35 protein-coding genes are annotated in these 42,982 nt (G+C 55.3%); 20 read left to right on the top strand and 15 right to left on the bottom strand.

Features of this window, described 5'->3' with window-relative positions:
• The first annotated feature begins 212 nt into the window (after positions 1 to 212).
• A complete protein-coding gene (locus tag HQL65_09710) occupies positions 213 to 1,016 on the top strand; it encodes a hypothetical protein (GenBank protein MBF0136504.1) in 804 nt (267 codons plus the stop codon).
• A 124-nt stretch (positions 1,017 to 1,140) separates the two neighbouring features.
• Here HQL65_09710 and tpx read toward each other — a convergent pair whose 3' ends face one another.
• The 3 genes from tpx to HQL65_09695 form a co-directional block, all read right to left on the bottom strand.
• Entirely contained in the window at positions 1,141 to 1,638 is a 498-nt protein-coding gene (gene tpx, locus HQL65_09705; protein MBF0136503.1) for a thiol peroxidase, read from the bottom strand.
• A gap of 139 nt (positions 1,639 to 1,777) precedes the next feature.
• Positions 1,778 to 2,056 carry a hypothetical protein gene (locus HQL65_09700; GenBank protein MBF0136502.1) on the bottom strand — a complete coding sequence of 93 codons (279 nt, stop codon included), beginning with the start codon at positions 2,054 to 2,056 and terminating at the stop codon, positions 1,778 to 1,780.
• 316 nt (positions 2,057 to 2,372) lie between these two features.
• Complete coding sequence (locus HQL65_09695) at positions 2,373 to 3,359, bottom strand: zinc-dependent alcohol dehydrogenase family protein (GenBank protein MBF0136501.1); 987 nt, start codon at positions 3,357 to 3,359, stop codon at positions 2,373 to 2,375.
• Between the two features lie 280 nt (positions 3,360 to 3,639).
• Between HQL65_09695 and HQL65_09690 the strand changes: the two genes are divergently transcribed.
• From HQL65_09690 to HQL65_09640, 11 genes are all read left to right on the top strand, one after another.
• Entirely contained in the window at positions 3,640 to 4,863 is a 1,224-nt protein-coding gene (locus HQL65_09690) for an outer membrane beta-barrel protein (GenBank protein MBF0136500.1), read from the top strand.
• Between the two features lie 45 nt (positions 4,864 to 4,908).
• The gene (locus HQL65_09685; protein ID MBF0136499.1) at positions 4,909 to 5,490 is read left to right on the top strand and encodes a polysaccharide export protein; all 582 of its coding nucleotides are present in this window, start codon (positions 4,909 to 4,911) and stop codon (positions 5,488 to 5,490) included.
• A 9-nt stretch (positions 5,491 to 5,499) separates the two neighbouring features.
• On the top strand, positions 5,500 to 8,061 hold the full coding sequence (locus tag HQL65_09680) for a hypothetical protein (GenBank protein MBF0136498.1): 2,562 nt from the start codon (positions 5,500 to 5,502) through the stop codon (positions 8,059 to 8,061).
• Entirely contained in the window at positions 8,036 to 8,785 is a 750-nt protein-coding gene (locus HQL65_09675) for a capsular biosynthesis protein (GenBank protein ID MBF0136497.1), read from the top strand. Before HQL65_09680 ends, HQL65_09675 begins: the two co-directional genes overlap by 26 nt.
• Entirely contained in the window at positions 8,782 to 9,528 is a 747-nt protein-coding gene (locus HQL65_09670; protein ID MBF0136496.1) for a hypothetical protein, read from the top strand. The genes HQL65_09675 and HQL65_09670 overlap by 4 nt, the downstream gene beginning before the upstream one ends.
• A 359-nt stretch (positions 9,529 to 9,887) precedes the next feature.
• The gene (locus HQL65_09665) at positions 9,888 to 10,997 is read left to right on the top strand and encodes an O-antigen ligase family protein (GenBank protein ID MBF0136495.1); all 1,110 of its coding nucleotides are present in this window, start codon (positions 9,888 to 9,890) and stop codon (positions 10,995 to 10,997) included.
• Between the two features lie 105 nt (positions 10,998 to 11,102).
• On the top strand, positions 11,103 to 13,547 hold the full coding sequence (locus HQL65_09660; GenBank protein ID MBF0136494.1) for a FecR domain-containing protein: 2,445 nt from the start codon (positions 11,103 to 11,105) through the stop codon (positions 13,545 to 13,547).
• 21 nt (positions 13,548 to 13,568) lie between these two features.
• On the top strand, positions 13,569 to 14,984 hold the full coding sequence (locus tag HQL65_09655) for a hypothetical protein (protein MBF0136493.1): 1,416 nt from the start codon (positions 13,569 to 13,571) through the stop codon (positions 14,982 to 14,984).
• Between the two features lie 11 nt (positions 14,985 to 14,995).
• On the top strand, positions 14,996 to 16,804 hold the full coding sequence (locus HQL65_09650) for a hypothetical protein (GenBank protein ID MBF0136492.1): 1,809 nt from the start codon (positions 14,996 to 14,998) through the stop codon (positions 16,802 to 16,804).
• A 147-nt stretch (positions 16,805 to 16,951) separates the two neighbouring features.
• Positions 16,952 to 18,523, top strand: coding sequence for an MBOAT family protein (locus tag HQL65_09645; protein MBF0136491.1), 1,572 nt, complete (start codon positions 16,952 to 16,954; stop codon positions 18,521 to 18,523).
• Positions 18,524 to 18,715: 192 nt separating this feature from the next.
• Positions 18,716 to 19,699 carry a hypothetical protein gene (locus tag HQL65_09640; protein MBF0136490.1) on the top strand — a complete coding sequence of 328 codons (984 nt, stop codon included), beginning with the start codon at positions 18,716 to 18,718 and terminating at the stop codon, positions 19,697 to 19,699.
• A gap of 200 nt (positions 19,700 to 19,899) precedes the next feature.
• On the opposite strand, the gene HQL65_09635 is transcribed toward HQL65_09640, so the two are convergent.
• Complete coding sequence (locus tag HQL65_09635) at positions 19,900 to 20,604, bottom strand: hypothetical protein (protein MBF0136489.1); 705 nt, start codon at positions 20,602 to 20,604, stop codon at positions 19,900 to 19,902.
• A 305-nt stretch (positions 20,605 to 20,909) separates the two neighbouring features.
• Here HQL65_09635 and HQL65_09630 point away from each other — a divergent pair, with 305 nt between their 5' ends.
• From HQL65_09630 to HQL65_09595, 8 genes are all read left to right on the top strand, one after another.
• Positions 20,910 to 21,461, top strand: coding sequence for a GNAT family N-acetyltransferase (locus HQL65_09630; GenBank protein ID MBF0136488.1), 552 nt, complete (start codon positions 20,910 to 20,912; stop codon positions 21,459 to 21,461).
• A gap of 117 nt (positions 21,462 to 21,578) precedes the next feature.
• The gene (locus HQL65_09625; GenBank protein ID MBF0136487.1) at positions 21,579 to 21,779 is read left to right on the top strand and encodes a hypothetical protein; all 201 of its coding nucleotides are present in this window, start codon (positions 21,579 to 21,581) and stop codon (positions 21,777 to 21,779) included.
• Between the two features lie 104 nt (positions 21,780 to 21,883).
• Positions 21,884 to 22,156 (top strand): hypothetical protein, encoded by a 273-nt coding sequence (locus HQL65_09620; protein ID MBF0136486.1) that lies wholly within the window; start codon positions 21,884 to 21,886, stop codon positions 22,154 to 22,156.
• On the top strand, positions 22,153 to 22,626 hold the full coding sequence (locus HQL65_09615; protein ID MBF0136485.1) for a hypothetical protein: 474 nt from the start codon (positions 22,153 to 22,155) through the stop codon (positions 22,624 to 22,626). The genes HQL65_09620 and HQL65_09615 overlap by 4 nt, the downstream gene beginning before the upstream one ends.
• 90 nt (positions 22,627 to 22,716) lie before the next feature.
• Positions 22,717 to 23,523, top strand: coding sequence for a methyltransferase domain-containing protein (locus tag HQL65_09610; GenBank protein MBF0136484.1), 807 nt, complete (start codon positions 22,717 to 22,719; stop codon positions 23,521 to 23,523).
• Positions 23,524 to 23,544: 21 nt separating this feature from the next.
• Positions 23,545 to 24,918, top strand: a complete 1,374-nt coding sequence (locus tag HQL65_09605; protein MBF0136483.1) for a glycosyltransferase family 4 protein — start codon at positions 23,545 to 23,547, stop codon at positions 24,916 to 24,918.
• Positions 24,915 to 26,159, top strand: a complete 1,245-nt coding sequence (locus HQL65_09600; GenBank protein MBF0136482.1) for a glycosyltransferase family 4 protein — start codon at positions 24,915 to 24,917, stop codon at positions 26,157 to 26,159. Before HQL65_09605 ends, HQL65_09600 begins: the two co-directional genes overlap by 4 nt.
• 195 nt (positions 26,160 to 26,354) lie before the next feature.
• Positions 26,355 to 27,872 carry a glycosyltransferase gene (locus HQL65_09595; GenBank protein ID MBF0136481.1) on the top strand — a complete coding sequence of 506 codons (1,518 nt, stop codon included), beginning with the start codon at positions 26,355 to 26,357 and terminating at the stop codon, positions 27,870 to 27,872.
• A gap of 1 nt (position 27,873) precedes the next feature.
• Here HQL65_09595 and cadA read toward each other — a convergent pair whose 3' ends face one another.
• The 11 genes from cadA to HQL65_09540 form a co-directional block, all read right to left on the bottom strand.
• Positions 27,874 to 30,093, bottom strand: coding sequence for a cadmium-translocating P-type ATPase (cadA, locus tag HQL65_09590; GenBank protein MBF0136480.1), 2,220 nt, complete (start codon positions 30,091 to 30,093; stop codon positions 27,874 to 27,876).
• Between the two features lie 5 nt (positions 30,094 to 30,098).
• A complete protein-coding gene (locus HQL65_09585; protein ID MBF0136479.1) occupies positions 30,099 to 30,419 on the bottom strand; it encodes a type II toxin-antitoxin system HicB family antitoxin in 321 nt (106 codons plus the stop codon).
• A 109-nt stretch (positions 30,420 to 30,528) separates the two neighbouring features.
• Positions 30,529 to 31,857 carry a type II toxin-antitoxin system HipA family toxin gene (locus HQL65_09580; protein MBF0136478.1) on the bottom strand — a complete coding sequence of 443 codons (1,329 nt, stop codon included), beginning with the start codon at positions 31,855 to 31,857 and terminating at the stop codon, positions 30,529 to 30,531.
• Positions 31,857 to 32,105: a helix-turn-helix domain-containing protein gene (locus tag HQL65_09575; GenBank protein ID MBF0136477.1), complete on the bottom strand. Its 249-nt coding sequence runs from the start codon at positions 32,103 to 32,105 to the stop codon at positions 31,857 to 31,859. The genes HQL65_09580 and HQL65_09575 overlap by 1 nt, the downstream gene beginning before the upstream one ends.
• Before the next feature lie 309 nt (positions 32,106 to 32,414).
• Positions 32,415 to 34,037 (bottom strand): glutamine-hydrolyzing GMP synthase, encoded by a 1,623-nt coding sequence (gene guaA, locus HQL65_09570; protein ID MBF0136476.1) that lies wholly within the window; start codon positions 34,035 to 34,037, stop codon positions 32,415 to 32,417.
• A gap of 27 nt (positions 34,038 to 34,064) precedes the next feature.
• Positions 34,065 to 35,525, bottom strand: coding sequence for an IMP dehydrogenase (gene guaB / locus HQL65_09565; GenBank protein MBF0136475.1), 1,461 nt, complete (start codon positions 35,523 to 35,525; stop codon positions 34,065 to 34,067).
• Positions 35,494 to 36,174: an RlmE family RNA methyltransferase gene (locus HQL65_09560; GenBank protein MBF0136474.1), complete on the bottom strand. Its 681-nt coding sequence runs from the start codon at positions 36,172 to 36,174 to the stop codon at positions 35,494 to 35,496. Before HQL65_09560 ends, guaB begins: the two co-directional genes overlap by 32 nt.
• Positions 36,175 to 36,648, bottom strand: coding sequence for a transcription elongation factor GreA (greA, locus tag HQL65_09555; GenBank protein ID MBF0136473.1), 474 nt, complete (start codon positions 36,646 to 36,648; stop codon positions 36,175 to 36,177).
• A gap of 127 nt (positions 36,649 to 36,775) precedes the next feature.
• Positions 36,776 to 40,018, bottom strand: coding sequence for a carbamoyl-phosphate synthase large subunit (gene carB / locus HQL65_09550; GenBank protein MBF0136472.1), 3,243 nt, complete (start codon positions 40,016 to 40,018; stop codon positions 36,776 to 36,778).
• 4 nt (positions 40,019 to 40,022) lie between these two features.
• Positions 40,023 to 41,189 (bottom strand): glutamine-hydrolyzing carbamoyl-phosphate synthase small subunit, encoded by a 1,167-nt coding sequence (carA, locus tag HQL65_09545; protein ID MBF0136471.1) that lies wholly within the window; start codon positions 41,187 to 41,189, stop codon positions 40,023 to 40,025.
• Between the two features lie 109 nt (positions 41,190 to 41,298).
• On the bottom strand, positions 41,299 to 42,982 hold a 1,684-nt coding region (locus HQL65_09540), incomplete at its 5' end, for an ATP-binding protein (protein MBF0136470.1).

The raw sequence follows: 42,982 nt of genomic DNA, 5'->3' as shown, positions 1-42,982 counted from the left end.
GTCCTGGCGGCGGCCCCGGGATGATGAACGGTCCTGGCGGACCTGGGATGATGAACGGTCCTGGCGGACCTGGGATGATGAACGGTCCTGGCGGCGGCCCCGGGATGATGAACGGTCCTGGCGGACCTGGGATGATGAATGGTCCTGGTGGAGCCGGGATGATGAATGGTCCTGGTGGACCTGGAGGAATGGGTAGGTTTGGAAACTTGGGGATGATGGGAAGACCGGGTGCCACTGGTTCCAGAATGATGGGTGGACCTGGCAGATATGGTGTCATGAATGGATATGGTGGACCCGGGATGATGGGTGGCCCTGGTGGACCCGGCATGATGAACGGTGGACCCGGGATGATGGGTGGCCCCGGTGGACCCGGGATGATGGGTGGCCCCGGTGGACCCGGCATGATGAACGGTGGACCCGGCATGATGGGTGGCCCCGGTGGCCCCGGGGTGATGGGTGGCTCCGGTGGTCCTGGTGGGCCTGGAATGATGCATGGCCCGGGAGGAGGAAATCGCGGCTGTTTTGGTATGATGGGTGGTTCCCAAGGTTCTGAGACTCAGGAAGATGAGTCCGGCATGACTGCCACTTCCCAGGGTTCCGAAATGCAGGAAGGTGAATCCGGGATGATGACCGGATCTTCCCATTCTGGCGGGATGATGCACCAGGGGTGCTGTAAACAGGGATGCTCAGGTGGTGCGATCCAGAACATGGCACCCGAAGCCATGGGACCTAAACTGGATGCCCTGAAACAAAGCCTGGAAATTACATCCGTCCAGGAAAAAGATTGGCAGGCCTATGCCGATGCCGTCTCTGATCTGTTTTCCACCCGTAGTCGGTTGTTTAACGATGCTTCCCAGGAATCTCTGAACTCTTACCTGGAACGTGTTCAAAAACAGTTGGAAAACAAGGAAAAGGTTTTTGGGTTGAGACGGACAGTGTTGCAAAAATACCGCTCCCTGTTCCAGAATCTCTCGGCAGTCCAAAGAGAAATCATGACCAGGCAGGGAATTTTCTGAAACTTCGTGGCAGGAAGAAAGTCGCCTCTCCACTTTCGGCAAAGCAGATGCAAATCACGGTACTTTGGCCGATCCGTGGAGAGGCATGCCGGAGAGTGATTGGAAACAGGACCAGGTTACTGGATCAAAGAGCCTTCGTGGCCTTTTCGTAATTGGGTTCCTGGACAATTTCAGGAACCTGCTCGGCGTATTTGACCTTACCCTGGGGATCGATCACCACAACCGCCCGTGCCAGAAGACCCGCCAAAGGTCCATCGACAATACGAACACCATACGCCTCACCAAAACCCCGTTGCCGCAGTTCCGTGGCGGGAATGACCTTTTGTAAACCCTCAGCACCACAAAAACGGCCATGTGCGAATGGCAGATCCAAAGAGACGCACAAGACCACCGTATTGGGCATTTTATCGGCTTCGGCATTGAAGCGGCGAACCGAAGTGGCGCAGACTGCGGTATCGATGCTGGGGAAAATATTTAGCACTAAAGTTTTTCCGCTGAAATCTTTCAGGGATACATCCGACAGATCGGTTTTGGTCAAAACGAAATCCGGTGCCTTGGTACCTACGGCGGGAAGGGTACCGCAGGTGTTGATGGGGTTGCCCTTGAGGGTGATTTTTGCCATGCCAGTCTCTCCTTGGTTGATGCCAGGCCAGGTTATGACAACCATGTGTTGTACGCGCCAAGCCCAGGTATGACCCCCCCGAGCGACAAATGGAGCCTCACCAAGGATAGAGACTTGTCAGGCAAAATAAAAGAGGGAACTACGCCCAGTCCGAATTTTCTTCCACGCCATGGCGACTTTTTTGTCCGTCAAAGAGCGGCAGGTGGAAACCGTCCTGGAGCATGCGCCCGTGTCCCTGTTCTTCAAAATCGGCAAATGCCTGGTCAATCCGATCCAGGGTGTTGAAGGCATCGCCGAGTCCCTGACTCAGTTGCAGACGTTCCCGAGGAGAAAGGTTGGCCAGCAGGATTTGCGGATCGGACAGATCCTTGGCCAGCAACAGGATCGCATCGGCAATTTTCGAGTCTTGTCTACCCATGAGATGATCTCCCTGAAGATGGCGATTGGCCATCGTTTTATGTGTTTATTGGCTTGGAATCAACAATGCCCGGAGAATCCTGCACAAAAATATCGAATAAAATTTTAAGCAAAAAAGATGCCAATAATATCTTATGGCAACAGGAATCGAACCGGAATCTGCAAGGCACCTGAAGCAGGGAGACAGACGGAAGCGAACCGGAATCTGCAAGGTACCTGAAGCAAGGGGGCAGATTCGGAAGAGGCCAAACTCGGAAGAACATCTTTCTGGAGGAAATCTGCAAGAGGCCTGGAGCAGGAAGGCAGATCAGAGGAGCTTAAACCCGGATGAGAACCTTTCCGAGAGCTTTGCCATCGGCGACCACGGCATGCGCCTGTTGGGCTTCAGCCAGGGAGAATTGTCGGGGGTGAAGCAGAGGGCGCAAACGACCGGCATCAACCAAGGCGGCTGTGCGGCGCAGAATATGGCCATGATGGGAACGTCCGTGACCGGTGAGCAGGGGCAGGAGCATGAAAACGACGTGCAGGGTGATGCCTTTGGCATGCAGGGGGGAGAGATCATGGGTGGAACGGGCCACGCAGGTGACAACCGTTCCGCCGAGGCGTACTGCCTGAAACGAGGCATCCAGGGTTTGCGTACCCACGGTATCGAAGATCAGAGCGAAACCCTGCCCCTGCGGAGCGTGCTGTCCAAGCTCTGCGGCGGGGATTGAGCGGTAGTCGATGGTGTGATCGGCCCCCAGATCTTTGGCAATGCGGGCTTTTTCCGGGGAGGAGACGGTGGTGGTGACGACAGCCCCGCGCAGACGGGCCAACTGCAAGGCAATGTGACCGACACCGCCGGTTCCGGCATGGATCAGGACCGGATCGCCGGGGCGGATGGTGGCCCGATCCATGATGCCTTCCCAGGCGGTCAGGGTCACCAACGGCAGGGCCGCACACTCCACCAGGGAGAGGGAAGCCGGGCGATGTGCCACCAGGCGGGCATCGGCGAGGATATATTCGGCCAGGGCACCGCCGCTGCCTTTAACGCCTCCCACGCAGCCGAACACCTCGTCTCCGGACCTGAAACCGCTGACACCCACGCCCACTTCCTCGACGATTCCAGCCACATCGCCATGGAGGATGGCCGGCAGATCCGGGGAGAGAGGAAGTCCCAGGGTACGAATTTTTACGTCAATGGGATTGACACTGGTGGCGACGACACGCAGGAGCAGATGTCCTGGTTGGAGCCGGGGTTTGGCGACCTCTGCCTGACGGAAAGTGGCAGATCCACCATATGAATCGAGCAGCATGGCTTTCATGGCCGGCATTATGCATGAGACCCGGTTGGCTGTCAATGTGAGGAGAAGGTTTTGTACGGCTGATTTGGCGTTCGAGAGCGTTGGGAGTGGGGTTTGGAGCGAAAGTCGATGTTTTTTTATGGTCCAGAGCTTGCATCTCCTTCATACCGTCTTGATGTTCAGCGCCATGCAGTGCGGAGTATTGGCGGATCGTGAGACGGAAAATGTTCGGTAAGACAATGAACTTATTGGTGAATATAAACTTCATCAGAAGTTCGTCAATGGTTTGGCGAAAGTAGCCATGTCAAGAACAGGGACAATCATACCCGAGACGGGGGAGGAGTTCCGTCAATCCGAGAGCCTGCCGATTGCAACTCGGCTGTGGGCTGCCGGGGTGATTGCCATTTTGTTGACCATGTGTGGATCGCTTGGCTACCTGGGTGCGGCGGATGGGGCGCGTGGGATTCCGGTGGGAATTTTTCGGGTGAAACCCTCGCTGACCATCTCCTCCCAGTATGATGACAACGTCTTCAAAAGCAGGCAGAAGGTTGGTGAGAAAATTCTGAATATCCAACCAGTTGTTCAGTTTTCCACGCATTGGAAGAAGCTTGCCTTCCAGGCCGGTGTCTCCAGCAGCATCGTTCGTTACGAGAGTCGCTCCACCGAGGATTTTGAAGATCATAATGTGTCCATGGATGTCAAATATTCGGCCAATCGGCATCTGGATCTGGGCTTGAAATCCGAGGTTTCCTTCAATCACGAGAGTCGTGGTGCGCCCGATGTGGGTCAGATTGGTGCCCAGGATAAGCCGCGTCGCTGGAAACATTACGGCATCGATGGTTCTGCCCAATACACGCAGAACCGTTTCCGTACCCAACTGGAATTATCACATCAGATTGACGAGAAGCAGGAAGTTGGCAATTATTGGAACAAGGCGGCTCTGACGCTCATGTTTGCCATGGCTCCTCGGACATCTCTTGCGACAGGCCTGGGTTGGAAGGGCATTGTTTACGACAATCCTGCCTTGCGAAGAGACAGTCAGGAGAAGACCGTCAATGTTGGCGTGAACTGGACCGGTACAGCCAAGACTCAAGGTGACTTGAGAGTTGGTTACGCTTTGAAGGAACCCGAGAATTCAGCAGCGGAAAACAGCAGTGCGATGACCTTTGGAGGGTCTGTTTCCTGGAAGCCGCTTGCCAGAACCTCATTGAACCTGAACGCCAACCGTGCCTTTGCCGAGGGTGGGTTGGTTGCCGACTATTACGTGACAACCATGGCCGGGGTGGGCTTGTCCCATAAATTGCGATCCTTCCTGACCTTCAAATCCAATCTGGACCATACCACGAATGATTACAGCTCCGGTCTGGAAAATGAAATCTGGAAAGGTGGGGTTGGGTTGGAGTATGCTTTCCCCCGTTGGTTGACGATGAGTTCAAATTTTGGTCGGACCAGCCAAAAATCAAACCAACCGAATTCGGAATATGACAGCAATGAAGTGATGATCTCCTTGACCGGTGGTCTGTAATCGGACACCGAGGGTCTCAAGCTCACGGATGTGGAGAACCGATAGATGAGACAACAAAGCAGATCCTGGTGTCGCTGGCGGTCGGGGGTTTTTTCCTGGCTGATGGTGGCACTGCTCCTGTTTCTGTTTCATGGTGTTGCGTCTGCGGCCGAGGAGTCGCATCTGCGATCCCAGTACAGACTGGGACCGGGCGACAAAATCCAGATTTCCGTCAACGAGGAACCGGACCTGTCCGGCATGCACAAGGTCGGACCGAATGGCAAGATCTCCTTCTCCTTTCTGGGAGATGTTACCGTATCGGGTTTGACGGTCAAGGACGTAGAGAAATTGTTGCGCAGCCGGCTGGCAGACGGATACCTGCGCAATCCCGTGGTAAACGTTTCCATCACTGATTTTCGAATGTATTTTATCAATGGCGAAGTGAAAAGTCCCGGTGGCTTTCCCTTCCAGCCCGGCTTGACGGTTCGCAAGGCCGTGACCCTGGCTGGCGGGTTTTCCGAGCGGGCCGCCGACAAGAAAATTACCGTCATTCGTGGCAACGATCCCAGCCATAAGGAATTCAGCATACGCCTGGATGATCCAGTCTATCCGGATGACATATTGACAGTTCCGGAAGGTTTCTGGTGAGGTTTCCGCATGGCTGATGCCACGATTGTCAAGGCTGAAGAGGGGTTGGACTCCGGCAGGGTGCGTCATGCCTCCGCTCAGGTGCGTGCCCCCTATGCCGAACATGGGCCGTCCGAGATCGAGGGTCCCAGCTATTCGTTGCGCTTCTTTCTGCTGCTGATGTTGCGACGAAAGTGGCAGATCATCAGCGTCGTTTTTCTCTTCGTCATGCCGACCCAGGTCTACCTGTGGTCCCTGGTACCCCTGTACCAGGCTGAAGCCAGCATGGTCATCGAACAAAAAACGGTCAAATTGATCGCCTTCGACGATGTCTATCAGTCCAATGCCGGTCAGTCCGGGTATATGCAGACCCAGATGGAGCTGATCAAGAATCGAAAATTGGCCGAAGAAGTGGTGCGCCGCGAGCGGCTGGATCTGGTGCCCGAGTTTGATCCCAGAGTGCTTTCCAAACGGCGTGGCTGGTCCTTCAGCTCGTTGTTGCCCGAATCCCTGTCCCAGTTGTTGGGAGGAGATCCGGTTCGTCAAGATTCTGACGAACCGGTCGTGGACGATGGAAAACCCGATCCCCAGCGCGTGCAACAGGTCGTGGATATGGTCCAGGGACGGATCAGCGTCGGAACCGTTGGTCGCAGTGAAATCATTAAAGTCTACTTTGTGGCTGAAGATCCGAAACTTGCAGCACGAGTCGCCAATACGATCATCCAGGTCTTCATCGACCAGGAAATGGAAGCCAAACTCCAGGTGACGCAGCATGCTGCCAATTGGTTGATGAGCCGACTGGAAAATTTGCGCAAGTCCCTGGAAAAATCCGAAAAAGATTTGCAGGTCTACCGGGAAACAACGGGTTTGCTGGATTCCCAGGCAGCACAGAGCATGGACCGTCAGCAAATGGATGGGATCAATACCCAGTTGGCCCAGGTACGTGCAGAGGCCGGGGCGGCCCAGACCAAATATGAGCGACTGGCGGGCATGTTGAAGGGATACAAGGGGGATATTTCCCAGCTTCCTTTTTCAGACAGTCTACAGCTTCTTGAGCTGAAAAAAGAAAAAGGCAAAATCGAGCAGAGCCTGACCGAACTCTCCGACCGCTATGGTCCCAAACATCCCCGCATCATTCGGACACAGAAGGAACTGGAGGAGATTGATCGCAAGGTCAGGCAGGAAGTCGAGCGTCTGGTGGCCATCGTCAAACATGAATACACCGTGGCCGACGCCCAGGCGAGTCGTCTGGCAAGAGAACTGGAATCCCAGCGGGGACAGGTTCAGCAAATCCAGAAAAAAACCTACCAGATGAACAAGCTGGAGCGGGAAGTGGCCGCCAATCGCCAGCTTTATGACATGTTTTTGAAACGTTTCAAGGAGACCGGTCTCAGTGAAGGGATGCAAACGGCCAATGCCCGTCTTCTGGAGTCATCCAGACCTCCCGGGGGAATCTTCTGGCCCAATAAAAACCGTACCCTGATGCTGTGGACATTTGTGGGATTGGTAACGGGTCTGGGCCTGGCGTTCCTCCTGGAATTTTCCGACAGTACCTTGAAAACGCCCGAAGAGCTGGAAATGATGAGCGGCCTGCCCCTGTTTGCAACCCTTCCCCTGTTGCACTTGCGGCGGCGCGATCCCACACCTCCGGAAGAGATGCAGTCCAGGCATCCCAAGTCCAACTATTCGGAGGCGGTACGCAGTCTGCGCACCGGCCTGCTGTTTGCGGATATCGATCGTCCCATGCAGATCATCATGGTGACTTCCGCGTTGCCCGAAGAGGGGAAGACCACCGTGGCCATCAACCTGGCCCAAGCCTTCAATCAGGCTGGTGACCGGGTCTTGCTGCTGGAAGCCGATCTGCGGCGTCCTCGCCTCAAGGAAATTTTTCCGGTCACCGGTTCCGCAGGCGTGACTGGCTATCTGTCTGGTTATCTCCAGCAGGAACATCGCACCCATAAGGAGCGTCGGTCGGGTTTGGATCAGCGCTCCGGGGTGGAACGCCGCCAGAAAGGCTCGGAATCCGAGTGGCGTGGCGTGGAACGCCGCGATGGATTGGACCAGCGGCAAGGTGTTGACCGGCGTCAGGCTGTGGATCCCCGTCGGACCTCCATGGAAATTTTACGCAAGGAGGTCGTGGAAACGACCTTCGGTTTGCATATCCTGCCCAGCGGACCGACACCCCCATTTCCCAGTGAAATCCTGGCTTCCAAGCGCTGGCGGGACATGTTGACCGAATTGCGCAAGGAGTATGATCGAATCATCATTGATGCGCCGCCCACCCTGGTGGTCACCGATGCACAAATCCTGGGTGAACAGGCCGATGGTGTCGTCTTTGTGGTGAAGGCCCATAAAGCCGGTCGTGACGTGGTCATGGGTGCGCTGCGTCGCTTGCACCATTCACAGATTTCTGTCGTCGGGTGCGTCTTCAACAGTGTCGATATGCGCCAGTTGATGTATTACAGTGGCGGCTACCGCTACGGCTATGGCTACGGCTATGGCTACGGCTATGGCTACGGCTATGGCTATGGAACAGGCTACGGAACGGGTTACGGTTACTACGGAGATGACAAAGACGGCTCCAAAGGCTGATTTTTTGACAGGATTGATCGATATCCACTGCCATATTCTGCCGTCATTGGACGATGGTCCGGAAAGTCCCCGGCAATCGCTGGCCATGGCTGAGTGCGCGGTGGCATCGGGAACCAAAATCCTGGTGGCCACGCCCCATATGAACCCAGGAGTCCATGACAACGCGCCAGCCCGTATTCAACAGGCAACCGTCTGGTTCCAGGGTTATTTGCGCCAACAGCAGATTGATCTGGATGTGCGCTGGGCGGCGGATGTCCGCATCTCTCCGAATCTTCTGGCCTTGGCGGAAAATGGCAGCTTGCCTTCCCTGAATAAAACTGGGCCGCGCTATTATTTCCTGTTGGAATTTCCGCATGATATGATTCCGCCAGGCAGTGACAAGGTCATCCGCAGGTTGCTGGATCGGAATTACGTTCCCGTTTTGACCCATCCAGAGCGGAACGGGTCGGTCCTGGCCAATCCGGGAAAAATGGCTCCCTTTGTGGAGATGGGGTGTCTCAGTCAATTGACGGCTGGTTCGCTTACCGGCGAGTTTGGACCGGTAGTTCGGCGCTGCGCCAGAATTTTACTGGAAAAAGAGTGGGCGCATGTCATCGCCAGTGATGCACACGACGTTCAGAGGCGTTCTCCCAATCTCCAGGAAGGCGTCCGTGAAGCGATCCGGATTGTCGGCCACTCTCGCGCTCTGGCCATGGTGACCTCCGTTCCCGGAGCCTTGCTGTGAAACCGAATCTGTCCGTCTGGCGGGTCTCCCTGTTGCCTCTGGCTTTGTTTGGTCTGTGCCTGTTCCTTTCCTACTGGGCCGGGAGTTGGGGGTTGGCAGAATTTTATGTTTTACCCCTGGAAAAATTGTTGGTCAGGATCCAGGATCCGAAATTATCCCTCGAAGAAAAGGAAAAGGTCTGGAAACAAGCCGTTGTCTATGGCAAACATGCATTGGAACTGCATCCGGGCAATGCTGAATACTGGTTGCATTTTGGACAGTTGCAATATATATGGTCACGCCAGATCAAGGAAGACACCGTCAGGGCATCGGCCTTGTTGCAGGAGGCAGTGGTCAGCTATGAAACAGCCGCCAGATTGCGGCCCACCTGGGGATATACCTGGATCAATCTGGCCCAGGTGCGCATGGTCCAGGGGCGGGATCATTGGCCGGAATCGGTTTTGCACCTGGAGCGGGCCATGGTTTTTGCACCCTGGGAACCCAGTGTCCAACTGAATGTGGTGCGCTTGGGGTTCACCTTGTGGTCTTCCCTGGAAGAGCGTTTGCAAAACGACATTCTCAACGTTGCGCTGCGTGTCATGGGACACTCTCCGCATCAGGTTCTCGAATTGGTGAAACGCCATGGAAAAAAAGACAATATTCTGCCCCTTGTGCGCTTTCAGCCCACGCTTCGTGCAGAGTTCGATAAATATTTTGGCATTGTGTCTTCTGGCGAAAAAGAAATCGTGAAAGAACGTCCATGAAGGTTGGTTCGGTTGTGTCTGAAAAAAAAGATTCTCTCGAATCATGGATTTTCTATCTGTTCTTGCTGCTGATTTTTTGGGCACCTCTGCCCCTGGGCAGCAATCGCCCCTGGGCCTGGAGTGTTCTGGAGGCGGGTACATTTTTATTAACCGGGTTGTACTTTTTTTCTCATCTTGGAGAGAAGAAGTCATTCGGGAGAGTTTTTCATGAACATTTCACCCAGGTATTTCTTTTATTTGTTTGGGTCATGATTCCGTTGCTCCAGGTTGTTCCCATTCATGTGTCCATTCTTTCAATATTTTCTCCGGCAACAGTGGAGATAAACCATTTTACTGGTGTTGAAGGCAAATCGTTTGTGGTGTCCCTTGACAGAACGGCCACCCTGGTGGAGTGGCTGAAATATTTAACCTATTTTTTGGCGGCTTTTCTGGTGTTGGTGGTGGCGCGAACCCGGGAACGTTTGCGCATATTGGCCTGGACCATTCTTTTTTGTGGAATTTTTCAGGCTGTTTTCGGGTTGTTCGTGTACTTTACCGGCTTTGATATTTCCTGGTGGGTTCCTGAAAGCAAGGGGAGCGTCCATGGAACGTATGTCAACAGGAATCATTTTGCCGGATTGTTGGAGATGGCCATTCCGCTTGGATTTGGCTTGTTGCTTGGCTGGATGCGCAGCAGTGAAAGTCAAAGGAGCTTCAGGGAATCCCTGATATGGGCACTTCAGAAGATCAGCAGCCGCAATGGCGTGGTCTCTTCATTACTGGTTCTCATGTTTTTGGCCTTGTTTTTAAGCACGTCCCGGGGGGGAAACATGGCACTGCTGGTTTCTCTCCTGTTGGTGGTCATTCTGGCACAATTTCGGCGCCGAAAATCCAATCGGGAAAAACGCCTCATTATTCCCATCCTGATATTGTCTTTGATTGCCGGAGGGGGAATGGGCATTGGAATTTTGACAGAACGGTTCAAGGGTTCGTTCATGGAGCAGTCGGGACGCTTGGAAGTTCATGCCGGGACTGTTGAAATGATTGGGCATTATCCCATATTTGGCGCGGGCAGCGGCACCTTCAAATACATTTTTCCCATTTATCGAACAGAAAAAATCCAAAAATTCAACGACCATGCCCACAATGATTATCTTGAAATCCTGGCTGCCCAGGGGTTGCTGGGTTTTGGTTTGTTGGGTGCTGCTTTTATTTCCTGCTGGTGGACCATGGTTCGCCGCTATCTGCGTCGCCGGGATCCCTTTGCCCGGGGAATCCTGTTTGCCTCACTGGCCGGCACGCTCTCCCTTTCCCTGCACGGTTTGGTGGATTTCAATTTTCAAATTCCAGCCAATGCCTACTTTTTTTGGATTCTTTTGGCCATGGGGTTGCAGGCATCGATCATACCCCATGCCGCCTTTCCCGGAGGTCATCACCGTAAAAACCGGTCTGACAAAGCGGTTTCGTTCCCCAGTGAACTGTCACGATAAGAAACTTCTTAACATTATCGAGCTGTTTCTGTATCCTGGCTTGGCATGGTTGCGTGTAGACAACGGCGGGTCTCTGAATTTTGGGGAGGGACGCAGGTGACAGTCATGAAAAAGTGTGGATTGATCGTGTTGCCGGGGTTGGTTGCCGTGCATCTCTTTGCCGGCGGGGATGTTTTGGCCGCCGACCAGACCTCTCCGGGGACAGGCGCGACCGGGCAACCCGGTCCGGGTGGAACGGGACCGGGCAAAAGGTTGCACCTGGGGCGGGTCATCGAGGTGGAAAAAGATGTCAAGGGCCAGGACGGGAAAGCCCAGCCGGTACCCATCGCTGTCAATGATGCGGTTTATCCCCGCCAAAAAATCATCACTGGTCCCGGCTCCCGGGCCGTGATCCAGTTCCGGGATGGCTCGACTTTTTCCATAGGTCCGGACAGTCAGATCGTCCTGAATCAATTTGCCTTCAACCCGGCAGAGAGCCGGGCAGAAAAATCTGTGCAGGTGGTCAGCGGGGCCTTTCGGTATCTCTCGGGATTTGCCGTCAAGGATTCCAATGTGCGTATCGATACCACGACCGCGACCATGGGGGTGCGTGGTTCGGCGGTGGAGGGGGTGGTCGCGCAAGGCGTTCCGGATTTCATCAATGTGGCCAATGGCGAGGTTGCCCTGAAAACCCAAAAAGGGGAGGTCAAGGTGCAGCAGGGCCAGTCCAGTGCGGCGTTCGATGTGGCCAAACCTCCAGCCGACCCGAAAATCATCACTCCGGCCATGGCTCTCCAGGCCGTCAAGCACATCCAGAAAGAGGTCGGAGTCGGTCTTCCCAAGGCGAGGCCGCTGACCAAGGAACAAATTCTGGCCGATGCCCAGGTCAACAGGCTGGGTTTTGTCGAACAGGGTGGGACGCCGGTTGCAGCAAAACCGGCAACCGGAACCAGGGAAATCCCAAAATCAGGTCCAGCCAAAACGGGTCTGGATAAAAAAGGACAAAAATCGGGGGCAGGCAAAGGTCATGAAGCCGTCGATGAAATTCTCGGTGCCCCCAAGCCGGGAGACCTCTCCCAGTGGTTGCGTGATCTTGAGGAAAAGGTAGGTCTCTGGCAGAGGGCCATTGCCAACAGCGTGTCCTTCATCCGGGAAGCGGCTGCGGCCAATCTGGACGAAGTGGCCGCAGCCGTGACAATCCTGGTCGAGGCGCAAAAGATGGGCGTTCTGGGGGTCAGTCCGGCCAACATGACCCCGGCTCAAAAGGATTTCATTGCCAAGGTCAATGCGACCAATCCAGGGGCTGCCGCTGCCTTGCAACAGAGCAATACCCAGCAACAGGCGAACAACCAGACCACATCCACCGCAGGCACGCAACAGGTGATCAGCGGTTCGGCCCAGGTGGCCGTCAATCCCGCAGAAGTGGCGAAAGTCGTTGCCGCAGCCGTGGCTGCGGTTGACAAAGCCACGGCAGGAACCAGCATCGTTTCCGTCATCGTGACGAGTTCACTTTCGGCACAGGGAATTACAAACAATGCCGAGGCAGCCACTGTGATTACAGCGGCAGCGGCCAAGAGCGACCCGACGGTTGCGGCTGAGGCGGCATCGGCGGCTGTGAAGGGTTTGCCAGCCACGGAAGCGGCCAAGGCAACCGGAAGTGTTGCTGCGGCTGCCGCATCGGCATCTCCCCAACAGGCTTCCCAGATAGCGTCCGCCATGGCGGCTGTCTTGCCCGCCAATGCCGCACCCCAGGTCGCTGCCGCCATTGTTCAGGTCGTGAATAAAAGTGAGGCATCCAAGGTTGCCGCTGCGGTTGTGAACAACACGTCAACAAATGCCCAGGCCGTTGCCGTGGCTGCCGCAGTGGCCCAGGTGATCGGAAAGAATGACACGTCGGTGTCGGCGGCAGTGGCCGCCGCTGTCACCCAAAAGGTGGGGAGTCAATCCGCATCGGCAGTGGCGGCCGGGGTTGTCCAGGTCGCCGGAGCCAACAGTGCCAAAGAGGTGGGACAGGCTGTTGGCAGTGTTGCCAATACAAAAGCAGCCGAGGTGGCATCTGTTCTCATGCAGTTGGTTCCTGTCTCTGAACGTGAAATGGTCAAAGCCTCGACAGCAGCGGGTGCCAAGACGACCGTGGCCAGTATTGAAACGGGCATGAAAAACGTTTCCCAGCAGCAGGTGAATACGGTATTGCAGCAGGCTTCCGTGGCGAAAGAAGCTGCCGTGACCACGGCGCAGCAAGCCACCCGGGATGCAGCAGAATCCCAGAAGGCGACCAAACAGGTTCAGGATGTCATTCCCAAGGCCGAACAGCAAAGAACGGATGACAAGACGAAGACCGACCAGAAACAGGACGCCAAGAAAGACGACGCCAAGAAAGACGATGCCAAGAAAGACGATGCCAAAAAAGACGATGCCAAAAAAGAACCTGCTGAAGAAAAGCTGGGTAACAAAGAGGAAGAAAAAATAAAAGAGGAAGCCAAAGAGGAGAAACAAGAGCAGAAAGAGCAAAAAGAGGAGGAGAAGCCGAAAACGAAACCGGATGACAAGGAAACAGCCAGTCCCAGTTGATATCAAAAGGATCTTTTCCAGGTGATTGCGCGTGCCGGGTGGCGGTTGGTTTATTTTCTGCTGAGTCTTGCCTTGTCTCCGGTGGAGGGCATAGCCGGGGAAAAGCCGTTCATTCCTGAGCCGACATCCGGGTCTGCCGTGCCTGTGGATTGGATTCGGATCATCCGGGAAGAGATTCCGCCTCTGACCCATCCTCGGGGGGATCGGTTGCCCATGATTCTCTGGGAGTCCGGTGGCCATGAGCCGCTGCCGGAAGAGGCCGTCCGCATGCTGCTCGAACGGGGAGTGACCAGGACCATCCGTTTGAATACCCGGCAAATTCCTGCCGCTCGTGCCTTGCAACAGGCCGGGTCCCCGGTCATTGTTCTGGAAGCCCGGGGCGGAATCTGGCCGTATGAGGCAACAGAGGGTCAAAAAGACCGATTTTCACCAGGTGACCTGAGTGGGTGGGCGCGTGCCGCCAAGGAATTTCGTACCACCCTGGAGGCTTTCCGTCAGGCGGGAGTGAAAATCGACGGGTTTTGGCTTGATTTTGAAGGACAGCCGAGCATGGCTGCCTATGATATGGTCAAAAACACCCCCGAGTTTCGTCGCCTGTTGCCTCCGGATGCCTGGGCCACCCGGGAGGCTTTTTTGCGTTTTCGTCGCCAGTTCTGGGTGCAACTGATGTCGGCTTACGTTGCGGCCCCGTTGCGGGAGTACTATCCCCAGGCTTCCATCACCAATTGGGTGATCACCCTCTCCTCGCCGGAGCGGCCCGTTCTCGACTGGTATGATCAACCTCACCCCCCCCTGGGACCCACGCTCTTTACGGCGACCACTCCGGTGGCCTATGCCATCGATACCGCTTTTCTCAGTGGTTGGCGCAAAGACAATCCCTGGGATCAGGAACATGTGGACCGTTTGTTCATGAATGTCCTGTTGCGGCAGGTGTCCGACAATGGCTGGAATGTGCAGCGGCAAGCCCCGTATCTGCAAGTCATTCCCTGGGTGGCGCGCTGGGTTCCGGATCATCCCAAACAAAAAATTCCGGTCATGAGCCGGGAAGCCTATCGAGAAGCCCTGCGGCACTTGTGGTTGCGGGGAGTGGATGCCATGCAGGTATTCAACCCCGTGCATGCCGGTTTTCGTGACATGGCCATTGCCGAGGTGGTCGATGCCACCCGCATCTACGATGAAATGCTGGCCCACAAGGAGTTTCTCGATCGGGGTGAAGTGTTGAACTACGCCTATCCAGGTCCACAGGAGTCCGGTTTGATCTGGTCCGGTCTGCGTCTTGGCGAGCGGGCTGTCGTGCGCCTTTACGACCACGGTGGTGCTGCCGGCCCGCATTCCCTTGAGCTTTGGCCCGGTCAACAAGTCACGCTCCCTGTTTCCCAGGGGCAGGGTAGCACCCATCTGGTCAGCCGACCGAGGCCGACTTTGAAAGACGAATGAGGGGATTATTCGTGACACCTCATGAATCCGCAACCGTGGAGGGGGATTGTCTGGTTCCTGGCAGCGACACCTCCGGTGTTGCTCCTGGCTGGTGTGCGCACGCTTTGCGGGTCTGCCATGCAGATGGCCGTGGGGCACACCTGCTTGGGCTGTTTTTGTTGCTCCTCTCCGGGGGTATTCTGGGATACATCGTCTTGAGTATGGGACCCGCCGTCCAATGGCGTTCATTTCACGAGGTCGCTGTCTTTCTCGATGAAGGCTGGCGCATCCGCAATGGACAAATACCACACGGTGATTATTTTTCTTATCAAGGTGGCCTCTATGGCGGTTTGTTGGCCCTGGGCATGTGGCTGACCCATGACTCGGTGTCAGCTCTTCCGGTTGCGGCTGTGATCGTGGCGGGAGTTTCTGGCCTTTGGGGCTGGATCCTTGCCAGTCGGCGTTTTTCTGCCCTGGCGACCCTGGTTTTTGTATGGCTCGTGCTGATGGCAGCCCTGGCCGTATTGGTGCCTGGGGAACCCTCGTTCAAACATACTTCCTATGTTGGGCAATACAACTGGTTCGGCTGGTCGTTTTTGTGCCTGCTGGCCATTCAGGTCATGGTCCCTCTGACCACTCCCGTCACGCCCGCCGGCAGGCATCTGATGGCCATCTCAGTCGGGACGCTGTTGGCGATCCTCATGTCCATCAAACTCAATTTCATGTTGGGTGGTTTCGTTCTGGTGCTGGGAGGCATGATTCTCTTCGGATTCCGCCATATGGCCCCTTTGACGCTGTTGGCAGCGTTTCTCATCTTCTGGGCTTTGGCTTGGCTGCTGTTGGGGATGCGCCTGGATCAATACCTCCTGGACCTGAAGGCTGTCATGGGCAGCAGCCAGTCAACCGGTCTCGTGTTGGGTACAACAATCAAGATTTTTGTGCATAATTTCGACTGGTTTGTTGTTTTACTGTTCATGCTTCTCATGGGTCAATCTGGTACTCCACGGAAATTTGTCTTGCATCAGTTGGGCAAAGAAAAAATCCGGCTTGCCCTGGCAATTTTTCTGGTGGCTGGCGTGGATTGTTTTGTGGCTTCCATGGTTGACATGTACAGTTTCATCACCGGTGAGCTGTCCATCAAAGCAAGGACACTGCCTCTTGTTGGCGTGGCCACGCTCATGACATGGGAACTCTTGCGGCGGGATTGCTTATCCTTGACCCGGGATCAACAGCAGATAAAAGTATTTCCCCACCTGTTGGCCATTGGCTTCGGGACGTATTTTATTGCAAGAATATTTTTGTTGCCCAACATTCTGGGTATTGTCTACGCCTTCAACTGGCATACTCATGAGGCCGCAAAGCAACCGGCAATGGCCAGAATACAGACAGAATCCTTTGCAACGCTGCTGCTCCCCAAAAAATCCTACACACAGGCATCGAACGAATATGATTATGCTGCCACCGTCCGTGATGGTTTGGCGTTGCTGAAAAAACACATCACGCCAACCAGCCGTATTTTGGCGTTGGACTTTCACAATTCGTTTCCGTTTGCCTTGCGTCTGCCGCCTCCCCGTTGGGGAACATTCTTCTATATGATTCTGCTGTGGGACGATGGCCAGTTGCGACAGACCACCCGGCCAAATTTGCACAAGTCTCTCGACGATGTGGATCTCTTGATGATTCCAAAATGGCATGACGGTTTCTCTGCCGGTATCCGGGAGAGATATGCGGCGAAAATCGCTTCTCATTTCAAAAAAATAGATGAATCGTCCTTGTGGACTCTCCATGGGTCAGGTTTGCAGACATCGGTGCAGAAGATCTCGGCAGATCAGCCACCCTGACTCTTCGGCAGATCAGTCACCCTGACTCTCTTGTTTGCCTTGTTGCCTTGATTTCCATGCCAGGTTGACGTAGCATCGACCGGTCAACAAATAGATGAAGGCAAAGACCATTGGGGTGGATTGACGGGTTCCTGGGAGTATGACTCGGTGCTTTTCAACTCGTTCGGTTTCATTTTTCTTTTTCTCCCCGTTGCGTTCTTTGGATTCTATTTGGCAGGAAAATATTCCCAATCGATGGCGGTACTTTGGCTTGGGTTGGTTTCGCTGTTTTTTTATGGGTGGTGGAATGCCTCCTTTGTTATTCTTCTGCTTTTTTCAATCATAGCCAATTTTTATTTTGCAAAAATTCTGTCATCTGCCGTCGAAAATAAAAGCAAATGGAAAAAAACATTTCTGGCAGGGTCAATCAGTTTCAATATTGTCATTCTGTGTTATTTTAAATATGTCAATTTTTTTATCGATACCCTGAACAGTGTCACGGGATGGCAGATACCCTTTGCACATGTCATCCTGCCACTTGGGATCTCTTTTTTCACTTTTACACAGACAGCCTTTCTGGTTGATGTGTATCGTGGCATTGCCAGGGAGTACAATTTTATTTACTATCTCCTTTTTGTGGTCTATTTTCCACACCTGATCGCCGGACCGGTCCTGCATCACAAACAGGTGATGCCGCAATTTGCAGACAGAAAGACTTATCGTTTGCAATTGGAAAACATTTCAACAGGCATGACGATTTTTACCATCGGTCTGGCGAAGAAGGTCTTTCTGGCCGATCCTCTGGGAAGCTATGTCACGCCGGTTTTTCAGGCGGCAGACCGGGGCTTTGAGCCGATGTTGATTGCCTCCTGGTGTGCGGCCATCTCTTTCACCCTGCAACTTTATTTTGATTTTTCAGGATATTCCGACATGGCCATCGGTATTTCCCGTCTGTTCGGGGTGGATCTTCCCATCAATTTTGCCTCGCCTTACAAGGCGGTCAATATCATTGAATTCTGGCGACGCTGGCACATCACCCTGTCCAATTTTTTGCGGGATTACCTGTATATTCCCCTGGGTGGCAACCGGCAGGGCAGGATGCGTCGCCACATCAATCTCATGCTGACCATGCTCTTGGGGGGACTTTGGCATGGTGCCAGTTGGAATTTTGTTGCCTGGGGGGGATTGCATGGCCTCTATCTGGTCATCAATCATGCCTGGCATGGGGTCAGGGAACGTCTGGGCATTCTTCCGGTCGTTGACCCTTCAGGATTTTCTCGTGTCGTTGCCACGGGTTTGACCTTCCTGGCGGTGGTTTGTGCGTGGGTGTTGTTTCGGGCTGACAATCTCACTTCAGCCAGCGTGATCTTGCAAGGCATGGTGGGCATTCATGGCATCACTCTGCCTCCCGGTGTGGCCGTCGTTCTAAATCCCCTGCTGTCCATGTTGTCTTCTCACCATCCAACCATTCAATACGATGGTGCCTTTGCCGGTGTGCCGGGGTTGCGTGATTTTTCTGGATTTCTGCTCTTGTCAGGTGCTGCATGCCTTGTTACCTTCGCCTTGCCCAACACCCAGGAATGGATGTCCCTGGTCGAACGTCGTTGTTCCAGAATGAACTTGACATCAGGGTCTTCATGGTCGCCGAATGTGTTTTACGCTGTTCTCATGGGTGTTGTGTTTTTTTATGTGTTGATCGGTTTGAATAAAATAAGTCAATTTTTGTATTATCAATTTTAAATCACGGCGGTTTTAAAATATTTTATTGTCAATCTCTTCTTTCATGGATTTGCTTTTTTAGAAATATATATCTGTAACCTGTTTTTCTCAATTTCCTTGCTTTTTGAAATATCTGGAGTGGATTCCGATAAAATTATGAATATAATGCACAGAATGAGTCACAAGAGCTACTTGTTATGGTATTTTTCAACCGTGGCAGGTTTGTTATTTATATTTTTTCCTGTCTCTTTATATCTGGGTCCCGTTGAAGGAGATTTGACCCGTATGGGGTATTGGGCGGAAAGAGATTTCGGCTTGAATAAATCGCAACGTCCTGTTTCTATTATAAATGATTATAATCCACCAGCGCAATCTGACATTATGGTCCTGGGAGATTCTTTCAGTATCGATACATACTGGCAATCAGAATTGTCAGCCATATTGAATAAAAGCATTCAGACCTACGAATATACCAGGTCTGGATGTGTTGATAATTGGGTACAATGGTTGTTAAATATAAAGCATGCAACAGTCAAATTAGTGATTATGGAGGTCATCGAACGACAGTTCATGACTTTTTCCAGGATCATTCCCTGTCGGACTTTTATACCTCAACCGGTTCATTCGGCCCATTCCAGAACATCCTTGTTGACAAAGATGGATTTGCCAGAAAACAGGCGCGTATATTCACTTTCCCCGCAGTACCTTTACCATACGCTCAGAAATACCATTCGGATGACCCGGACCAATAGCCTGTTGGTGTCGGGGATCGTTGTCAACGTTCCACTCAAGAGAAGTGACTTGTTTTCCAATCGTCGATCTGACCGGATGTTGCATCTCGATGAACACGACGCCAAATCCAGGTGGAGTGTTTCGGATATGCAACAGTCAATTACCAATCTGCGCCAGTTGCAGGCGCAGTTTCGTGCCAAAAATATTGAGTTTGTTTTGGTCGTGGTGCCAGACAAATCAAATGTCTATAAACAGTATATGGAAAATGGCGCTCCCTTGCCGGAAGTATTCGATGTATTCCAGGAAACGTTCACGGCGGGTTTGTCAGCGGTCAATCTGTTGACTTATTTTCGGGGTTTATTGCCGGAAATCATGGATCTGTATCGTCCAAACGACACCCATCTCAGTCAGGAAGGATACAGGCTTATGGCCCGTGTTCTGGCAGAAAACATGAAGCTTCCATAAAGACAGATGATCTGCCTTTCATGTTCCATTCCCATCAGAGGCTGTCTAATAACATGTTGATTTCAACAAAACGAATGAAAAACTGGGATGGAGGTCCAGGAGGAAGCGGCTCTGCCCTTCCTCTTGGCGGGGTTTGGGGCGTAGCCCCAATAAAATCTTTCTTTCCAATTTTTTTTATCCGAAAGTTAATAGACAGCCTCTCAGAACGACATGCGGATATTGCCCAGAATATTGCGCTCCTCAATCTGATTTTGCATCAAAAAGGAGCGCGTCGTCACTTCACCGGTCAGAGCGTGTGAAATGTCGAAGCGGGCACCCAGCGCCAGGTTGCCACTGCTGGGCGCGAGACTGAATGGCACAGACTCTTCGGTGGCCATTTTTTTATCGAGGGTCAAAGCCAGGTAAGGTTCCCAGTCATGGAAGGCATACCCCGCTGCCAATGTACTGGAAACATGCCGGAAAACATTTTCGGCCACCCGGTCGTTGCCAATACTCCGGTCAGAACTGGTCTGATAGGAAATTTTGCCGTTGATGTTCCACGGATTCTGGTTCGACAAGGTCGTCAGATTGAGGCCGAAGGCATACTCCGACAGAGGCCCTCGTTCCGGATGGGCCAGAGAAAAGGTTCCGTCGGCATTGGGGAGGAGGGGGTCGGCAACCTTGTGGGCAAAATAGGGGTTGAGAATCCAATTTTCCTTGTTGGCATCGGAACCTGCCGTGATTGCCAAAGAGCTGTGAGTGTAATCCGGGTTCAGGAGCGCAGGGGGGCCTGGATCAACGCCAGCCTGGAATGCAGGGCTTCCCTGATTGACACCGTCCTGGGCAGCCAAAGGTCCAGAAATGGCGAACATGACCCCGGTTACCAGGGCGCAGGCGGCCAGAAATGAATTTCGATTGTGTTTCATGGTGTGCCTCATGGATGGCTTGCAACTCTTGACCGTATTCGACTTTCCACCAGGAGCGGACGTGACTGCTTTCCATTCATCCTGAAAGGAGGAGGAGGGGGGAGATGGCGGGTATCGCACCCTGCAAAATAATTGACCCCCTCAGAAAGCGAGTATATGGCAATCTGGACTCCTTGTCACGCCTTTTTTGCCATTTTTTTGGCGTCACCATGCGGTGTGTGTATGCAACATAATGATAACATTGATGAAAAATAATCAAACAAAAAATGGACCTGGCCAAGGATTTGACATGGGGGAAAAAGGCCTTGCGACCTGGAAAGTTTGAATTATCCTCTCCCTTGGTCTTTCCCTTCACCCAACAGGATCATGCAGCGGTGTTTACCCTCAGACATGCGACCCGGGATGATATTCCAGCCATCTGTGATTTTTCACCGGATCCGATGGAATTGTTTCGTTTTTTTCCCCAGGCACACCATCCGTTGACCCCTGAACAAATGGTCGAGGGTCCTTTTCGACACCGTTCAGACCAGACCCTGCTTTTATGGGATGACCAGCCTACCGGATATGCGGATATTTACGATCTGCAACCCGGAAAAGAGTGTTTCATCGGTCACGTCATTGTGGATCGTACCTGTCGTGGTCGGGGGGCGGGTCGTTTTCTGGTAGAGGGGATGATTCGTATCGCCCGGGAACGCCATCAGGTTCCCCTGATCCGCCTCTCCTGTTTCAGCGACAATACGCCCGCTCTTCTCCTGTATCATGAGCTTGGCTTTCGTCCGCAGGGCATGGAGGTTCGCCTTGCCCCGCAGGGTTCCCGCCTCGTCATGCTCCATCTGGAACGACAATTTTCCGTATGAAACGCCTGTAGATTCGGGATTGGTCGATATGGACAGAAACGGAGATAAAAGCTTATAATGGTATAAATATTGCTTGAATATCGATTGTCCTCAACACGCACATTCACAAGGAGGTGAATGATGGCAGTCGATCAGGCAGCCTTTTTGCGCATCGCCCTGCGTGGCGGTCGCTTCCTGACCACAGAATACCATATCGAAACCATGGCCCGGGATCTGGGCATGCAAGCCGATACTGTCCGACAATGGCTTGCGCTCGTGCGACGTTCCGAGAAAAAGGGTCAGGAGTGGTCAACCAGGCAAGAGTCCGTTTTTGGGTGATAGCGTTCGGGTTTATTTGATTGACAGGGTGCCATGTCTCCAGTAGCATCAACTCCGTGAGGTTGTGGTTTGGAGTACTCTTTTTCTGTTGGCAGGTGTCGAACATGCGTCAAAATTTTTACAGAAAAATGGGTTCTGATACTCATGGATGGAGGGGGGGTGGCTTTCCGAATGGTAAGGCTGAACCTGCAAAGCTCTCCGAGCTTATCAGGAGTTTACTCGTGATCAAAGAGAAATACGGTATATCCGAACGCGATTTTTCGAAAATTGTCGTGTACGTCAGTTCCTTCTATGTTGCTGGAAACATTGAATCGAGGGTGAATGATTTTATCAGGAAAAATTTGAGTGCCGATGCCATTGTGAACCGAATGTTATGACGGAAGAGAAAAATATCCTGACGGATTCGTCGAAAAACGAGGATGAAAAGGGGAGTGCTGCCATTTCCAGGTCTCCTGGCGTATTGGGCGATTCTGTTCTCAGTACCGTTGATCTCCCTCCAGAAGCAAAAGAGGCAATCACTCAGTTGATTATTCAGGCGTCTTCGGCAAATTTTTCGGGAGATATTTCAAATCCGATTTATGAACAAATCAATCCGGAACATATCAACAAAATTCTTGATATTTCCCACTCGGAATTAAATCTGGCCCATAAGGAATCTCTGTCCATAAGGAGATATTTTTCGTTTCATGTATTGATTGTGGGTGTCGTATTTTTATGGACCACATATTTTTTGGTTAATCATGATGCAGAACTCTATAAAGAAACCCTGAGATATGTCGTGACGTTTCTCGGCGGATTGGGAAGCGGGTATGGGTTGAAGTCATTTGTGTCCAGCAAGCAGAAATGAATTTCTGTTTCAGGTGATGTAGACAAAATGATGGAAAGCGGGTGCTGGCCCTCCATGGAACAAGGCTGATGGATTGTGGATAAATCCCTTTTGGTCCGCGTTTTCGGATTTCCGGCCCTCCTGGTTCATGGCGACACCCTGGTTTTGGATCGCTGGCGGTGGGTACGGCGGCATCTGCCCAGGAGTACCGAAAGGTCGCGTCTCATCGATGTGGGGTGTGGCAACGGGGTGTTCAGCATGGGGGCTGCCCGCCGTGGCTACCTGGCCCTGGGACTGAGTTGGGATCAACGCAATCGGGATCTGGCCAGCGAACGGGCCGCCCTCTGCCAGATTTCAGGGGCCAGTTTTGAAATCCAGGATATTCGCAATCTTGCCGAGAGAAGCGATTTGCACCAGCAATTCGATACGGCCATCTGCCTGGAGGCCATCGAACACGTCCTGGATGATCGCCGCCTCCTGCATGCCATCGTGGCTTGTCTCAAACCCGGCGGTCGTCTGCTCCTGACCACACCGTATCTGTATTATCGCGCCATCACGCCCAGTGATGATGGCCCGTTCAGTGTCGTCGAAGATGGGTGGCATGTCCGCCGGGGATATTCGCCGGCCATGTTGACCGAATTGTGCCAGGATGCCGGATTGCTCCTGGAGGAAATCTCCTATTGCAGCGGTTTCCTGAGTCAAAAATTGACCTGGGCCATACGGAAGTTGATACGCATCCATCCCCTGCTGGCCTGGGGCGTGACGCTGCCTCTGCGGATTTTACCACCCTTGCTGGATCCGGTTCTGGATTACCTGACCGGATGGCCGGCGTACTCCATCTGCCTTGTGGCCTGCAAACCGCGTTTTTCAGGGGAAAATTTTTTCCCCGCAACGGGTTCCAGGCAGAGTGACATCTGAAACATCAGGTGGGGACGGGACGTGAAAATTCTTTTCGGTCATCCAAGCGGCAATCCCAATTCCCACCATGCCGCACTGGCCCATTTTGAACGGGGCCGTTTGTTGGCTTTCTGTGTTGCCTGGCTGCCTACGGCCCGGGAAATGGCTTGGCTGGAACGACTTCCCGGCCTGCATGAACTGACCCGGCGTGTGCGCCGCCGCCGGTTTCCTCCCCTGGATCAGGCACGCATCATCCAGAATCCGGCAGGAGAGTGGCAACGCATGGCCCGGCGCCTGCTGGCCAGCCGTTTTGGTTTGTCGGATGTCGATGAGGCCATGGCCTATCAGGCCAACGATTGGTTGATGGCGACCCTGGCCCGCCATTGTTCACAAGCCGATGCGGTTCACAGCTTCGAAGATTGCGCCCTGGGAGGCTTTCAGGCAGCCCGTGCCCAGGGCAAACCCTGCCTGTATGACATGCCCATCGGCTACTATCCGGCCTGGGAAGTGATCTCCCGACAACTCCATGCCGATTATGCGGAGTGGATCCCCTCGGGTGGCATCGTGCAAAATCGCTTCGTGCGCCCAGACCAGAAACGCCAGGAAATGGAGTTGGCCGATCTGGTGCTGACCGCATCCTCCTTTGCCAAACAAACCATCCTCCAGCACGCCGACAAAAAAGTGATCGTGGTTCCCTATGGCGTGGATACCAACCAATGGCTCCCCAAAACCACCCATGCAACTCTCAAGCGTCCCCTGCGCTTCATCTATGCGGGGCATATTTCCATCCGCAAAGGAATCCCGCTCCTGCTCAACGCCTGGAAAAAAGCGGCCCTGCCGGATGCCGAACTCGTGCTGGCAGGGAGTTGGGCTGTGGCAGACAGATGGAAAAAAGAGTTGCCCCATGGAGTACGTTTTCTCGGTCATCTGGCGGCTGATGGATTGCGGGCTGCGTTCCAGGACTCTGATGTATTTGTCTTTCCATCTTTTTTTGAAGGATATGGCCTGGTGGTCACCGAGGCCATGGCTTGTGGTCTGCCCGCCCTGTGCAGTGATGCCACCTGCGGTCCGGATATTCTCGACGATACTTGCGGCAGGGTCTTTCCGAGTGGTGACCTGGACGGCCTGGTCGAACACCTGATCTGGTTTTCCCGCCATCGGGAAAAAATTCCGGAAATGAGTCGAATGGCCCGGCAACAGGCAGAACTCAACAGTTGGGAAACATATCGCCGCAATCTCCAAAAAGCCGTGGATTCCTTGCTGAATAAGTCAGATCTAACGGATTCAGAAGTGTTGACGGACACCAGAGAGTCCAAGGGTTCCAAGGTGTCCACGGATTCCAAGGTGTCCACGGATTCCAGGGTGTCCACGGATTCCAGGGTGTCCACGGATTCCAGGGTGAATGGACAGTCATGATCTCCTCCAAACCCGCCCGTCTTGCGATCATCGTGTCACATCCCATTCAATACCATGCCCCGCTCTGGGTGGTCCTGAACGAACATCCGGAATTGGCCATCCGGGTCTTCTATACCTGGGACAATCGAGATATCACAGGTTTCCATGATCATGGCTTTCAAAAACAGATTCGCTGGGATGTTCCCCTGCTGGAAGGGTATCCCTGGGAGTTTGTGCCCAATGTGGCCCGTCACCCTGGCACACACCATTTTCGCGGTTTGATCAATCCGGATCTGGTCCAACGGGTCCTGGCCTGGCAGCCGGATGTGGTGATGGTCAATGGCTATATGCATCAAAGCCATCTGTTGGCCATGTGGTCCCTCGCAGCCTGCAAGATGCCGCTTTTGTTTCGCGGCGATTCCCACCTGCTCTCGCCCCGGGGTGGCATCAAAAAGCTGTTGCGGGCCTGGGTCTTGCGCATCCTCTTTCGCCGCTGTCAGGGGTTTCTGTATTGTGGCACCCTGAATCGGGACTATTTTCGCAGTTTTGGCGTACCCCCGGAGAGGCTCCATTTTTGTCCGCATGTCGTGGACAACACCCGCTTTGCGGCGGATTCCATAGTCCGGAACCAGGAAGCCTCTGCCTGGCGACTCAGCCTGGGCATTCCTCCCGATTGCCGGGTGCTGCTCTTTGCCGGAAAATTGCAAGAAAAAAAACAACCCATGCTCCTCCTGGATGCGTTCCTCGCAGCCGATATTGCCAACACCGTTTTGCTGTTCGTGGGTGACGGAGAGTTGCGTGACGCCTTGTCGATCCGGGCGCAATCCGTTCGCAACAGAGTTTATTTCCTGCCATTCCAAAACCAGTCCGGCATGCCGCTGGTCTATCGCCTGGGTGATTTGTTCGTTTTGCCATCCTCCCACGATGAAACCTGGGGATTGGGGGTCAATGAAGCCATGTGTTGCGGTGTGCCGGTGCTGCTCAGTGACCAGGTGGGGTGTGGACCCGATCTCGTGGAACCCGATGTCACCGGCTGGATTTTTCCGGCCCGGAACAAGACAGCCCTGGTGGAACGCCTGCGGTTGGCCATGCAGCCCCAGGTCGATTTGAAAAAAATGGGCGCGGCTGCCCAACAAAAAATTCAATCCTGGAATCTGCTCCAGGCCAGAGATGGCATCATCCAGGCCATCCAGGCCATCCCCATCCATGCCCTCTCTCAGAGGCTGTCTAATAACTTATTAATTTCGAAAAAAAACGAATGAAAAACTGGGATGGAGGTCCAGGAGGAAGGGCTGTGCCCTGCAAGATTCACCATGAAGCAGGCCATTTTCTTCCACAGACCCATATTGAAAAAAGATCCGCCCTGAATCGAGGAGACACCATTGGCTTGGGGAAAAAAATCAGGCATGATTCAAACGAGCGATCCTGGTTCTGACCCTCAAAACGGACGGTTCATCATGCCTTGCCGGTTTCTGATATTCATTGTCGCCTATAATGCGGAAAAGACCATCGTCAGTGTTCTGTCCCGCATTCCCCGGGAATTGGAAAAACATCACACCGAGGTCCTCATCATCGATGATGCGTCCCGTGACAAAACATTTGAAAAAGCCATTGAATATCAAAATTCTGGCGTTTTTCCGTTCCCGTTGACCGTCCTGTTCAACCCGGTCAACCAGGGCTACGGTGGCAACCAGAAGATTGGCTTTCACTACGCCATGCAAAACGGTTTCGATGTTGTGGCCCTGCTGCATGGCGATGGCCAATATGCCCCGGAAAAGCTCCCCGATCTCCTGCAATCCATGCTCGATCAGGATGCCATGGCATTGTTCGGCTCACGCATGATGAGCCGTTTTGCCGCCATTCAGGGAGGCATGCCGCTCTATAAATATGCCGGCAACAAAATTCTGACCACGTATCAAAACCGTCTTTTGCGCTCCGAGCTTTCCGAATTCCATTCCGGCTATCGGCTGTACCGGACATCGGCCTTGAAACAGGTCCCCTTTCAACTGAATACCAACGACTTTCACTTTGATACAGAAATCATCATCCAGTTTGTCAATGCGGGACTGCGCATCCGGGAACACCCCATCCCCACCTTTTATGGCGATGAAGTCTGCCATGTCAACGGCCTGAAGTATGCCTGGGATGTGGTCAAAGTGACGACCATCGTGCGCATGCAACCCCTGGGAATTTTTTATCAGCGCAAATTCGACCTGGATGGACACAAAAAGCCCAAGCCCCGATATGAATCGAAATTGAGTTTTTCCTCTTCGCATTCAGCGGTTTTTGAAGCCATTCCCCAGGGGTCCGAGGTGTTGGATGTCAGTTGCAGCGATGGCACGATGAATCGCAAACTCCAGGAGAAAGGGTGCCGCATCACGGGAATTGACATGCTGGAACGCTCCAGCAAGGATGTATTCGACGACTATGTTGTGCATGACGACCTGAGCAAAAATTTCCCGCCCAGGGATTATTCCCGTTTTTCTCATGTCATCCTGCTGGATATTGTGGAACATCTTGCAGATCCGGAAGCCTTCGTCGTCAATCTGCATCAGGCCTGCGGCGGCAATCCCAAGGCCCGCATCCTGGCAACAACAGGAAATGTGGCGTTTGTCTTTGTGCGTCTCATGTTGTTTCTCGGGGCCTTTCGTTACGGCAAACGCGGCATTCTTGATTTTACCCATTTGCGCCTGTTCACTTTTGCCTCCTTTCGGCAATTGTTCGAGGAGCGTGGCTTCAAGGTGATTCGGGTCCAGGGTATCCCCGCCCCGTTTCCCCTGGCAATCGGGCATAACGCGCTCTCGAAATTTCTGCTGAACCTGAACAGGTGGCTGATCCGCCTTTCCAAGGGACTCTTCAGTTATCAAATCTTTTTCGAGCTGCAACCCATGCCAGGATTGCAACATCTGCTGGATAAGGCATTCCAGGCCAGTTCCCGACGCCAGGAGGAGGCCAACCGGGATCAGGGGGTTTGAATCAATCCGTCTCCCGGGCCGGCCTGAAAAAATTCAACAGACGACGCCCGTTGAGAATCACCATAAGGCTGGTGCCCATGTCGGCCAGAACGGCCATCCAGAGGGTGGCGATTCCCAAGGCCGACAGCACGAGAAAGGTGCCCTTGATACCGATGGCCAGAATAATATTTTCCCATAAAATCTGGCGGGTTGCCTGCCCAAGACGCACAAACTCTCCAACCTTGCGCAGATCGTCGTTCATGATGGCCACATCGGCGGTTTCCAGGGCTGTATCGGTTCCGGAATTGCCCATGGCGATACCGATGGAGGCACGGGCCAGGGCCGGGGCATCGTTGATCCCATCCCCCACCATGGCCACGATACCAAAGCGTTGCATCAATGCTTCGATGGCGAGCAATTTTTCATCGGGGAGCAGACCGGCCTGAACGTCGGTGATCCCGGCGTGTCGGGCAATGGCCCGGGCGGTGGCAGCATTGTCACCGGTCAGCATGGTCACGGCAATTCCCAGCTTGTGCAGGGAGTGGATTGCTTCCGGGGCATGGGTCCGCATCTGATCGGCAACGGCAATGATGGCCAACGGTTCCGTGGCCGAGGTCAGGATTACAACGGTTTTTTCTTCCTGTTCAAGGACAGGAACCCTTTTTTCCACGTCTGGATGGCTGAATCCGAGTTCTTCCAACAGGCGGCGACTGCCGAGATGATGAAGTTCACCCTGGAGTGTTCCCCGCACACCACGCCCCGGGATTGCCTCGAAACCACGCACATGCATCAGGATACGGTTTTTCCCGTAGGCGGAAACGATGGCTGCGGCCACCGGGTGTTCGGAATGCACCTCCAGACTGGCTGCCAGGCGCAAGGTCCGTTCCCGATCCCGATTGCCCAGAGGGATGAAATCGGTCATGGTGAGTTGACCTTGCGTCAAGGTACCGGTTTTGTCGAGGGCAATGGCCTTGATGGCATGAGCCTGCTCCAGATAGAGACCGCCCTTGATCAAAATACCGCGCCGCGCCCCGGCGGCCAGACCACTGACCACCGTCACCGGTGTGGAAATGACCAGGGCACAGGGACAGGCCACCACCAGCATCACCAATGCCTTGTAAAACCATTCAGAAAATGCCCCGCCGAACAGGTATGGCGGTACCGTGGCAATCAACACCGCGATCCCGACCACCGCCGGGGTATAGTACTGGGCGAACCGATCCACAATTCGTTGCATGGGAGCCCGTTTGGCCTGGGCCGCCTGGATGGTGTCGATGATGCGTGCCAGGGTGGAATGTTGCCAGTCTGCCGTGACCCGATATTCCAACATCCCGGAACCGTTGATCGATCCGGCATAAAGAATGTGACCGGTCTCTTTCAGGACTGGTACACTTTCGCCGGTGATGGGGGCCTGATTGACTCCGGATCGTCCGGTGACCACGACACCATCCAGGGCAATCCGCTCACCCGGTTTGACCCGGACCATTTGCCCAATGGTGACGCTTTTGGCAGGCAGGCTTTCCCAGGCTCCGCTTGCCATCTGGACCGTGGCAATTTCTGGTGCCAGAGTCATGAGTTCCCGCACGGCATTGCGTGCCCGATCCAGGGAGAGGGCCTCGATCCGTTCGGCCACCCCAAACAAAAAAATCACCATCGCTGCCTCGGGCCACTGCCCGATGGCCATGGCACCCAGTACGGCCAGCGACATCAAAAAATTAATATTGAGGGAGAGATGGCGCAAGGCAATCCAGCCGCGCCTCAGCGTCCCCAGACCACCCGAGGCAATGGATACCAGAGCCAGGGCAATGAGCCACGGGGAGTTTTCATCAATACCGCTCCAGGCCAGAATTTCTCCCCCAACCGCACTCACCCCGGCCAGAATGGTCAGCCCCCACGCACGCAGGAAAGAGTGCGACTGGACCGGTGCAGAGCAGGCACAAGCCGGATCGGCATCTGCCAAACCGGTGTCTGCCAGATTGGCATTCGCGCCTGTTTTCTGGGGATCCGGTTCCATCTCTACGGTGCGCAAGGCGGCGACCATGGCTGCGCGTTGCACGCCCCGATGCACCACCACCACATCCCGCTGCATGAAGTCAAAGTCCAATTGCACAACACCGTCAAGACCGGCCAGCGCCTTGCGGACCAGATCCGCCTCTACCGGGCAACACATTTTTGTGATGTGCAAGACGGTTGTTTCCGTCAATGAATCACCTGACTGGTCGTTTTTCTGAATAATCTCCATCTTGATCAAGGGCTCCCAATAAAACGTCCAGAAACCGTCGGTATGGCTCCTGGCCGACAGGCCGGTTCAGGGATTGCCTTGCCTGTATCAACCCGTGCCGACACCCAGGATGCGAAGGCATCCCGCCCATGCAAAACGGCTTCGGTCTCGGTCTCACCATCCGCCATGCAGCCAGGTAAATCCGGAAAGGTCAGCAAAAAACCACCCCCTTCCTCCTCCGATAAGGGGCTGATGATATGCGTATAGGCTTCGAATGGATACGGTGGTGTTGCCCATGCCACGGAAAGCAAATCCTCGATCCGCCAGTCGCGTGGATTATTTTGCATGGATTCAAGCAGTTTGATGCGTTTGTTCATGGACTACCCCGGCATGGTACCCCACACGGCACCATTCTCTCATAAAAAAACAAGGCCAATCCAGGCAATGGATACGCTCTCATGTGAGCCGTTGCGTCATGCGCTGGAGTCCATCCAGTATGGGCTTTGCGATCCGCTCGGGAAAATCCCCGGGAAGCCCCTCCGCGACCTCTGCAATGATCTTCGGCGTTGCGGCAAGCACATGTTCCACGATCATTTTTCCGGATGCTTCGATACCACAGGACCTGGCCGTGGCTTCAAAATGCCGCTTCTGAAGTTCAGCCCATTTGTCATGTCGATTTTTGCCAATCAACGCCATGGCCATCCTTGCCTTTTTCTCTTGCAGAAGACCTGGACCGTTGCCCAGAACCGGGTAGGCCGACAGCACATCGTAGCGTGGCGTCAAGCGGTACGTGCCATGTGGTTCAAGAAAAATACTGAAATTTTTGGCGTGACCATCGATGGCGCATATCAGCCAATAAACGATTTGAGTCTTGAAAAAATCTGCCCGGTCGGCTTCGGCGCTGGCGGATCCCAGCAACAGATCCATGATCGTCTTGACGCCCGGCCCGCCGTTTTTCTCGTATTTCAAATCCGGGGCAACGCCTCTGGCCTGGCACATGTCTTCCTGTGGCAGGCGCATGATCCAGGATCCATCGCGTGCCAGCCGGCGATCAAAACGCTCGACGACAAGAACCTTCTGCCGGCCAAAGGTCGCCGGCCAACATTTGGCTACCCTGATTCCATAGGCATTCAATATGCGGGCACAGAGCCACTCGTTCTCGACCGACATGGCGAGATCAATCCCCTGGTTCCCGTGGCGGCCAATGGGAAATTTCAAAATGTGCGTGGTCGGGGTTGCACCCCGGGGCTTCAACCACCTTTCCTCGTGAAACAGCAAGGCCGTTTTTTCCTGAACACCGGCTATCGAAATGCGAAAATCGTCCTCATCCTGATGCTGCCCGAAAACAGACGCATTGAACGTATTGTCAAGAATCTGCTCAATATCTGCCTCACTCACCGCCTCGGCTTCAATTTGCCGGATGTTGCCGGGGGTTTCATCGTCCGGCAGCAATTGCAAGGCCCCAACACAATCACGACCAATCTCGGCAAGCAGATCAAAGGGTGCCTGTGAAGGGGCACCAAATCGCTGCTGAATGCGCACCCGGATTTTGTCATTGTCAGGCAGCAGATTGTCGAAATAATTTTCAACAATGGCACCCTTGTAAAGACGACCCACCCGGCTCATCGGCATGGAGAGAGAGATGGAGCGCCCGTAAGCCGATGCCACCCAGGACTCGGCATACTCAAACTCATGTTCGCCCTGGGGAGTGACCGTCCAGCGACCCACATGCTCGCCATTCATCCATATCCCAAGTGTGCGCGTCCTGGATCGTCCACCCATCATCACCACTCCGGACCATCGTCCTGTCGTGATGGACGCCTCTCCTGGACGACCAGTTCCAGATCAAGGGCCGAAAGCAATCGGAACAGGCTCGCAATGGAACTGCCTTCCGGTCTCGTTTCAAGCGCAGAAATGGTCTTGGGCAGCAGACCGACACTTTGACCCGCACGATATTGTGTCAGGTGTTTCCGCTTGCGGTGCGCCCGCAAAACCTGAGAAAGCTGCCGGGGTAACCTGACAATGTCTTCCATCCTCTATCCCCTCTACGGTCTATTCAATAAATATACCTCAAAGGGTATAACATCAAAGCATCCCCTGCAAGGGATTATTGCCCAATACACCCTGCGGGGGATATCTCTACAATACACCCTGTAGGGGGTATTCTCATGGTATACCCTGTGCGGTATTTTCTCATGATATACCCTGTGCGGTATTTTCTCATGATACACCCTGCGGGGGGTATATCCATGATACACCCCGTAGGGGATGTTTTCATGATACACCCTGCGGGGTGTATTTTCATGGCACACCTTACAGGGGATATTCTTGCAATATACCCTTCACTCCCACTCAATCGTTCCGGGTGGCTTTGAGGTCACGTCATAGACCACCCGATTGATACCGGGGACTTCGTTGATGATCCGGTTGGCGATGCGTGAAAGAAGTTCCTGGGGCATGGGGTACCAGGAGGCGGTCATGAAATCCTGGGTTTCGACAGCGCGCAGGGCAATGACATATTCGTAGCTGCGACCGTCTCCTTTGACGCCGACGCTGCGCACGGGGAGAAACACGGCAAAGGCCTGGGAGGTACGGTCGTAGTGACCCGAGCTGTACAACTCTTCCATGTAGATCGCATCGGCCAGGCGCAAAATGTCGGCGTACTCCTTGCGGACCTCGCCCAGAATGCGCACCCCCAGACCGGGACCTGGAAACGGATGCCGATAGAGCATCCGTCGGGGCAATCCCAACTCTTCGCCAACCTGTCGCACCTCGTCCTTGAAAAGCTCCCGCAGGGGTTCGAGGAGTTGCAGACCCATGTCGGCGGGCAGGCCACCGACATTGTGATGCGACTTGATGCTGGCCGCCACACCGGTTTTGCCGCCGGCGGACTCGATGACATCGGGATAGATGGTCCCCTGGGCCAGCCATTGTACGTTGGGCAGACGTTTGGCTTCCTGTTCGAAGACCTCGATGAAGGTGTGGCCGATGATTTTACGTTTGCGTTCGGGGTCGGCCACGCCACGCAGACGATCCAGGAACAGGGTTTCGGCATCGACGCGGATCACCTTGACGCCCATATGCTCGGCGAAGGTGGCCATGACCTCATCCCCTTCGTTCAACCGCAGCAGACCGTTATCCACAAACACGCAGGTGAGACGGTCACCAATGGCCCGATGGACCAGGGCAGCGGTCACGGCGGAATCCACGCCTCCGGAAAGTCCCAGCAGCACATGATCCGTCGTCACCTGCTGTTGAATGCGGGCCGTGGCCTGGTCGATAAAATGGCCGGAGGTCCACAATCCCCGGCATTTGCACACCTGGCGCACAAAATGATCGATCAGGAAATGTCCGCGTGGGGTATGATGCACCTCGGGATGAAATTGAACGCCATAGATGTGTCTCTTGGCATCGAACATGGCGGCGATGGGGGCATTGTCACTCGTTCCAGACGCCCGGAACCCTTCCGGCAGCACCGTCACATGGTCTCCATGACTCATCCAGACCGGGGTGGACTCTTCCTGAAAAAATTCGGCAAAAAATTCACCGGGATCCTCAAGACGCCGGACCCGGACCGGGCCGTATTCGCGTTTGCCCGAGGCCACGACGGTTCCGCCGAGATGCCGGGCCAGAATCTGCATGCCATAGCAAATACCCAGGATCGGAACCTCCAGGGCGAGAACTTCCGCTTGCAGGGTTGGTGCCTTGAGTTCATAAACCGATTGATGGCCACCCGAGAGAATGATCCCCACCGGGGCAAAGGCCCGGATGGCGGCGGGATCCATGTACCAGGGGTGAATTTCGCAGTAGGCATGGGCCTCGCGTACCCGACGGGCGATCAGTTGCGTATATTGCGAGCCAAAATCAAGAATCAAAATGCGTTCGCCATGGGAGCTGACCGGAGCGACCTTATGGCCTGAATGGCTTGAACGGTCTGAATGTTTGGAATGACCCGAATGGGCCATATGATCTGAATTGGCTGACATAGGCTTTTATTCCAAACGATAGTTGGGCGTTTCCTTGGTGATGGTGACATCATGGACATGGGATTCCCGCAAACCGGCGCTGGTGATCTGGAGAAACATCGGCTTTTTGCGCAATTCATCGATTGTGGCGCAGCCGGTGTAGCCCATGGCCGAGCGCAACCCCCCCACCATCTGGTGTATGATGGTTGCCAGGGGTCCTTTATAGGGAACCCGCCCTTCGACCCCTTCGGGGACCAGTTTTTCCGGGGGAACGCCGCTCTGGAAGTAGCGATCCCGGGAACCTTTGGCCATGGCGGCGAGGGAACCCATGCCCCGATAGGTTTTGTAGCTGCGTCCCTGGTAGATGAACACCTCGCCCGGGGCTTCGTCGGTGCCGGCAAACATGGATCCCAGCATGACACTGGAGCCACCGGCGGCAATCGCCTTGGCCACTTCTCCAGAAAATTTGATGCCGCCGTCGGCGATGATGGGTACATCATGCCGGTTGGCTTCATGGGCACAATCGGCCACGGCGGTGATTTGCGGGACGCCCACACCGGCCACGATGCGCGTGGTACAGATGGATCCCGGGCCGATGCCGACCTTGACGGCATCGGCCCCGGCCAGGATCAGATCACGGGTTGCATCGGCGGTGGCCACGTTGCCGCCAATGACCTGGGCATGCGGGTATGATTCCTTGATCCACTTGACCATCTCCAGGACCCCACGCGAATGTCCATGGGCGGTATCCACAACCAGGACATCGACATGGGCATCCATGAGCGATGCCACACGTTTGCGGCATTCGGCGCTGGTGCCGACAGCGGCTCCCACACGCAAGCGCCCGTTGTCATCCTTGCAGGCAATGGGATAGGTCTGGGTTTTTTCAATGTCCTTGACCGTGATCAAACCCACGCAACGATACTGACTGTCCACGACGAGGAGTTTTTCGATACGGTGCTGGTGGAGCAGGCGTTTGGCTTCAGCCATATCCACCCCCTCCCGGACGGTCACCAGGCGTTCCTGAGGTGTCATGAGTTCGCACACGAGCTGGGTGTGGTCGGTGGCGAAACGCACATCCCGATTGGTCAGAATACCCACCAGCCGTCCATCCTCCTCAGTGACCGGAATGCCGGAGATGGCGTGGTGGTGCATGATATCCTTGGCCATGCGCAGGTTGGCATCCGGGCGGATCGTCCAGGGATTCACGACCATGCCGGTGACATAGCGCTTGACGGTTTTGACTTCGCGGGCCTGTTCCCGGGGGGTCATGTTGCGATGGATGATTCCGATACCCCCTTCCTGGGCCATGGCGATGGCGGCCCGGGACTCCGTGACCGTGTCCATGGCGGCGGATACCAGGGGAATGTTGAGTTTGATGGTGCGCGTCAGCCTGGTGGAAACATCCACGTCCCGGGGGAGTACCTCCGAGTAGGCCGGGGCCAGGAGAACATCGTCAAATGTGTACGCCTGCTTGATGACACGCATGATCTTTCTCCAGATGGGAGGGAGAGGCGCGAAACCCCTGACAAACCAGGTAGTGTTCGGGACTGCGGCCCCGACTGGCCCTGGGTTTGACCACTTTCACCTGTCCAAAGGCGATCCTGGCTCCCCGAACCAGATCGTGAAATCCTGGGCCGTCGAACAGTTTGATGACTGCTGCTCCCAGTGGTTTCAGGACTGCGGCGGCAAATTCCAAGGCCGCCTCGGCCAACAACTCTCCGCGTGGTTGATCCACGGCCTTGATGCCGCTCATATTGGGGGCCATGTCCGACAGCAACAGATCCGCAGGTCGCCCCAGCACTCTTTGCACTTCCAGCAGCGTTGCTGCCTGTAGAAAATCACCCTGGATAATCTCGGCCCCGCTCAGGGGATCCATGGCCAGGAGATCGACGGCCACAATGATGCCTTGTGGCCCGACATGTTGCAATGCCACCTGAGTCCACCCGCCCGGGGCAGCTCCCAGATCCACAACAGCCATTCCCGGGCGCAGCAGATTGGCCGGGGGGCGGGCATGGATTTCCAGCAGCTTGTAAGCGGCCCGGGAACGATACCCATCGCGTGCCGCTGCCTGGACATAGGGATCACGGCGGTGTTCCCGCAACCACTCGCGACTTGATGGGCGACGCCGTGGCATTCAAAAACGGATGGTCAGGATTTCGTAGTGCCGGATGCCCCCCGGTGCCTGGACATCGATGGAATCCCCTTCCTGTTTGCCGATCATGGCACGGGCCAACGGGCTGGTGATGGAAATCTTGCCTTTATCGATATCGGCTTCTTCGGCACCGACGATATGGTAGGAGGCCTCTTCATCGGTTTGTTCGTCGGTGACGGTCACCTTGGCCCCGAACACCACTTTGTTGGACCGCAGACGGCTCGTGTCAATGACATCCGCATTGGCCAGCACCGATTCCAGATGCTGGATACGTCCTTCATTGAAGGATTGCTGCTCCTTGGCCGCCGCATATTCGGCATTCTCGGAAAGGTCGCCGTGTGCCCGCGCCTCGGCGATGGCTTCGATTACCCTGGAGCGGTCCACGGTTTTGCGCCTTTTCAATTCCGCCTTCAACATTTCGGCGCCTTCCAGGGTCAAAGGAATTTTTTGTGCCATTTTACACCCTCTTGTGATCCTTGCATGAAAAGAAACAGGATCAAGAAAAAGAAAATGCAAGCGTCGGCCCGCCTGCCTGACGGAATCATAACCCCATCAGGCACTGCAATGGCAAGCGTTGGCTTGACTACCTGCCAGGATAATAATCCTGCAATGCCTTGCAATGGAACCCGGTATCCTGGACAGCCGCCAGGGCCGAGACAGCGGCCCGCATGCCGGCCACTGTGGTAAAATACGGAATCTTGCACATCAGGGCCGTGCGGCGCACGACAAACGAATCCACCGTGGCCTGTTTGCCCTCTGTGGTGTTGAAGACCAGGACAATGTTGTTGTTTTTCATGTGGTCCACCACATGGGGCCGGCCTTCGTTCGCCTTGTTGATGGATTCCACTTCCAGGCCATTCTGGCGCAGCCAATCCGCCGTGCCACGGGTGGCGCACAGCCGGTATCCCAGATCCAGGAGCTGGCGGGAAGGGGAAAGAATGCCATCCTTGTCGGCATCCCGGACCGAAATGAAAATTTTCTGTTGCGGTTTGAGGTCTCTGGCCCGGGGCAGAAACACCCCGGCCCCGAACTGGGCCTTGGCAAACGCCATCCCAAAGGAGTCTGCGATTCCCATGACCTCGCCGGTGGATTTCATCTCGGGTCCCAGGATGGTATCCACCCCCCGGAATTTGGCAAAGGGAAAAACCGACTCCTTGACCGAAATATGTCTGGGCAGGGGGGAGCGGATCATGCCGGTCGCGGCGAGGCTCTCGCCGGCCATGAGTCGGGCGGCAATTTTGGCCAGGGAGACGCCGGTGGCTTTGGACACAAAGGGCACGGTTCGCGATGCCCGCGGGTTGACTTCCAGGATGTAGACTTCCCCCTGACAGATGGCAAACTGGACATTCATGAGTCCTACGACACCCAGAGCGGCGGCGAGTTCCAGGGTTTGCCGCTCGATTTCGTTACTCAGGTCGCTGCTGATGGAGTAGGGCGGCAACGAACAGGCGGAATCCCCGGAGTGGACACCGGCTTCCTCGATGTGTTCCATGATGCCGCCGACGATGGCCTGGTGGCCATCTGCCACGCAATCCACGTCCACTTCGATGGCGTCCTGCAAAAAATGGTCGATCAACACCGGATGGTCCGGGGAGGCCTGCACGGCGGTGCGCATGTAGCGGTCCAGGTCTTTGGTATCGAAGACGATTTCCATGGCGCGTCCACCCAGCACGTAGGAGGGACGCACCACCACCGGGTATCCGACCCTCTCGGCCACGGCGAGTGCTTCGGCTTCGGAGCGGGCCAGACCGTTGGCGGGTTGCCGCAGTTGCAGGCGATGCAGGAGATGTTGAAACCGTTCGCGATCTTCGGCCACATCGATGGCGTCGGGCGAGGTGCCGATGATGGGCACCCCGGCGGCTTCCAGGGGTTTGGCCAGTTTCAGGGGGGTTTGGCCGCCAAACTGGACGATCACCCCGTGCGGCTTTTCGACATCGACGATGGAGAGGACATCTTCCAGCGTCAGCGGCTCGAAATAGAGACGATCCGAGGTGTCATAATCCGTCGAGACCGTTTCCGGATTGCAGTTGACCATGATTGTCTCATAGCCCGCCTCGCGCAGGGCAAAGGATGCATGGACACAGCAATAATCAAATTCGATTCCCTGGCCGATCCGATTGGGTCCGCCACCCAGGATCATGATTTTTTTCCGCGCCGAGGGGTTGGCTTCGCAGTGGGATTCGTAGGTGGAATACATGTAGGCGGTCTGGGTGGCAAACTCGGCGGCGCAGGTATCGACCCGCTTGAATACCGGTTTGATGCCGGCGGCCAGGCGGGTCTGACGCACGGCGGCGGGGGTGGTGTTCAGCAGGCGGGCCAGCCGCTGGTCGGAAAATCCCATGATCTTGATTTCCCGCAGCTCCGCCGCAGAAATGTCCGCCAATGCCTGGCCCCGCACACGTTCTTCCGTGGTGATGATTTGCCAGATCTGGTCGAGAAACCAGGGATCGATGCGTGTCAGTTCATGGACCCAGGCCACGGAGCGACCGCAGCGAAAGGCCTCGGCGACATACAGCACCCGATCCGGTCCGGTCCGGTGCAACTCTTTTTCGAGTTGGGCCTGGCGTTCTTCCCGGGAGAGGGCCGGGTCGAGGATTTCATCCAGGCCGCTCAGGCCGGTTTCCAGGGAGCGCAGGGCTTTCTGGAAGGACTCCTTGAAGGTGCGACCGATGGCCATGGCCTCGCCGACCGATTTCATCTGGGTCGTCAGGATGGGTTCGGCCTGGGGAAATTTTTCAAAGGTGAAGCGGGGAATCTTGGTGACGACATAATCGATGGTCGGCTCGAAGGAGGCCGGGATCACTCCTGTGATATCATTCATGATTTCGGGGAGGGTATAGCCGACGGCCAGCTTGGCGGCCACCTTGGCGATGGGAAATCCCGTGGCTTTCGATGCGAGCGCCGAGGAGCGGGAGACCCTTGGATTCATTTCGATGACCACCAGACGCCCGGTTTCCGGGTGGACGGCAAACTGGACATTGGAGCCGCCGGTATCCACCCCGATCTCGCGCAGCACCGCAATCGAGGCGTTACGCATGATCTGGTATTCCTTGTCCGTCAGGGTCAGGGCCGGGGCCACGGTGATGGAGTCGCCCGTATGGACCCCCATGGGATCGAGATTTTCGATGGAGCAGACGATGATGGCGTTGTCCTGGCAGTCGCGCACCACCTCCATTTCATACTCTTTCCACCCCAGGACCGACTCTTCCACGAGGACTTCGGTGATGGGTGAGGCTTCCAGGCCGCTCAGGATGATCTCTTCAAACTCTTCCTGATTGTAGGCGATGCCGCCGCCGGTGCCGCCCATGGTAAAGCTGGGCCGAATGACGACCGGAAAGCCCACCTCTTCCAGGATGCGGCGGGCATCGTCGAGCGTGTGGGCAAAGCCGGAGCGGGGCATGTCCAGGCCGATCCGGGTCATGGCGTTTTTGAACAACTCGCGATTTTCGGCCTTGTCGATGGCTTCCCGGGTGGCACCGATCATCTCCACGCCATATTTTTGCAAGACGCCTTGTTCGGCCAGTTGCATGGCCATGTTGAGGCCAGTCTGGCCGCCCATGGTGGGCAGCAGGGCATGGGGGCGTTCGGTGCGGATGATTTCCGTGACCATCTCCACGGTGATCGGTTCCACATAGGTGCGGGCGGCCAGATTGGGATCGGTCATGATGGTGGCCGGGTTGGAGTTGACCAGGATCACCTGGTAACCCTCTTCGCCCAGGGCCTTGCAGGCCTGGGCACCCGAATAGTCGAATTCGCAGGCCTGACCGATGACGATGGGGCCGGAGCCGATCAACAAGATTTTCTGAATGTCGGTGCGTTTGGGCATGCCTTCACTCCCGCATCAGGTCGGTAAACTGCCGGAAGAGATGGCGCGAATCATGGGGGCCTGGACTGGCCTCCGGGTGAAACTGCACCGAAAAGACCGGGCGATCCCGCAACCGCATCCCTTCCACGGTGCCGTCGAACAGGGAGCGGTGGGTCACGACCACTCCGGCGGGCAGAGTTTTTTCCTCCACCATGAAGCCGTGATTCTGGGAGGTGACTTCCACCTGCCCGGTGGCCAGATTCTGGACCGGATGATTGCCGCCGCGGTGGCCGAACTTCATTTTGGCGGTTTGGCCGCCCAGGGCGAGGCAGAGCATCTGGTGGCCGAGGCAGATGCCGAACAGAGGTTTTTTGCTGTCCAGGAGGGTGCGAATGGTAGCAATCCCTTCCTTGACGGCATCCGGGTCGCCGGGGCCATTGGAGAGAAAAATGCCATCGGGATTCAGGGCCAGAATGTCAGCGGCCCGGGTGGTGGCCGGCACCACCGTCAGCCGGCAACCGGCCTCGACCAGACAGCGCAATATATTGTATTTGACCCCGAAATCGAGGACCACCACAGGGTGTTTGCCGTCGTTTTCACCTGGCCGGAGATGGCCATGACCGAGACGCCAAGTGCTTTCGTGCCAGGCATGGGGGGCAGGGCAGGTCACCTCTCCGGTCAGGTCCATGCCGACCAAGCCGGGCCAGGCCCGTGCCCGGGCCAGGAGGTCATCCGGATTGTCGCCCAGGGTGGAGAGGACGCCGCGTTGTGCCCCTTTGCTTCGCAGCAGGTTGACCAGATGGCGGGTATCGATCCCTTCGATGGCGGGAATGCCATAGCGTTGCAGGAAGGTGCCGAGATCCTCGCGTTGTCGCCAGTTGGAGACGATGCGGGACGACTCCTTGACCACAAAGCCACGGATATGGGGCCGGGCGGACTCCATGTCTTCCGGGTTGATGCCGACGTTGCCGATCTGGGTTGCGGTCATGGTGACGATCTGGCCGGCGTAGGAGGGATCGCTCATGATCTCCTGGTAACCGGTCATGGAGGTGTTGAAGCACACCTCGCCCACTTGGCAGGCAGCGGCTCCCAGGGCGCGACCTGAAAACACCGTGCCATCTTCCAGGACCAGGAGTGCTGTCTTGTTTTGTGTTGTCCAGGATTCATCCACGCTACCGCTCCCCAGCCTCATCCGCTCAAAACGGCCCATGCCGTGCAGTGTGGTCGCGGTTATACCCCTCCACTTCTCCCAAGTCAATGCAGGACACCACTCTGGCCGGCATGCCGGGTCGGCAAACATTTCATCCGTTGACACGTTCTTTGTTGCGCCGAATTTCCTGTGCGAGCATCTCCTGGGGGTTTTGTTCCAGGATCATGGCGCGGAAGAGGGGGACGCGGAAGGTATACGTGGTTGCCTGGCGTTCCAGGATGGTGGCGAGTTCCAGCCGTTCCAGGGCGTCGTGCAGGTGTTGCGGGTCCCAGGTGGCGTGGGCGTGTTGCAGGCGGGCCACCAGATCGTCGAAGGAGAAGGCCTCTTTTTCCGCCATGGCGTAGACGATCATGCGGTCGTGATGGTTGCCGGTGGGATCATGTTTTCCGGCCAGTTCGGCCCAGCCACCGAGGGCTTCACGGATGGACCGGCTGTCCAGTGCCTTGTAGATTTCCTCAGCGCCCAGTTGGCGTTGTTCCATGTCCATGAGCTTGAGGGCTTCGCTACAGGTGATGGCGAGTAGATTGGCGCGTTGGCCGGTCTTGGCCAGGATTTCATCGATCAAGGCTGTCGATGTATAGCTGATGTTCATGGTTTGCATGGGTTCGGTCAGCAGGCGGCGGCTGGCCTCCTCTTCGAGGGCAGCGATGGCCAGGACATCGCCGAAATTTTTGATCGGGGATTGATACTCCCCGCGCACCAGTCGATAGAGTCCCCAAAAACCGGCCAGGATAAAATGCGCCTTGCCCATTTCGCTGAGATTGCGCAGGGCATGCAGGGTTTTAAAGCCATTGGTGGACTCCTGGTGGGCAAATTCATCGGCCTCGTCGATGAGGAAGAGCAGCCGCCGGTCTTCCTGGCGGGCAAGGATGGCCTCGACAATTTGTTCCAGGGATGCGGTCGTTTCCAGGCCGATTTCCAAGGCCAGATCTGGGAGAATGGTGTTGCCGCTTGCCGACAAATAGCGGCAATCAACTTTGGGGTCTTCTTGATAACGGCGGTACAAAGCTTTAAGGAGGCTGGATTTACCGACCTGGCGGCCACCGGCGAGTAGATAATTGGCCGGTGCCCGGTGCATGATATCGGCCAGGATGCGGGTGCGACCATAGAAGATGGCTTCGCGGTTGACACCCCCTTTGGTCTGGTAGGGAGAGACCCGGGTGACGCTGACCTGTTGGGCGATCAGGCGGGCGAGAATTCCTTGGGGATCCTGGCCGAGCAGGAGTTGGGTGATGGTTGCGCCATCGGCGGCGACCAGCAAAGTCGTGGGATCTTTGCAGATCTTGACCAGTTCCTGGCGCTGGGTGGGTGTACTGCCCAGGATGACGCAGAGGGTATCGCGCCCCATGCGTTTGACGATCTCTTCGCTGCCCAGGGTTGGGGGAGGAAAGGCAAACCGGCAGGCGTTCAGGTTGAGGGGAAACGATTCTGGCAAATTGATTTCGTAAACAGGGAAATCCTCGGATCCCACGGGGCGCGGCGGATTGTTTTCTTGCATACCCGTGGCCAGGCGTTGAGCCAGCAGGGCCATGCGGTGTTTGGCCTCTTTCTGGCGCTGATAATCTACGGCTCCTTTCATGCGTTCTTCAGGGACCCCTGCCTTGAGCAGGACCGTCTGATAGCGCCTAGCGCGTCGCAGCAGGTGCTGTGCCCTGGGCAGTAAATCGATGGGGATTTGGGTCAGGTGGGTCGGGTTGGCCGAGGGACCGGCTACCAGGGGATCCCGATAGAGCCATATTCCATAGGCCGATAGGGCAAACAACAGGAAGGCCGTG

This window comes from Magnetococcales bacterium, from assembly GCA_015228935.1.
In the GTDB taxonomy this organism is placed as follows: Bacteria; Pseudomonadota; Magnetococcia; order Magnetococcales; family DC0425bin3; genus HA3dbin3.
Note: the sequence above shows the minus strand (reverse complement) of the source record. Positions and strands in the feature narration are given on the sequence as shown.

Excerpts from the sequence above, each read along its gene's own strand:
- HQL65_09700 (MBF0136502.1), bottom strand. The coding sequence starts at position 2,056 with ATGGGTAGACAAGACTCGAAAATTGCCGATGCGATCCTGTTGCTGGCC.
- HQL65_09585 (MBF0136479.1), bottom strand. The coding sequence starts at position 30,419 with ATGCAAAATAATCCACGCGACTGGCGGATCGAGGATTTGCTTTCCGTG.
- HQL65_09625 (MBF0136487.1), top strand. The coding sequence starts at position 21,579 with ATGATGGCAGTCGATCAGGCAGCCTTTTTGCGCATCGCCCTGCGTGGC.
- tpx (MBF0136503.1), bottom strand. The coding sequence starts at position 1,638 with ATGGCAAAAATCACCCTCAAGGGCAACCCCATCAACACCTGCGGTACC.
- HQL65_09690 (MBF0136500.1), top strand. The coding sequence starts at position 3,640 with ATGTCAAGAACAGGGACAATCATACCCGAGACGGGGGAGGAGTTCCGT.
- carB (MBF0136472.1), bottom strand. The coding sequence starts at position 40,018 with ATGCCCAAACGCACCGACATTCAGAAAATCTTGTTGATCGGCTCCGGC.
- HQL65_09695 (MBF0136501.1), bottom strand. The coding sequence starts at position 3,359 with ATGAAAGCCATGCTGCTCGATTCATATGGTGGATCTGCCACTTTCCGT.
- greA (MBF0136473.1), bottom strand. The coding sequence starts at position 36,648 with ATGGCACAAAAAATTCCTTTGACCCTGGAAGGCGCCGAAATGTTGAAG.
- HQL65_09580 (MBF0136478.1), bottom strand. The coding sequence starts at position 31,857 with ATGATGGGTGGACGATCCAGGACGCGCACACTTGGGATATGGATGAAT.
- HQL65_09620 (MBF0136486.1), top strand. The coding sequence starts at position 21,884 with ATGCGTCAAAATTTTTACAGAAAAATGGGTTCTGATACTCATGGATGG.
- HQL65_09635 (MBF0136489.1), bottom strand. The coding sequence starts at position 20,604 with ATGAAACACAATCGAAATTCATTTCTGGCCGCCTGCGCCCTGGTAACC.
- carA (MBF0136471.1), bottom strand. The coding sequence starts at position 41,189 with ATGAGGCTGGGGAGCGGTAGCGTGGATGAATCCTGGACAACACAAAAC.
- HQL65_09595 (MBF0136481.1), top strand. The coding sequence starts at position 26,355 with ATGCCTTGCCGGTTTCTGATATTCATTGTCGCCTATAATGCGGAAAAG.
- guaA (MBF0136476.1), bottom strand. The coding sequence starts at position 34,037 with ATGGCCCATTCGGGTCATTCCAAACATTCAGACCGTTCAAGCCATTCA.
- HQL65_09675 (MBF0136497.1), top strand. The coding sequence starts at position 8,036 with ATGACAAAGACGGCTCCAAAGGCTGATTTTTTGACAGGATTGATCGAT.
- HQL65_09575 (MBF0136477.1), bottom strand. The coding sequence starts at position 32,105 with ATGGAAGACATTGTCAGGTTACCCCGGCAGCTTTCTCAGGTTTTGCGG.
- HQL65_09560 (MBF0136474.1), bottom strand. The coding sequence starts at position 36,174 with ATGCCACGGCGTCGCCCATCAAGTCGCGAGTGGTTGCGGGAACACCGC.
- HQL65_09600 (MBF0136482.1), top strand. The coding sequence starts at position 24,915 with ATGATCTCCTCCAAACCCGCCCGTCTTGCGATCATCGTGTCACATCCC.
- cadA (MBF0136480.1), bottom strand. The coding sequence starts at position 30,093 with ATGGAGATTATTCAGAAAAACGACCAGTCAGGTGATTCATTGACGGAA.
- HQL65_09615 (MBF0136485.1), top strand. The coding sequence starts at position 22,153 with ATGACGGAAGAGAAAAATATCCTGACGGATTCGTCGAAAAACGAGGAT.
- HQL65_09685 (MBF0136499.1), top strand. The coding sequence starts at position 4,909 with ATGAGACAACAAAGCAGATCCTGGTGTCGCTGGCGGTCGGGGGTTTTT.
- HQL65_09710 (MBF0136504.1), top strand. The coding sequence starts at position 213 with ATGATGGGAAGACCGGGTGCCACTGGTTCCAGAATGATGGGTGGACCT.
- guaB (MBF0136475.1), bottom strand. The coding sequence starts at position 35,525 with ATGCGTGTCATCAAGCAGGCGTACACATTTGACGATGTTCTCCTGGCC.
- HQL65_09660 (MBF0136494.1), top strand. The coding sequence starts at position 11,103 with ATGAAAAAGTGTGGATTGATCGTGTTGCCGGGGTTGGTTGCCGTGCAT.
- HQL65_09680 (MBF0136498.1), top strand. The coding sequence starts at position 5,500 with ATGGCTGATGCCACGATTGTCAAGGCTGAAGAGGGGTTGGACTCCGGC.